This is a genomic window from Rickettsia hoogstraalii, assembly GCF_000825685.1.
GTDB classification, from domain to species: domain Bacteria; phylum Pseudomonadota; class Alphaproteobacteria; order Rickettsiales; family Rickettsiaceae; genus Rickettsia; species Rickettsia hoogstraalii.
Map to the genome: position 1 here is coordinate 346028 of NZ_CCXM01000001.1, position 54733 is coordinate 400760.

Here is a 54733-nt window from a genome sequence, read left to right on the forward strand (position 1 = left end):
AATATCCCCAAACAACAAATTCACTATATTATTCTGCAAAGAAGTAAAATAATTAATAACCAAAGCAACAGCTAGCATAAAGCTAGAAATTAAGTTAATAACTGCATTTTTCTCAGAATTATTTTTAAAAATAAACACAAAAAATGAAAAAAGAATCGCAACTATTATTCCTGAATATATTAATGGAAAATGTGCTATAATACTTATGCTAGCCGCTAAAAAACTACTATGAGCAAGCCCATCGCCAAAATAAATATATCTCTTCCATAGGGCAATGCAGCCAAGAGGAGCAAATATGCAGCTAATTAAAATTAAGGCTAGTATTATTAAAGTCATCTGAGTATATTATATATGTTTATTGTATAGTGGGATAATGCTCATGTCATTCCCGCGAAAGCGGGAATCCATAATAAATAAATTTCATATATTAATATAAAATAAATTTTTATATATTTTACTGGATTCCCGCTTTCGCGGGAATGACATATACTGCAATAATATAATACCTATATCATAGACTATGTCTTCAATCGATAAAAAAGAATTAGAAAAATTTGAGAAAATTTCTCATAATTGGTGGAATAAGGATGGGGAATTCGGTATCTTACACCGCATAAATCCTATTCGCCTTGAATATATAATAGAGAAAATAACCTCGCATTACAACGATATTTCTAAATTAGAAATATTAGATGTCGGTTGCGGCGGAGGATTAATTGCAACACCTCTAGCGGCTCAAGGTTTTAATGTTACAGCCATTGACGCTCTGCAAAGTAATATTGAAACGGCAACTGCTTATGCTAAGGAAAACGGCGTAAAAATAAATTATTTACAATCTACTATAGAAGAATTACAGAGTGACAAGTTATATGATGCGGTAATTTGTCTTGAGGTTATTGAGCATGTAGAAAACGTGCAGCAATTTATACTAAATTTGGTCAAGCATATTAAGCCAAACGGTATGGCAATAATTTCTACGATTAACCGTACTAAAAAAGCTTATGTACTTGGAATAATAGTTGCTGAATATGTTTTAGGTTGGGTGCCTAAAAACACTCATGATTATAGCAAATTCCTAAAACCGTCGGAAATTTATGAAATGCTTACGGATACCGACATTGAAATTAAAGAGCTGAAAGGCTTGGTATATGATCCTGCTAAAAATGAATGGAAATTAAGCGATGATATAGACGTGAATTATTTTATGTGTTTGGGGAGAAAGACGAACCGTCATTGCGAGGAAATTACGAAGTAATTGACGAAGCAATCTTGGAAAGAATTTCTTGAGATTGCCACGCTCACTAACGTTCGCTCGCAATGACGTATATATTTAAAAAAGATAATAAATGACTAACGTAATTACTAGATTTGCTCCGTCACCGACGGGGTTTTTACATATAGGTTCGGCAAGAACTGCCCTTTTTAACTATTTGTTTGCAAGGCATCATAACGGTAAGTTCTTGCTTCGCATTGAAGACACAGATAAAGAAAGATCAACGAACGAAGCGGTAGAAGCCATATTCTTAGGTCTAAAATGGCTAGGGCTTGATTGGGACGGTGAAGTTATATTCCAGTCTGAACGTAATAATCTTTACAAAGAGGCGGCACTAAGATTACTGCAAGAAGGTAAAGCATATTATTGTTTTACTAGCCAAGAAGAAATAGAAAGACAGCGACAAAAAGCTTTAGAAAATAAACAACATTTTATTTTTAATAGCGAATGGCGTGATAAAGATTCGTCCACCTACCCTACCGATATTAAACCGGTAATACGCCTAAAAGTACCTCGTGAAGGTAGTATAACCATTCATGACACTTTACAAGGCGATGTGGTAATTGAAAATTCTCATATCGATGATATGGTATTATTGCGTAGTGACAGCACTGCTACTTACATGCTAGCCGTTGTAGTAGACGATCATGATATGGGTATAACTCATATTATTAGAGGTGACGATCATTTAACCAATGCAGCAAGGCAAATCGCTATTTATCATGCTTTCGGCTATGAAGTACCGAGCATGACTCATATACCGTTAATTCATGGAGCAGACGGAGCAAAATTATCCAAAAGGCATGGAGCTTTAGGTGTTGAAGCTTATGAAGATATGGGATATTTACCGGAAAGTTTGTGTAATTATTTATTGCGTCTTGGATGGAGTCACGGTGATGATGAAATTATCTCAATGACTCAGGCTATAGAATGGTTTAATCTTGATTCACTCGGTAAATCACCTTCTAAGCTTGATTTTGCTAAGATGAATAGCCTTAATGCTCATTACTTAAGAATGCTTGACAATGATAGCTTAACTTCAAAGACTGTAGAGATATTGAAACAAAATTATAAGATTAGTGAGAAAGAGGTAAGTTATATAAAACAAGCAATGCCGAGCTTGTTAGTTAGAAGCGAAACATTACTTGATCTAGCACGGCTTGCTCAAATTTATCTCGTAGATTCGCCTATCATCTACAACCAAGATGCAAAAGAAATAATAGAAAATTGTGATACAGATTTAATCAAACAAGTTATAGAAGGCTTAAGCAAACTTGAGCAGTTTGATAAGGAATCCGTGCAGAATAAATTTAAAGAAATAGCAACTCATAATGGCTTAAAGCTAAATGACATTATGAAACCCGTAAGAGCCTTAATAACAGGTATGACGGCTTCGCCTAGCGTATTTGAAATTGCGGAAATTTTAGGAAAAGACACTGTTTTAAAAAGGTTAAAAATTATATGAAAAATTGTATAAAAAAAATTGCTTTTATTTTTAGCGGGTTATTTATAATAACCGGCACTTTTGTTTTGTATAGCATAGAAAACGTCAACGCATCAACAGCACCAAAAAAGTACGGAGCTTGGACCTTAAATTGCACTCTTAATAATGAGAAAAAACAACTTTGCTTCTTATCACAACAAATTAATAATCTAGAGAAAGATAAAGAAAAAGAAATATTAGCCATTTATCATATAGGTTATTTCAATGGAGAGCAAGAAGAACAGGAATTAAAAATAATAGAAATAGTCCCGTCAAATGTTCAAATTCCGGCAGGTACAGTTATTAATAGCGGTGACAAACGAATATCAGCTGGAAAATACGTAAATTGTACGGTAAACGGCTGTCAGGCTTTAGCTATTATTACAAAAGACGATCTAGACATGATTTTATCAAACGATAATTATATAGAACTAATTACCGCAGACGGCAAACAAGCTAAAATTTCCTTTATAAAAGACGGTCTAAAGGAAGGTCTAAAAGCTTTGAGTAGATAGTAACGGAATTTAAGCATTGTTGCGTGGACTGTTTTTCGTCGTCATTGCGAGCAGGCATTGTCTGCGTGGATACCTAAGTCGTCATTGCGAGGAGCCATAGGCGACGCGGCAATCTAGAAAAAGTAATAAAAAATTCTGTAAATCAGAATTTTTTACTGGATTGCTTCGTCAAAATTTTCAATTTTTCCTCGCAATGACGACTTAGGTATTCATGCAAACAATGCCATGAGCCGCTTAAAGCTCATGACAATTTGCTAATAAGTTACTTTAAACCTAATTGCATTAACAATGACCACCATGATCTCCCTGTCCTTCACCGCCTAAACTTGCTTCATATTCAAGAACCCATGATTGATGAAATGCCATGCCAGTATCAGCTACTATCCATCTTTCTAAAAGAACATGGAATCCTGCTTCCCTTTCCGGAAGAATTATTGAATGATCTGTAGTAGGATGATCAGTAATCTCATATGAATAACCACGTGTTTTATGTGCCATAGTATAATCCCAATGTATATCAAACTTGTCACCGGCTTTTACTTTATGAACATGATGGTACTTGCTTCCGTCTCTCCAATCAAATGTTTTGTCAGATGAAAATTGTCGCATTTCTGCATTAGTATAATTAACAGAATCTCTCTCATCTTCTTTTCCACCGCTAAGAAGATGTCCCTCTTTAATTGCCGGTGCACTTACAGCATCATCAGGAAAGTCAACATCACTAGGAAAGGTTTTTTTTTCCTCCTTCCATCTCATTTTTCTGTGAGCTATCCTTTAACAACTTTAACTCTTCGCAAACTAAAGCTATTGTCTTCGGTAAGGTTACTGCCCCATGATATGGGGTAACACCTAAAACATGCGAAAATTTCTTATCGTACTCTGCTTTATTAGGAGCTATTTTGTTATCAACTAGTTTTTTAGTCATAATTTACCTATTAATTTAAATTATATTTACGATATATAAAAAAATAGATTGAATAATAATCTACCTTTACAATTAACAATGCTTACTAAATTTTTAATATATTGCAAGAAGTTATAAAATACTAAAGTGAAAAAATATTTGAGAATAAATAAAAAAATGCTTTTCTTTTTATTAAATTTTATTAACTGTTTTTATATTTTTACTGAAGCTACTAGCTATTATTATACTGATATATTCAATTTATTATGTTAATGAAAATTAATATTAATTTAATATAACTGTGTAAAAAAATCACAAAAATATAATCCTATTTAAAAATCAAGATATAGTTTAACTTGTGCTTAAGCATTGATTATCGATAAATTTAAAAAATAAATATTATATCTTTCTAAAATCTTATTAATTTTCTTATAAAAATATTTTAATACTAATTGTATGCACATACTCCTTTTAAAAGAAGTTTAAATAATTAGTAGGTTTATGGAAGATATTGATATTTGGCAGAAAAAATTTGAGGTTTGTGATTATAGTAAAAAACTAATTGATCGAATTAAATATTTGAATACTATAGTAGACTCACCTATAGATATACAGAAATTGAAAAAGGTCTTTATTATACCCGTAAATATCATGCTTCTCAAATGCGTCAATCAGGGGAACCTTATTATTCTCACCCTATAGAAGTTGCAATCATGCTTGCAGATTTTACGGCTCTTGAAGCTCCTAAACTTTACAAATCATATATGATAAATGTTGCCCTTCTTCATGATACTATAGAGGGTACAATACTTACACATGCTGATATTAGCAAAATTTTTGATAAGAATATTGCCGATAGCGTAGAACGTTTAACAAGAATTAAGCCGTACGGTAAAATTAGCTCCGGTGAAATGTTAAATTTACTAATACAAGAACAAAGATATGATATCGCACTTATTAAAGTATTTGATCGCCTACATAATTTACAAACTATAAACGCTAAATCTACGGAAAAGGCTTTAGAAACAGTAAAAAAACTATAGAAAGCTTCTTACTCATAGCAGCTTATTTAGAAATACGAACCGTAGAACAACAACTATTAAATGTTTGCACTAATTTTATCAAGCAACATTTCCCTTCAGAACAAAAAGAAATATTTCAAAAAGTCGGTTTACGAAATTTCTTTTTTAAACTTCAAAATAATACAAAATAAATCAAAGAGGATGCAATACTACTTTAGAAAGAAAGTGTATATTAGCTAAAAACTATTTTTATATTTCCAGTGTGCAGCTTCACCGCTCTCTGCATGATAATGCATCTTATGATCACGTATTTGTATCTCTATTTTATAATTATCCTCAGTTGTAATAATAGTATGTAAAGATTGATAGCCGTTTGGCTTAGGATTAAGAATATAATTTTTAAATTTATCCTTTTCATGCTCATAAAGATCATGAACTACTTTTAAAGCTTTATAACATTTCTCTTCATCTATTACCACTATTCTTATCGCAAAAATATCTGTTAATTCTTCTAACTTTATACCCTTACGATATAATTTATATAAAATTGATATTGGATGTTTGATCCTACCTGTTATTTGAGCAGTAATATCATGTTCAGATAAATTATGATTTAAATGTTTAATAACCCTTTGGAGCAAAACTACCTCCTTAATTTATACTAATTTAGTTAATAGTTATACTTACGAATAACTAAACACCAATTAAAGCAATAAACTTGATTAAATTCTATTAATATTTCAATTAATTTGCTATTTTAGCTATTTTAGTAAATATCAATAAAACCCAGCTTTAGATATTAATAGGAAAAATTAAGCTTGTGGCGAGCTTCGCACTACCCTACCCTATTATTTTTATCTTAGGTTTTGTAGCCATTTCTAATTGATTTACTATTTTGAGATATTTTTTAGCGAAAATTAATAAGATTTTTGAAGGAATAGCTACTCCTATTTCAAAAAAATCTTATAATTTACAGCAAAAAATAGCCAAAATTAAATCTTTTTAGAAATGACTACAAAACCTAAATCCACATTATTTTAGAACCTAATTTTTTTAAGTTTTACATATAAAATTCAAATTATCTTATTTTAGTCTTTCTTAACTGTATAAATCATAAGATTTTTTTAAAATAAGAATAGTAATTTTTCTAAAACCTTACTAATTTTAGTTAGCATAGTTAACCGACCAAAAGCTAGAAACTTTTATTACTAATTTTTTAAATTAAACGAATATATATTATAGATTAAGCTTGCCTATAGCTTCAACAAGAAATCTATTCTTAATAATTAAGGCAAAACCGCTTTAAACCTTTTGATCTCCTATATTATATGGGACTGTTAACAAATAACTTTAATTGATAATTAATAAGATTTTTGAGAGAATAGCTATCCCTATTTCAAAAAAACCTTATAATTTGCAATTAAAAAGAATTTAATAAGCTTTAAAATTATTTTGTTAACAGTCCCATATGATAAATACCAAAGGTTGAGATATTATAATTAATTAAAAAATATTTGCAATCATTTATTGAAATAATTACAAGAAATTCTATATTTTATTTTTTAAGGAAGAATTTTATTAAAGAATTTATTTTCAAATTAAGCAAAGAATCGCTTTAAAATCCATTTGTTGCATAAATCAGTTTTTCAGTATTATACTACTGCGACTTGATAATATGTTGTACGGTACGTTGTTAAAATCGTTATTATAAACAGGCATTGCCTGCGTGGACCACAAAACGCATTTGGTGTCATACCGTGGCTTGTCCACGGTATCCAGTAAAACAACTAAAAATACTAATAATATTAGTATTTTTAACTGGACCCTGTGGTCAAGCCACGGGGTGACGGCGGTAAAACCGATCCATGCAGCAATGTCTCCTCGCAATGATGGAAACAAGCAATGCAACAAGACGAGTTTATTAGACCTATTGCATAACCTATCTTATGGAGATACAGACTTAGAAGTCCATACCGCCCATGCCTCCCATACCACCACGCATTGGCGGCATTGAATCTTCTTTATCAGAAGGTTCGTCAACAATTAAAGTTTCTGTGGTAATAATTAACGAAGCAACGGAAGCAGCATCTTGAAGTGCAGTACGCACTACTTTAGCCGGATCGATAATTCCTGCTTTAATCATATCGACATATTGCATGTCTTGAGCATTAAAGCCATAATTTTTATCCTTATGCTCTAATAATTTTCCAACTACTACACCGCCGTTTTCACCGGCATTTTCAACAATCTGTTTTAGCGGATCCTTTAAAGCTTCTATTACTATTTCAATACCTGCTTGTTGATCTTTGTTATCTACTTTAAGATTTCTTAAAGTTTGTGAAGCGTGAAGTAATGTTACACCGCCCCCTGCAACAACACCTTCCTCAACTGCCGCTCTTGTAGCAGCAAGTGCATCTTCAACCCGATCTTTACGCTCTTTCACTTCAACTTCTGTAGCACCGCCGACCTTTAATACGGCAACACCGCCGGAAAGTTTAGCTAAACGCTCTTGTAGTTTTTCTTTATCATAATCAGAAGTAGTTTCAGCTATTTGAGATTTAATTTGTAATACCCTATCTTCAATATTTTTCTTATCACCGTTACCGTCAACAATTACGGTATTTTCTTTAGAAATTGTTACTCTTTTTGCCGTCCCTAGACTTTTAATACTCACATTTTCAAGCTTCATACCTAAATCTTCAGTAATAAGCTCACCTTTAGTTAGGATAGCAATATCTTCCATCATTGCTTTTCTTCTATCACCAAAACCTGGAGCTTTTACTGCCGCAACTTTTAAACCACCACGTAATTTATTGACTACGAGCGTTGCAAGAGCTTCACCCTCAACATCCTCAGCAATAATTAATAGCGGGCGTTGTGATTGTACTACAGCCTCAAGTATAGGTAACATCGGTTGTAAATTTGATAATTTTTTCTCAAATAGTAAGATGAAAGGATTTTCAAGCTCAGCAACCATTTTCTCGGAATTCGTTACAAAATACGGTGATAGATAACCCCTATCAAACATCATACCTTTAACTACTTCAACATCGAAGCTAAAATTCTTTGCTTCTTCAACGGTTATCACGCCTTCTTTACCGACTTCCTCCATTGCCTTAGCAATTTTCTCACCGATTTCCTTATCACCGTTTGAAGAGATAGTACCAACCTGTGCGATTTCTTCTTGGCTATTGATTTTTTTACTGGATTTTTTAATTTCTTCTACTACTGCGTTTACCGCTAAATCCATACCACGCTTTAAATCCATAGGATTATAACCGGCAGCTACTAACTTATTACCCTCACGAGCTAATGCTCTAGCAAGTACCGTAGCTGTAGTAGTACCGTCACCGGCTACTTCTGCAGCTTTTGTAGCAGCTGATTTTAATAGCTGAGCTCCTGCATTTCTAATTTTATCTTTCAACTCGATCGATTTTGCAACCGTCACACCGTCTTTGGTAATTTTCGGTGAACCGAATGATTGCTCAATAAGTACATTTCTGCCTTTTGGACCTAAAGTAACTTTTACTGCATCTGCAAGTATATCAATGCCTTCTAGCATTTGCTCACGAGCTTTTGAGCCGTGTTTAATAAGTTTTGTTGCCATATTTAATTCCTCCTTAAAACAAATAATTAATTAATAATACCAAATACGTCGCTTTCTTTCATAACGATCAGTTTTTCGCCTTTAATTTCAATTTCGGTACCTGCCCATTTACCGTATAAAACTTTATCGCCTACTTTTAGCTCTAAAGGATGAATTTCGCCTTTTTTATTACGAATACCGTTACCTACGGCTACTATTTCACCTTGCATCGGCTTTTCTTTTGCGGTATCAGGAATAATAATTCCACCTTTAGTTTTTTCTTCGTGTTCGATAGGCTTTATTGCAATTCTATCATGTAATGGTTTAAAAGACATTTTAACCTCCAATTATTAAATCTTTAAATGTACATACTATATATATTTTATTTTTGCTAGTTCAAGGGGCAAGAATAAAATTTTTTTTACTGACCTCTTTCAAATTCTTCTTTGTTTATACAAGAGGTCTATTCTTTCTCAAAATCCTCTAAACTAGTGCCGTGTTTAGTTTTGCTCCATTTGAAAGGACAGAAAATTATTTCAAATACTGCTTTATACGAAGCTACGGTATGTAATATAAAATAACTAACCCATAAGATCAAAGCTACTATATCCTGAAATTTTACTTTTCCGCTTTTTAAAGAATTCTTTAATATATACAGAGCAGTACCATAAAGATATAAAAGCGAAAAAATACTATTAACAAGCCATAAATAATTAATTATAGAATTTTTATTTATAACAAAAGGTAAACTCCAAAAATTATAGGTAGATAAGCCGATAAAAATATAAATTGTTATTACTTGCAATAAAGTAAATTTTCGGTATTTATCTTTTTGTGCTTTAAATACAAAAAATGTTTGCAGAAAACCTTTAATCCAACGTGACCTTTGATTTAGCCAATTACCTAAACTATTCGGAGCTTCTTCTAGAGTATAGGAATCAAGGATAGCTACTTTATAGTTCTGTGAGTAAATTCTTATACCAAGCTCAGCATCTTCTGTTACATTATAAGCATCCCATCCGCCAAGCTTATTTAATATATCCGTTTTAAAATGATTACTAGTACCACCAAGAGGAGTAGGAAGTTTTAATAAACTTAATCCTTTCAAGATATATTCAAACCATAAACTATATTCTATATTAAACATGTATGGACCTACCCGATAATGCAAGAAAAAAATAATATATAACAGCAAAAAAATCGAATGCAGTCATGTATCCGGCTTATAGTTAATAAATCACTTTAAATTTACCCTATAGCCCTGATGGAATTCGCTGGCTTACAAACTATATTACTTATCATTTTGTCGACTTCTAAAGAGTCATTGTCCAGTTCAGTTTTTTTGTAAGCTAAGGTTCGTCTTATTTACCATCAATATTATCATTCTTTCGCATATTCCGGATTAGAATCTATTAATTTAATTCTTTTATTTTTTTATCATTCTCTAGAAATTCTTCTTTTAACTCACTAAACGTTCGATAGCTTAGCTGACTTAAATCCCCTTCATCTAAAATTTCGGTTAATTTTGTCATAATCTTATTGATTCCTTGCGGAATAACAAAACCAAATTCATGTAATAATCCCCTGATCTCATTAACAAGAGCTGTACGATTTTTTACCAATCTCTGTCTTACCCTATGAATAAATAAAATATCTTGTTGCTCTACAGTTTTGATAGGCACAAACCTCATATTAGGTCTTGCTACTGCCTCACATATTGCTTCTGCATCAGCTTGATCATTTTTATTAGTTTTAACATAAGGCTTAACAAATTGTGGAGCCATTAGTTTTACATTATGACCTAATTTTGTTAATTCTCTTGCCCAATAGCTAGAACCACCGCAAGCTTCCATGCCTACTAGACATCTTCTTGGTAAATTAGCCATAAAAGTTATAACCTGCTCTCTCATTAATTTTTTTTTTAATATTGTCTTACCATTTTTATCTACACCGTGAATTTGAAAAATTCTTTTTGCAATATCTATACCAATTGTGGTAACTTCCATATGGACCTCCTTATTGTTGTTTAGGATTCATTTCCTATCCTAGAAGATTAGCTTCTGCTTCTCATTCTGTATATAGGGTAGGTCCATACCATTATTTTGGAACAAGTATAACATGAAAATAAGACGGTAAATTATATAAGGCTATTTCTTTAATCATTAAATAATCGTCATCTTCGATAATAATTTTAACGTCTAGCTTATCTTTTGGATAATTAATTAATGAAATATTTTTTATTATTGACCTTAACTTACTTAATTCTTTATATAACGGTACTAAAACTGTATAGACCGGTAAAGCTTTCTCCTCATTTTGAGAAATTTGTGATTTCGCCTGATGATTTTGGATGGTGCTTGCTCTTTTGTCTAGGCAAGGCATTGTTGTGCGGATAGGCTTCGTCGTCATTGCGAGGAAAAATTGAAAATTTTGACGAAGCAATCCAGTAAAAAATGTATAACATTTTTTTATTATTTTTCTGGATTGCCACGCTCCTTGCAGTCGCTCGCAATGACGATACTGATGTTCATGTGATAATGCTCGTACTGAAGGCGATTCTCTTACTGCCCTTATAAATAACAGAGATTTTAAAATATTTTGCAAACAATAGCTTATATTATTAGCAACATGAAATAAAACCGGCATATAAATCAATGTGGCTATAAACACGACAAAAAATATTATTACTTTATTGGTATAATTAATATTCTTAGCAATAATCGGTCCAACTTTAAATCCAAGAGCATATTTTGCTTTGATACTAGTTAAATGAGAGAAATTTTTTTCTAATAATTTATAAAAATAATATTTCTTAATCAACATTATAGATCTAAAAATATTATTATTACTAAACAATATTTTTAGATCATTTATAGCAGTTATTTTATTACCATGAACATCTTCATATATAAAATAACCATTCACTACATAAGCTTGTATATAAGAATAATTATAAATTTTAATATAAGAAACATTGCTTATTAGCGGTAATATTTTATTTTCATATAATATATCAATCATTATCTCATTATCGATAATTGCTTCTTCGATAATAGCTTTTAAACTAGTAGTTTGTTTTTTATCTAATAAGTTTTTATCTCTGATCATTCTTAAGATTATATCCTCATCTATACATCTAACCATGCTGAAAAACTTATACCTAATATTTTATATTTCTTATTTGAAAGACTGTGATCCCAAAAATAACCGATTTGAGTCGTTAATGAATTTCTATTCTCTTTACCGAAATTAATTATCTTTGCAATTCCTAGTTGCTCATAAACTGAACTATCATATACATAACCGTAATTTTGCCGAGTATGGTATTTTGTAAAACTTGTAAGCATTATGCCGTTTTTAAATTTAATCCCTTCACAAGTAGAAAAATTATAATACATTTTCTTAGAACCGAGATTATTAATTGAATGTCCGAAGCTAAATATATTTTGGTTAAAGATAGTAACAGAGAGGATATTTTTAGACATTCCCATTAGTAAAGATATCTCTCCTAAAAAATCTTCTTTAAGTTTTTTACTCTTACTCATTAAAATTTTAGGCTGAGCAGAAATAACAAAATCTTTATCTTCAAATAGCTTCAATTTATAGTAAATAGAAGCATCCGTGCTTATGTTTTTTTCATTCAAAAATTTATCTTCTTTGTACAAAAAATGTACTCCAATATTTTGATTATCGGTAATACCGTATTCTATGCTACTATTTACAAATTGCTCATCTTGGTAAGATGATAATTCTACTATCTTCTGCTCTAATCTTTTTATTTGTCGCAAGATTTTTGCATGAAGGCTCGGCTGATCACTTACTTTTTTGAGAGACTCCCATAGATAAGTTACTCTTTCTCTTAGGTATAAAACGGCTTCTTCTCTTTGCTTTTCTCGTTTTTTGATATCTTATTAACTTTATTACCCCCTACAATATATCTATATCTTCCCTGCTCTAACAACCATGCCGAGGCATGTACCTTATTAATATCAAAAATAATTATAAGGCATATTAGACAATAATATAATCTTAATGCCATAGCCGCTTAAATTTAAAAAATGTACTATAGTAGCAATTATAAATTGAGTAAGGAGCTAGATTAAAAAATTTTTAATTGAAGTAGTATATGGAATATTGTAGTAATGATTTTACAACTTAAAATTCATTTAAAGAGGAAAATATGAACGATCAAAAATATAGAAATATTACTTTTACCAAAGAAAGTAGAATAGCAAATATTAATATATCCCCCGATAAAATAACAATTGGAGCTAATCAGCGGGTCACGTTTAAAAGCCTAGGTAATATTGAGGAATTAATCTTAGGACCACATAGTAGTGTTAAAGTAACAGATCTTAATCATAAGGTATTTATAAATAATACTAATCGAGATAAGATAATTATATTATCAGGTGAAGATACTAATTTTTATGATAATCCCTACGCTTAAATTTTATTGATATTCTCTGTCATTCCTGCTTTCGCAGGAAGGCGTTGTTGCGTGGACCGGTTTTAACGTCATTGAGAGGAAATTACGAAGTAATTGACGAAGCAATCTCAGGAGTTTGTTATTATTTCATGAGATTGCCACGCAGCCTATGGCTGCTCGCAATGACGGGGTGGTATCCACGCGGGCAATGCCTCGCAGAATGACATAAAGAGCATTTTACCGCCCCACAAAATAGCACCTCTAAGCCCCAAGCAGCACTTGATTTTGTAGTTTAAATAATTCTGCCACACCGCCTTTAGCAAGTTTTAACATTGCTAAAAATTGTTCTTCGGAAAAAGGTTCTTTCTCTGCCGTACCTTGCACTTCGATCAAATTACCATTACCTGCAAATACAAAATTACTATCCACTTCAGCATCACTATCTTCTAAATAATCCAGATCTAGTATCGCCTCACCTTTATAGATACCGCAAGAAATAGCTGCAATTTGACTAATTAACGGATTCACTTTTAAGATTCGCTTCTTCATTAACGATCTAATTGCCAAGTGTAATGCTATATAACTACCTGTTATCGCCGCTGTTCTAGTACCGCCGTCAGCATTAATAACGTCACAATCTATAATAATTTGTCTCTCACCTAGTTTCTTCAAGTCAATTACACATCGCATAGCTCTCCCTATCAAACGCTGTATCTCTTGTGTTCTTCCGCTTTGTTTCCCAAGAGCAGCTTCTCTTTTAATACGCTGTGACGTGGAGCTTGGTAGCATGCCGTACTCTGCCGTAATCCAGCCTTGATTTTGCCCGCGTAAAAACGGCGGTACGGTAGTTTCGCAAGTAGCACTACACATAACATGCGTATTACCGATTTTAATAAGGCATGAACCTTCTGCATTAACAAGCGGTGATAATTCTAACGAAATAGGACGTAATTGGTTGCTTTTTCTTCCCGACTGTCTCATAATATTAATTTACCATTGAAAAAATTTTTATTATATCTATATATATCTCAAAAAAGAATATAAATATAAAGTAAATAATATGATAGATGATAATATAGAAAATAATGAACAAACAATAAATGATATTGCTGAAGAGATAGTTGAAACGGCAAATCCGGAAATAACAGAGTTAAAAGCAGAAATTGAAGAGCTAAAAGACAAACTAATTAGAACTACTGCCGAAATAGACAATACAAGAAAACGTTTAGAAAAAGCACGTGACGAAGCAAAAGATTATGCAATTGCTACATTTGCTAAAGAACTACTAAATGTTAGTGATAATCTTTCAAGAGCATTAGCACATAAACCGGCAAATTCTGATATAGAAGTCACAAATATTATTGCAGGCGTTCAGATGACTAAAGATGAACTGGACAAAATCTTTCATAAACATCATATTGAAGAAATAAAGCCGGAAATAGGATCAATGTTCGACTATAATTTACATAATGCAATTTCGCAGATAGAACATCCTGATCATGCACCGAATAGCGTTATTACTTTAATGCAATCAGGATATAAAATTAAAGATAGACTGCTTCGCCCTGCCACCGTGCAAGTGGCTAAGAAGCCTGAATAAAAAATAATAATATGAATAAAACCGTTATATTTTGGCTAGTTTTTTTAGGACTTTTTATAGGCGGTTTTGTGCTAGTTTCAGATGCAATAAAGCCGTTTTTTATTGCATTTATAATATCTTACTTACTACAGCCTGCTATCGGTTTTATTACATCAAAATTTGGAATATCAAATAAATTTGCATCGAGCATAATTTACTTAATATTCTTAGGCATATTTTTTATAGCTCTGACTATTTTAGTGCCGATAATTTATGGACAAATTTTTACTTTTATAAATAATATTCCAAAATATAAAAATTATTTACAAGCAGAAATATTACCGCCTATAATGGCAAAAATTTATTCGATAGAACCTGATATTGCCGATAAAATCAAGAATTCTTTAAGCAATCTTATAAATAGTATATTTACTATACTTGGCAGTATTGCTAATAATTTTTGGCGTTATACCATTATTACTATTAACATATTTATTTTATTTTTACTTATACCTATAATATTATTCTATTTCCTACGTGATTGGGCTAAAATTATTGCAAACATGAAATCATTATTACCTATAAAAACCCGACCGAAAATCCTTGAAATATTATCGGCAATTAATAATCTGTTATCTGCTTACATAAGAGGACAGCTAAATATTTACTTATTATTATCTACTTATTATAGTATTGCATTTACCGTAATAGGTATTGATCTCGCTCTTTTACTTGGCATTTTAACTGGATTTTTAGTTATTATTCCTTTTATCGGTACTTTTATATCGTTTCTTTTGACTCTAATTATCGGTTATTTAACTTTCGGCATGACCGCAAAATTATTATATATAATGATAATTTATTTAGTTGGAAACATTTGTGAGTCTTATATTTTAACCCCTAAAATTATCGGTGATAAAATAGGGTTGCATCCTCTTTGGATTATATTCTCGATTTTTGCCTGCGGCAGTTTATTTGGAATTATTGGAATATTTTTTGCTATACCGATTGCAGGGATTACAAAAATTTTACTCCTAAATCTAATTAAATTTTATAAATCTAGCAAATTCTATCGAACAGACGGCTAAGTTATAATATTATTGTATGATTTTTAAAAAGCGTCTAATGTCATTCCCGAGAAAGCGGAAATCCAGTCAAACCTATAAAAAACTTGTTTTTTAGGTTTATTTTATGAATTAATGTATAATTTTTGTACTGGTATTAAGATTATTTTTCTGGATTCCCGCTTTCGCGGGAATGACATAGAGAAGCATGAAAATGACCCCCCTCGACCTACAACAATGCTGCTAAGGATTAATATATAATGCAGCAATATATATTTCGTTTTATTACTTCTAATAAATATCATCCTGATGAGTTTATTGTTTCTAGTTCTAACGAGCAAGCTTATAATATTATAAAAAATTGGCAGTGCAGCTTTGGCGTTAATCCTTATAAATTTACTTTATTAATTAAAGGGCCTTCTTCATCAGGAAAAACTTATTTAACCAAAATATGGCAAAATTTAAGCAGTGCCTATATTATTAAAGATATTTTTTTTAATGAAGAAATTTTAGAAAAATACAATGCTTTTATCATTGAAGATATTGAAAACTGGCAAGAGCCGGCATTACTTCATATATTTAATATTATTAACGAAAAACAAAAATATCTTTTACTTACCTCATCTGATAAAACCAGAAACTTTACTTTACCCGATTTATCTTCACGTATTAAATCAGTACTTAGTATAGCATTAAACTCACCTGACGATGAATTAATCAAAATTCTAATATTTAAGCATTTTTCTATTTCTTCGGTAACAATATCCGGACAGATAATAGATTTTCTTTTAGTAAATTTGCCTAGGGAATATTCTAAAATTATAGAAATATTAGAAAATATTAACCATTTTGCTTTAATTTCCAAAAGAAAAATAACAACTTCATTAGTCAAAGAAGTTTTAAATAACTATAATCATAAAATATTGTAACTTTTTCCTTGACTTTAAATCTTCTCAATATAACCTTTCTATAAATTTTAGAAAAAATTGTGTTGGGATACGAAAAAAAAACAAAAAAATTTAAATAGAGAACAAAAACAGGCTATAGGCTTACTATAGATAGGTACTTTTTTAGAGTATTTTGATCTTATGCTATATGTTCATATGGCAGTACTACTTAATGAGCTTTTCTTTCCGCAATATGATACTCACGTTAATCGCCTTCTTGCAGCTTTTTCTTTTTGTTCTACTTTTATTTTTAGACCCTTAAGAGCTTTGTTATTTGGCTGGATAGGAGATAATATAGGTCGGAAATCTACAGTCATTATTACCACTATTTTAATGTCATTTTCTTGCATCGTTATGGCTAATCTTCCTACTTATGCCCAAGTAGGTGCTAGTGCCGCTTGGATAGTAACAATATGCCGTATAGTGCAAGGTATGTCGTCCATGGGAGAAAGAGTAGGAGCAGAATTATATTTAACGGAATCCGTAGGAGTTCCTAAACGCTTTCCTGCCGTAGCATTTGTAGGGGTATGTGCTAGCTTAGGATTAACTGTCGCCCTTGGCGTAGCAACCTTGCGTATCGCATTTGGGTAGGTGCAGGAATTGCTTTAATAGGGAGTGCTGCTAGGACTACTTTACGTGAAACACCGGATTTTGTTGATGCTAAGCGTAGAATACAAGAAACTATAAAAGATAGTAATATAATTGATGTAGCAAAGATAAAAAATAACCCTGTATGGCAGGAAAAAGTTAATAAGAAGACTGCAATCTATTATTTTTTAATACAACTAGCACAACCGGTGTGGTTTTATTTTGCTTATATTCATTGTAGTAATACTTAAAGATTCGTTACACTATACAGCTGAAGCAGTAATACATCAAAATTTCATTATTTCTATAGTAGAATTTTTTGTAGCGCTAGCACTTACGTGTTTATGCTATAAATTTCATCTACTAAAAATTTTAAAAACGCAATTAGTAATATTTTTAACTTTTCTTCTACTTAGTCCATTAATATTAGATAAATATAACGCAAGGCTGGCAAATTCTCTTAATTCAACTAATTGTAGTTACTTTTTCTCCAAGTGAATTTCCGGCAATTCCAATATTTTATAAAAGTTTTCCGGTTATATATGCTTCTTCACGAGCCGCTATGTATGTAATTAGTTCTTTTGGGCTTGTTTATTTAACAGAACGTTTTAATAATTTAGGATTGTTGATGATAGTAATTCCTATTATTATAGGGTATAGCCTCGGTATATCACATTTTAAAAAGCTAGAAGTTGAAGCAGGAAATTATTATTGAATATAAAAGGCGAAACGCGGCTTTCACCTTTTATATCAAATTAGTTATATAATTTATCTTCTTCAGATAGTTCAGTTTTAATTATTTCAAGCAGAGAAAAAACCTTACAATATTCTTCAAGCTTTTCGTTTATTTTTTGCAACTCATCTAAAGCACTACTAAAATCTTCTTGTATTAGATAGGTTTCCACAGTTTTATTCTGCTCTAATGTTTTAAGCATGATATCTTGTAACAATCTATTATAGTGATTTTCTAACTTAGGTGTATTTGACATAATGATTAATAAATAACTTTGTATTTTAATTAATATATGAATTTTTTAATAATACAATAACTTTTAGTTAGTTTATGTTATTATTTATCTCTCTTTGTTCTATTAACACTAATTCATGATAAAGATTTACCTTAAATTTGCATTTTAAGTAATTTAATTATAGATAACTATTAACAAATTTTAATAATTATCTATAATGCACCCTAAAACAGATTAAAGGCATACAAATAGAGCGAATAGAATGGCAAGACCTATAGAAGAAGAAAATAAATATGCACAATCACTAGAAAAAGATTTAGATATTGTAAAGGAGCAGAAAAAAAAGGCATCATATAATAATATAGACACAGAACCTAAAAAGCGACCTCCAATATTTAGAAGTATGGATGATATAGAAGTTATACAAAGGCGTAACTTGGAGCGTATAATTTCTCAAGAAACAGTAAAAAGTAAAGATGATTTATATATAATAGAGCAAGAACGGATACAAAAATTAATGAGTAGAGGCACAAACGCCTTAAAAAACTATGAACAACAGCCAAATAGTGAGCATAAAGCACCAGCTAACTCAAGAACATCTAATATTCTAAATAGTATTAAGACCTCAAAAACATGGGGTAATATAAAGAAAATAAGCAACATAACAGGAAAGATTCTTTTTAATAAAACCACAGCTAGTGTACTCGGATTAATAGCAAGTAGTATTATGCTGGCAACTATAGCACCCGCAACAGCTCCATTTATGTTTGTATCAGCTGCTGCTATGGCAACATCTATAGTAGGGTAAAGCAATAATAGATGTAGTACATACTCGAAAGATACGTCTTCTTACACAAGAAAATAAATTATTAGTAAAACATCGTGATGATTTGAGTAAACAACAAGCTCTTTTAAAAATTGACCCGAAGTTAAAAGATATTTTAAAAGATGATTTATATATACATAATGATCCGAATCAAACGAAAGGTAAAAATACTCAAAATACCAAATCATTATTTATAGCATCGGTTATAACAAATGGAATAAGTAATATAGTAAACGTAGCAGGAGTATCTGCAGCTATAATCGGTGGTGGTGTAGCACAAATAATTTCATCAATAAATATAGGATTACAATCATTAAAAGGTTCTAAAGGTTCAGTAAATCAGAAATATTAATCAAGAAAAACAAAAAACAGATATAGGTAATTATAAAAATATCCAAGAATTAGCAGAGATAGGATATAAACAAGCTGTTCAAACTGAAGCATTAACCGCTTTATTACAAGATAAGAATTACTTTAAATTTACCGATCAAGAAAAACAACAGAGATTTAATCAGCTTAGTGAAGAAATAACACTAAGGACAGCATTAGAATATGCTGATACAAAAAAAATAACATCACAAAATATAATAGTAGACGTACTAAAAGATATAAATAGAACACATAATCCTTTTTATAAACAACCAGAACAAATAACTACCCATAAAAGCGTGTTAACAAAAGCAGTTGAAAATACAAATACTAATGATCATAAGGAATATAAAACGATACAGTTAAAAAAGAAATTAGAACTAAGCGGCACAGAAAATATAGTAAATAGAATCGGGAAACAATTAATTAATAACAATACTATTGCTAATAAAAATACAGATACACCAAATAATTATATAAAAAGAATTGCAAAAAAAGATTTAGAGTTAATAAGGTAAAATAGGAAATCATCAATAAACCTCTTGCATAACCTAATCTTATAAAGAGGAAACACTCACCTCACACTGCAACATACAAAAAGTATATGAGGATATGAGTACCGGATTGACGTATAAATATTTTTTTCTCTCAATTAGTTTATTATCATACTATTAACGTCATTAATGAATAGGTAGAAATAACCTAATAGTAAGTTGCACTTCACTTCCTTATTTATCGTATAAAGCGAAACTTCCTATTGACTTTTATATAAAACAGTATAATTTCTTTACAATTTAACTTTTGTAAAGAAATTATGCTCGGCTATGAGAAAGAACAAAGAAGCTTAACACGTAAGCAAAAAGAAGCAATAGGACTTATTCTATTGGTACATGCATATGGCGGTACTTTTAAATGATTTATTTTTTCCTAAGTATGACCCTTTTGTTAATTCACTTCTTAATGCTTTTGCGTTTTGTTCTACTTTCGTTTTCAGACCGGTAGGGGCTATAATATTTGGCTGGATTGGTGACAATATAGGCAGAAAAGCAATTGTTATTATCACCACAGCTATTATGGCAATTACCTGCATTATTACAGCGACTCTTTCTCCTTACTCAGAAATAGGTATAGCTGCTACTATAGTTATAACATTATGTAGAGTTGCTCAAGGGATCTCATCAATGGGCGAGATTATGGGGACTCAAATTTACTTAACTGAAATTACAAAACCCCCTACTCAATATTCAAGCGTGGCTATGATTGTCACAGCCTCTACTGTAGGAGGCGTTGCAGCACTCGGTATAGCATCTATAGTTACCAGTTATAGTTTTAGTTGGCGTATAGCTTTTTGGATGGGAGCAGTTATTGCAGTGATTGGGCTAACTGCACGAACTACTTTACGCGAAACTCCTGTATTTGCAGATGCAAAACGCCAACTTCAAGAAAGCTTAGCTGATGCTATTGAAAAAGGAGATGTAAATATTAAAAAATTAAAAAATCATTTTCTTCTACAAGAAAAGGTCAATAAAAAAACCTGTTTAGCTTATTTTTTAATTGAATGTGCATGGCCTGTATCATTTTATTTTACTTACTCACATTGTAGTAATATATTAAAAAATACCTTTGGTTACACCAGTGAACAGATCATACATAATAATTTTATTGTCTCAATGGTAAATTTAGGTTCATATATAATATTAACTTATCTATGCTATAAAATATATCCATTAATTCTTATAAAATTTAGGTTATTAATATTTTGGTTATTTGCTTTTATATATCCTTATTTATTATCAAGTGTAGCTAGTCCTTTTGAAGTTCTTTTTATACAATCATTTTTTATTATCTTTAGACCTGATGCTTTTCCTGCTGTACCTATATATATAAAGCATTTTCCAATTTTTAAACGTTTTACCTATCCAAGTTGGTTATTTGCTTTATCACGAGCCTTAATGCATATTATTACCTCTTTTGGACTAGTTTTTTTAGTTAAATATTTTGATAATTGGGGGGTATTGTTTATACTAATTCCAGTAAGTATAGGTTTTACGTGGGGAATATTATATTTTGAAAAGCTGGATAAAGTGGTTGAAAGCTATCCTCAAACTTCGTTAGTGACCGTTCCAGCTGATAATCTTTAGGTATAGATACTGATAGCATAAAAATAAGAGCCTTTCTTTTATTACTGGAATTTTAAAATATACAGCTATAGTTACAAAATTTATTAAAGTCTCTTCAATAATTTTTTTAGCTTTCTCAGGTGATTTAGCTCCTAAAGTCTGTATATTATGGGCTCTATCAAAAAGTTTTATAAGTGCTGTATTATATCTTTTCTGTTTAATTAATAGATTTAAGCTTTCTTCAGCAGTGATTTTACCGTAAGGTTTAATTCTAGTTAGACCTTCTACATGTTTCGCTACCTCTGCTCCAAAAATGTCGTTAATCATTTCTTCAGTTAATTCTGTATCCTCAATAGTATCATGAAGTAAAGCAGCTTGTAGCATTATGGTCGTAAAAAGCTTAGGAACTTCTTCAGCTACAAACTCCGCAAGCATAATCGTCACCTCAATCGGATGAGAATAATAAGGATCACCTGATTGACGCATTTGAGAACCGTGATATTTACGAGCGTAGTAGATACCTTTTTTAACCTCCTCTATATCAACAGGATTTTTTACTTTAGTGTTTAAATCTTCGAGTTTATCAAGTAATTTTTTAGCGTAAACGCATACTTCAAACTTTTTTTTCCAAGAGCTTATATCTTCCATAAAAGTTATTTTTTATTTTTGTTAATAATAGTTGATTACAATTAAAGCAAAAATTAAAAAATTGCAATAACAAATAATTTTTTAACTTTAAATATATTAGCAACTTTTGGTTATTTTGTATTTTAGCAACTATCATTTTACTTTATTAGCTGCTTTAACTTCTACTTCCTCTCGCAATTTATACTTTGCTATTTTTTTTTTGAAAAGCTAGTAAAAATAACGGCAAAAGTAATAAATAATGCGGAAAAGAATTACAGTAAAATTTAGAAAGGTTCCGGACAAGATAAATTTAAAGGCGAGCGAGCTAGGGTATATTAGCATGTGAGCAAAGGCGATAGTACAAAATTCGCTTGTATCAAGCTTTATGAATTATGCTGTATATGAAAGATTCTAAAAACTCGTATGAATCAGAAAATTTATTCAGTGTCATCATAGCTTGTTGACCACGATATAGCATTATTACGTGGATCGATTCCACCCACATCATCCTAGCTCGCTTGACCGCAGGTTTCAAAAAAGATAGCCAAGTAATGTAATATTATAATGAAATACGTAACTACGACTAAAGTGAGATAAAAAAGATATAAACTGTCATACCGGGACTTGTTCCCGGTATCCAGAAAACCTTAAAAAGTTTTGGACCCCGTGGTCAAGCCAGGGGATGACAAATTAATAGCATACCATTTTTAATGCCATTTCACAAAGATACTGTTTTTCTTGATAGGTTTAACTATTGTAACATTTAAGACTGAAAAGCTTGAGTTTAAGCTTCATATATTGTTTGATGTTTTCGTTGAAATACTAAAAACTTTCGATTGGTGGGCGATGACGGACTCGAACCGCCGACACTCTCGGTGTAAACGAGATACTCTACCAGCTGAGCTAATCGCCCATATTTTTTATTAATTAGTAAAATAACATTATTTATAATTAATAAGAAGTATATATAAGTAATTTAGCAAAATTTTATTAGCTCTTGCTTTTAAATTACCTATAAAGTGTTATTTACTTTCGTTCAAACTTTTTATTTGTTTTGATAACCTGCTGATTTTTCTTGAGGCGGTATTTAATTTAATTATATTTTTTTTCACACCTTGCATTATCTTAGACTGAGCAACAGATAAAGCTAAGTTAGCATTTTCTTTATTACCAAGACTGATTTCATGTACAACTTTCTTTATAAAAGTTTTTATTGCACTAGATCTTTTTTTATTGATTAGAGTTCTTTTTACTGTTTGTCTAGCAGCTTTTTTTGCTGAAGAATGATTAGCCATTACCGAGTCCCTTATATTTTAATTTTTAATTTCTTCATTAGCACCTTGCTGTATATTTCCTTTAGTATTAATATCTCTATCTACAAATTCAATATATGCTATCGGTGCTAAATCACCATAACGGAATCCGGCTTTTATTATTCTAGTATAACCGCCAGGTCTATCTTTATATCTGGTACCTAAAATATTTATAAGCTTTTCTACTGCTTTTTTATCTTTTATTTTTGATAAAACGCTTCTTCTTACCGTTAAATCAGCTTTTTTAGCTTTAGTAATTAGAGTTTCAATGTAAGGTCTTAATTCCTTAGCTTTTGGTAAAGTAGTTTTAATTTGTTCATGGGTTACAAGTGCTACAGCCATATTAGCGAGCATTGCTTGCCTATGGCTACTTGTTACGTTTAACTTTCTACCTTTAATTTTATGTCGCATTTTTATTAGTCCTTAATTATAAGAATCTTCATAACGTTTAGATAATTCTTGAATATTTTCCGGTGGCCAATCCGGTACATCCATACCGAATCTTAAATTAAATTTTGCTAATATTTCTTTAATCTCATTTAAAGATTTTCTACCGAAATTTGGAGTTCTCAGCATATCAGATTCCGTTCTTTTTACTAGATCCCCTATATATATTATATTATCATTTTTCAAACAATTTGCCGATCTAACTGATAATTCCAATTCATCAACTCTCTTAAGTAAATAAGGTGAAAACGGTAAAGCATCAGTTTTAACTTGCTTATCTTCTTCCTGTTCTTCAAAAGAAATAAATAATTGTAATTGCTCTTGTAGAATACGTGCAGCTAAACCTACAGCCATTTCAGGTAATAAATCACCGTTAGTTTCTACAAACATAATTAATTTATCATAGTCGGTAACCTGACCTACCCTAGTATTTTCTACTTTATAAGTAACACTCTTTACCGGGTTAAATAAAGCATCTATAGCTATTTCACCAATAGGTAAATTATCCTCATAGCTATTTGTGCTAAGTACATATCCTTTACCAACCTTACAAGTTAATTCCATTTCGAGCTGCTTGTTCTTAGCTAGATTACAAATTACATGATCCGGATTCAGTATTTCTACATCATGACCTGTTTCAATCATACCGGCCGTTATAACACAAGGTCCTGTTGCTTTTAATTTCATGATACGTTTTTCCGCAACATGCATTTTTACTTCAATACCTTTAATGTTTAAAATCACTTCCGATACATCTTCTTTTACACCGGGTATAGAAGAAAATTCGTGTTCTATAGCAGGGATCTTTATAGAAGTGATAGCTGCTCCTTGTAAAGAAGAAAGTAATACTCTTCTCATAGCATTACCGAGTGTTAAACCAAAACCTCTTTCTAAAGGTTCAACTACAATTTTAGCTTTATTATTGGTTTCCGGAAAATTTTCATAAGCGACTTTATTTGGCTTTATTAAAGTATTCCAATTTTTACTTAACGATAACATTTAATACCTATGATTCTCTTATACTCTTATACTCTTCTTCTTTTTGGCGGTCTTACTCCATTATGAGCAATTGACGATACATCTAAAATTGATGTAACCACAAAATTTTGTCCGAATAAAGCTCTCATTGCTGATTCACGCTGAGCTCCCGGTCCTCCAATTCTAATAGAAATAGTTTTTAGACCATATTCTTTTGCTTTTTCCGATGCTCTATCAATTGTTACTTGAGCTGCATAAGGTGTTGCTTTTCTTGCCCCTTTAAACCCATTACCTCCTGCCGATGCAGAAGAAATAGTATTACCTTGGATATCAGTAAATGTTACTATAGTATTATTAAATGATGCTCGGATATGCACAACACCAAGAGTGATAGTTTTTTTCTTTTTCTTAACTTTAACCGTCTGATTCATTATTTATACTCTATACTTAAACTATTATTTTACAGCTTTTTTCTTTCCGGCTATCGCAATAGCTTTACCTTTTCTAGTTCGAGCATTAGAATGCGTGTTCTGTCCTCTCACCGGCAACTTACGTATATGTCTAAGCCCTTGATAACATCTTATATCTTTCTTCTTCTTAATATTAAGCGTAACTTCTCGTCTTAAATCACCCTCAACTTTATACTCACTTTCAATAATATTACGTAAGCTTATTAACTCTTGATCCGTAAGTTCTTTAACTTTTTTATCTTTCGATATTTTTGCTTTATTACAGATCTCTGCTGCCATAGTAGGTCCAAGACCGTAAATGTAAGTTAAACTCACAACTAAACGTTTATTATCGGGAATATTAACACTTGCAATTCTTGCCACAAATAATCTCCAAAATTTTACTGGTAACTAGAAAATAATATAAAAATCTTTGATAAAGTCAATTTATTTTTAGTATTTTCTGTATATCAATTTCTATTTCTTGTTCATTTTTACTTCCATTAACTATATAAAAATTACCACTATTTTTATAATAATCTATTAACGGATATGTTTCTGTTTTATATACTTCAATTCTTTTTTTTATTACTTCTTCATTATCGTCTTTTCTATAATCAAATGTACTTGAACCGCAAACGTCGCATACATTATCAGTTTTAGGCTGCAAGAAGTAACTACTATATATTTTACCGCAATTTTTACAACTATATCTTCCTAAAACTCTTTTAATTAATAATTCATCTGAAACATCAAAATATATTATTTTAATTTTTTCTTTAATAAATGATTCAAAGAATTTTGCTTGCTCTAAATTACGTGGATATCCATCTAATATATAGCCGTTTTTATATTCAGAGGATAATAAAAAATTTTTAATTACTTGATTAACTATTTCATTAGGGATAAGCTCACCTTGCTTAACATAATTATTAATTAACTCTGCTTCACTAGTTGATGTTTTAATAATTGTTCTAAATATATCACCGATTGCTATATGTGGTAAATCAATTTTTTTAGCTATCTTTTTTCCTTGTGTTCCCTTTCCGGCTCCTGGAGGACCTAAAAAAATTACTATCACTATTTAAGCTCATTTTTAATTTTTTAATTTTACTTTCTTCATTAAACCTTCATACTTACTACTAAATAAGTAAGTTTGAATCTGAGTCATAGTATCAAGTACCACGTTCACTACAATTAAAAAACTCGTACCTCCTAAAGAAAGAGAAATTACATACTTATTCATTAATAGCTCCGGAATTACACATATTACACTTAAATATATCCCACCTATAACCGTAAGCCTTGTAAGTATATAATCAAAATAATCAGACGTATTTTTCCCTGGTCTTTTACCCGGAATATAAGCACCATATTTTCTTAAATTATTAGCAGTTTCTTCAGAATTAAATACTATTGCAGTATAAAAAAAACTAAAAAACATAATTAATGCTACATATAATAAAATATATACGGGTTTTCCATGCCCTAAGTAATAAGTAAGCATGCCCATAGTTTCTGAATTACTATTAGAAAAATTAGCAAGCGTAGCAGGAAATAGTAAAATTGAACTAGCAAATATTGGAGGTATTACACCAGAAGTATTTAATTTAAGAGGCATATGCGTTGCTTCTCCTCCATAAATTTTATTTCCTACTTGTCTTTTAGGATACTGCACCAATAATTTTCTTTGGGCCTTTTCAAAAAATATAATTATAGCTATTAATACAACTACTCCAATACAAACAGCTAACGCTATTAAAGGCGATAATGCTCCTTTTCTTGATAATTCAAACATACTAATAATAGCACTAGGTACTCCAGAAATTATACCTATAAATATAATTAAAGACGTACCGTTACCTATTCCGCGTTGTGTAATTTGTTCTCCTAACCACATTAATAGCATAGTGCCTACAACCAAAGTAATTACGGTTGTAACCCTAAAGAAAAAACCCGCTAAAATTACTACAGGACCGGTATTTGTTACAATCGACTCTAAACTTATAGCAACTCCATAAGCCTGAAAAGAAGCAAGCAGAACCGTTAAATATCTCGATAGCTGATTTACTTTTCTTTTACCAACTTCCCCTTCTTTTTTTAAATTTTCTAAAGGTTTATATGCAACTGACATTAATTGGATAATAATTGAGGCAGTAATATACGGCATAATTGCTAAAGCAAAAATAGACATTCTACCTAGCGATCCTCCGGATAGCATGTTGAACATTCCGAGTATTCCGGATTGATTCTTTTCAGCCACACTACTTAAAGCAATTGAATCTATACCGGGTATAGGTATAAAAGACCCAAATCTACATACTATAAGAATGAGAATAGTAAAAACAATGCGACTAACTAAATCATTACCGGATTTTTTAGAAAAATTCTGCCCCATATACTATAATAATTTTCCACCTGCTTTTTCGATTAAATCCTTAGCTTTAGAAGAATAAGCATCTAATTTTAATGATAGGGGAGAAGCGAAATCATCACTACAAATAGATAATAATTTCACTAATTTCTTATTATTTTTATTATTAACTACTCCGGCTTCTACCAATTTTTCTTTCGTAATAGTATCAGCAGCACTTAAACGCCCATCGGCTAATGCTTCTTCAATATTATAAATATTTATTATATTGTATTTTTTAGTTGAAATACAATTAAATCCTCTTTTAGGTAGCCTTTTGATCATAGGTGTTTGACCACCTTCAAAACCTTTTATTACAACGCCAGATCTAGATTTTTGACCTTTAATTCCTCTACCGCCGGTTTTTCCTTTACCGCTACCAATACCGCGTGCTATTCTTTTCTTATTTTTTTTAGCACCTATATTATTATATAATTCATTTAATTTCATTTAAAAACTCTAATTACATATTTTCTATTTTTAACAAATGCTTTACTTTTTCAACCATCCCTTTGATTGAATTAGTATTTTCAAGAATAACGCTCTTATTAATTTTGTTTAAACCAAGCCCAACTAATGTCAATCTTTGATCATAATTACGACCTATAGCACTTTTAACTTGAGTAATTTTTATATTATTAATCTTATTATTCATAACTTCACCTATACTTAACGCAACATTATTCATTAACTTGAATATCAGAGGATTTTACAGATATTTCATTTACTTTTTTATCTCTTCTCATAGCAATAGATTTTGGTGATGCAAGTTTATTTAATGCATCAAATGTTGCAGAAATCATTGCATAAACATTCGTTGAACCTATTGATTTAGCAACAATATCATGAACGCCTAAAGAGTCAAAAATTGCTCTCATAGACCCTCCGGCTATAACGCCCGTACCTGCTTTAGCTCTTCTTAAAATCACTTTAGCAGCTCCACTTTTACCGACAACGTCATGGTGAATAGTCCTATTTTGATATAACGGCACTTTCATCATCCTCTTTTTAGCGGCTTGTTTTGCTTTTCCTCGAGCTTCGTTTACTTCTTTAGCTTTTCCGTGTCCCGCTCCGACTCTGCCAGCTTTATCACCGACAACTACATAAGCAGAAAAAGCAAATCTTCTACCACCTTTTACTACTTTTGTAACTCTATTTACATCAACTAAAACTTCGCTTAAAGTCTCTTCATTTTTTTTAACTTTAGACATTACTACAACCTTATAACCTAAAATTTTATTTTCTCTCTAGCTGCATCAGCTAGAGCTTTTACAACACCGTGATACTTATATCCGCCTCTATCAAATACTACTTCTTTTATCCCTGCAGAATCAGCTTTTTTTGCTATTTCTTCACCTACTTTGATAGCATTTTCAATATTACAATGAGATTTTTTTATTTTCTCATCTAAAGTTGAAGCAGAAGCAATCGTTATAGACTTAGAATCATCAATAATTTGTGCATATATATGTCTACCTGATTTAAATATCGATAATCTAACTCTATTAGATGTTTTAGATATTTTATGTCTTATTCTACTTCTTCTTTTTTCAAATTTTAGCTTAGCACTACGCATATTTAACTCTTAAATATTTAACTCTTAAATTTAATTTTTCTTACCTTCTTTACGCGGTATAAATTGATTTTCAAATTTAATCCCTTTTCCTTTATAAGGCTCAGGTGGTCTCTGTTTTATAATAATTGAGGCAAATTGTCCTAATTTTTCTTTATCTGTTCCCTCAAGAATAATAATATTTTGCTTAGGTACCTCTATTTTAATATCTGAAGGTATTTCAATTTTTGTATTATGGCTTTTAGCAAGCATTAAATTTAAATATTTACCTTTTACCATTGCTCTGTAACCGACTCCGTTAATTTCGAGTTTAAGCTTAAACCCTTCTTTAACGCCGGTAACCATATTTGATATTATGCTTCTTGCAGTACCCCACATAGCACGTGCATTTTTATTTGCGGCTAAAGGTTTTACTAAAAGCTTATTTTCTGCCAATGAAATTGCTATATTACCTTTAAAAGTTTTTGATAATTCGCCTTTAGGTCCGGATATTTTTACTTCTAAATCATTTAAACCAACTTTTACACCTTCAGGTATAGTAATCGGCAATTTTCCAACACGTGACATTTTTTTACCTTAAAATACTTTACAAATTACTTCGCCGCCGACATTTTTAATATGAGCTTCTCTATCAGACATAACACCGTAAGGAGTAGAAAGAATATATATACCCATATTATTATAATATCCTTTCAAATCCTTAATAGCAGAATATACTCTTTTTCCAGGCTTTGATACTCTATGAATTTCGCATATAGAAGCATCACCGTTTACAGAGTATTTTAAAGCTACCTCAGTATAACTAATATTATTTTTTTGAGTAGTTACATAATCTTTTATATAACCTTCTTTTTGCAAAACATCTAAAATTGAAGTTTTAATTTTAGAACTAGGAAAAGAAACATTTATCAATTTGCTTTTATAAGCATTTCTAATTCTAGTTAACATATCTGCTACATTATCCGTCATTGACATATTATTTACCTATCGACTTTTACCAACTTGACTTAACTACACCGGGAACTAAGCCTCTACCTATTAATTCCCTAAGCTTATTCCTAGATATACCGAATTTTCTTGTAACACCTCTTGGTCTACCTGTAAGCTCACATCTATTTCTTATTCTAGTAGATGATGAATTTCTAGGTAATTGTGCAAGTGACATTACCAAAGAAAAACGCTCTTCTAATGAAATATTTTTATCATAAATTTTACTTTTTAGTGCCGAACGTTTATTATGTAAACTTTGTGATTTTTTTTTCCTACTTTCGTTCTTTTTTATAGAACTTACTTTTGCCATTATATATATCCTAAAAATTAATTATAAAAAGGTAAATTAAACCCTGATAACAAAAACTTACTTTCTTTATCTGTTTTAGCAGATGTAACGATTGTAATATCCATACCCCTTATTGTATCGATTTTATCGTAATTAATTTCAGGAAAAACTATCTGCTCTTTTAATCCAAAAGTAAAATTCCCTTTACCGTCAAAACTTTTATAAGAAAAACCGCGAAATTCTTTAACACGAGGTAACGCAACAATTACTAGCCTTTCTAAAAAATCATACATTCTATCTTTACGTAATGTAACCTTGCAGCCTATTTTCATACTTTCGCGTAACTTAAAGGTTGCAATAGATTTTCTTGCTAACGTTACAACCGGCTTCTGACCGGAGATCAAAGTAAGATCATTTACCGCATTATTAATTACTTTGGAATCGGCTATCGCTTCCCCTACTCCCATATTTATAACAATTTTCTTAATTTGCGGTATTTCATGCTTATTTTTATAAGAAAATTCTTTTTGTAAGTTTTCAATAATTTTTTGCTGATATAATTCTTTAAATCTTAACATTATTTACTTTCCTTATCGATAATTTCCCCTGATTTCTTTGCTACTCTAACCTTAGAACCGTCTTCTAAGAATTTAAAAGCTACTTTGGTAGGGTTACCAGTTTTTGGATCGATGTGTGCAATATTTGAGATATGTATAGGTAATTCTTTAGTTATTATCCCGCCTTCACTCATTTGATTAGGTTTAGTATGCTTTTTTACTAAATTTACTCCAGAAACAATTACTTTACTGTCCTCAGGAAAAACTTTTAATATTTTACCTTTTTTTCCTTTGTGCTTTCCGGTAATAACAACAACTTCATCACCTTTTTTTACTTTTAATTTAATCATTTATAACACTTCCTCTGCAAGCGACATTATTCTAACATATTTTTTCGCTCTAAGTTCTCTTGTAACAGGACCGAAAACTCTAGTACCGATAGGTTCATCTTGTTTATTCAAAAGCACTAATGCGTTTTTATCAAATTTTATTGTACTACCGTCAGGTCTTACTACTCCAGTCTTTGTACGAACAATCACGCCTTTATAAACATCACCCTTTTTAACCTTACCTCCGGGTATAGCTTCTTTAACAGATACAACTACAACATCACCCAGCTTTGCCACCATATGGTGAGAGCCACCTAAAACTTTAATACACATAACTTTTTTAGCACCGGAATTATCTGCAACTTCCAAGATGCTCTGCATTTGAATCATAAACTACTTCCAATTTTTTATACACGAGAGATAAAATAAACAATCTACCTTATAAAGTCAAAGATTAAAAAACTTTATTCTCCATTTACCACTAACCATGTTTTGGTTTTTGAGATAGGACGACTTTCAATTATACTAACTTTATCTCCTTCTTGATATTTATTTTCTGAATCATGAGCAGCATATTTTTTAGATACTTTCACGAACTTTTTATAAATAGGATGCTTAAACTTTCTTTCTACTTTTACTGTAACCGTCTTATCAGCTTTTGAACTTATAACCACGCCTTGTAACACTCTTTTCGGCATTTTAATATTCCTCACTATTAGATCTTTTTGTTAATTCAGTTTTAATACGTGCTATAGACTTTTTGACTAACGAAAACCTACTAGTATTTTTTAACTCACCTAAAGCTTGTTGAAATCTTAAATTAAACAATTCTTTTTTTAAAAGATTAAGGTTTTTATAAAGCTCTTCTATTGTTTCAGTAGATAACTTACTTCTTAATAATTTTAAATCATTCATAACGTCTCACTATCCTTGTTCTAACAGGTAATTTTGCACTTGCAAGCTCCAAAGCTCTAAGTGCAATATTTTCTTCTACCCCTTCAATTTCAAACATAATTCTTCCAGGCGAAACTCTAACTGCAAAAAATTCAGGAGAACCTTTACCTTTACCCATTCTTACTTCGGCAGGCTTTTTAGAAACAGGAACATCCGGAAAAATGCGAATCCATAATCTTCCTTGCCTTTTCATACATCTAGTAGCAGCTTTTCTTCCTGCTTCTATTTGTCTTGCAGTAACACGCCAACCGTCTATAGATTTTAGACCAAATGATCCAAAAGCAAGCGTCGTACCTGCTTTTGCTTTTGAAGCAACTCTACCTTTATGAGCTTTTCTAAATTTTTGTTTTTTCGGAGCTAACATTTTAATACTTAAAATTAATTATATCTTTTATTTTCTGTATATTCACCTTTATAAATCCACACTTTAACCCCTATAACTCCATAAGTAGTTATAGCCTCAGCTGTTGAATAATCAATATCAGCTCTTAAAGTATGTAACGGCATTCTTCCTTCTATATACCACTCGGTTCTAGCAATTTCAGCACCTCCAAGTCGTCCTGAACAACTAACTCTTATACCTTGTCCACCTTGCTTAAATGAAGCCTGAATTGCTGTTTTCATAGCTTTTCTAAAAGAAACTCTTTTTTCAAGCTGTAATGCTATAGTTTGAGCTACTATAGCAGCATCTATATTAAATTTTCTAACTTCGTGGATATTTATATAAACTTCTTTTAAAGAAGTCATTTTCTCGATAGCTTTTTTTAGCTTATCAATTTCACTACCGTTTCTACCGATAATGATATTTGGTTTTTTGGCATTAATATTAATTATAATACTTTTATTAGAAAGACGTTCAATTAAAACTCTGCTAACTTGAGCTTGATTAAAACCCTTATTTATTAAATCCCTAATTTTTAAATCTTGTATAAAAAGAGTTTTATAATGTTTTTCTGCATATAATGCGGAATCCCAACCTTTAATTAAAGTCGGTCCAACTCTAAAACCATGTGCACAAACTTTCTGCCCCATTTTAATTATCCTCTTTTTCTGTAACAGTTATATAAAGATTACTAAAAAACTTATTTATTCTAGTTGCTCTTCCTTTTGCTCTTGGCATAACTCTTTTCATTACTAAAGCCTTACCTACAGTCGCCTTAGTAATAACCAATCTATCTATATCTAGACCTAAATTATTTTCAGCATTTGCAACAGCAGATTGTAAACAATCTTTTACAACTTTTGCAATTCTTTTAGGAGAAAAAGTTAATTGTACCAATGCTTCAGATACTTTCATATTTCTAATAAAAGCTGCAACTAAATTTAGCTTCCTTGGACTTACTCTAATAGATTTAGCTTTTGCCGTAGCAAAATTTTTATTTTCCTGTACCATATAAATCTTTACTTTCTTTTGACTTTTTTATCTGCTCCATGACCGTGAAATGTTCTAGTAGGAGCAAACTCACCTAATTTTCTTCCAACCATTTCTTCATTTACAGAAACCGGAATAAATTTATTTCCATTATGAACAGAAAAGGTAAACCCTACAAAAATAGGCAAAATCGTTGATCTTCTAGACCAAGTTTTAATCATTTCAGATTTACCTGATTCCATTAATTTTTGAACTTTCTTTATTAAATAACCGTCTACAAAAGGCCCTTTCCATATTGAACGTACCATACTAATACCTAATTAATTTAAAATCTATTTTCTTTTCTTTATGATAAATTTTGAAGTACGTTTATTTTTACGTGTCTTCTTACCCTTTGTTGGGAATCCCCAAGGAGTAACAGGATGGCGTCCTCCTGAAGTTTTACCTTCACCACCGCCATGAGGGTGATCTACAGGATTCATTGCTACACCTCTAACATGTGGTCTCCAACCGAGCCATCTATTTCTACCTGCTTTGCCTAAATTAATATTTTTTTGATCCGGGTTAGATATACTACCTATAGTAGCTTTACAATCTAAAGGTACTAACCTAAATTCACCTGATCTTAATTTAATCTGAGCATATCCTGAATCTTTACCCACTAGATCTACTGAAGTACCTGCAGATCTTGCAATTTGACCGCCTTTACCGACTTTCATTTCAACATTATGTAAAGTAGTACCGATAGGAATGAATTTTAAAGGTAAACAATTTCCTATCTTTATATCAGCATCTTGACTTGATATTACTCTATCACCTACAGATAATTTTTGCGGTGCTAGAATATAAGAATATTCCCCGTCTTCATATTTTATTAAAGCAATAAAAGCAGTTCTATTAGGGTCATACTCTATTCTTTCAACAATAGCAGAAATATCTATTTTATTTCTTTTAAAATCAATAATACGATATAATTTTTTGTGTCCTCCACCTCTGTGCCAAGAAGTAATTCTACCTTGATTATTTCGTCCACCGGTTTTAGATATACCTTTGGTCAAAGATTTTAAAGGTCTGCCTTTCCATAAACTAGTTTTATCAACTTGAACTAACTCTCTAAGAGAAGGAGTAATTGGATTAAATTTTTTTAAAGCCATTTATTTAATTCCTCCGGCAAAATCGATATTATGGTCTTTTTCTAATGTAACAATAGCTTTCTTTCTATTGATTTGAGTCCCTATAATTCCTTTAAATCTTTTCTTCTTACCTTTAACGTTTAAAATATTCACTTTTTTTACTTTTACTTTAAATATTTCTTCTATAGCCTTTTTAACGGTAAGTTTTTCAGCAAATTTATCTACATAAAAAGCGTATTTATTTTGTTCCGAAAGGGTGGTAGTTTTTTCTGTAATAATAGGTTTTCTAATTAAATCGTAGTATTTATAAGAACTCATCTTAACCTCTCTTCTAAAACGCTCACTGCTTCTTGTGATAATAGGACATATTCATGTCGTATTATATCATAAACATTTGCTCCTATTTGTGGAACAATCACAGTATTATAAATATTTTTTGCAGCTAAAGAAAAATTAGTATCTACTTCATTTCCATCTATTACAAAGAAACTTTTCCCTTGAAATTTACTTAATATATTTACAAGAGCAGAAGTTTTAGGCTTATCTAGCTTTAAAGAATCTATTACTAATAATTTTCCTTCAGCAAATTTCTCGGATAAAGCATGAATTAAACCAAGTTTTCGTACTTTTTTAGGTAATTTTGTTGCATGACTACGTACTCTAGGTCCGTGAGCTACACCACCACCACGCATCTGTACCGATCTAAGGGAGCCTTGTCTTGCATTACCTGTACCTTTTTGCTTAAAAGGTTTTTTTGTGGTTCCTGATACTTCTGATACTGTTTTAGTTTTATGGTTACCGGACATTGCTTTAGCTCTCTGCCAATCAATAACCTGCTTTATTATATCATCTCTGATAAATTCAACAGCAAATATATCTTCATTTAAGCTAATCTCACCAACTTCTTCATTAGCAAGATTTAATATTTTAGTTTTCATCTTTATTTAACCTTATACAGTCTTATATAAAACTTTTATATAAATAATATTGCATGGCGTTTTGTTAATTTAATAATCTTTAACCTCAACAAACATGTCTAAATATCTATTATACAGTTATTGAAATCTTTTTTATTGCATCTTTTATTGAAAGATACGAATTTTTGTGACCTGGTATACTACCTTGAATCATAATAAGCTTACGCTCTTTATCAACGGCAAATATTTTCAAATTTTGAATAGTAACTTGGTTACATCCCATATGACCAGCCATTTTTTTGCCTTTGAAAACCTTTCCTGGATCTTGTCTTTGTCCTGTAGAACCGTGCGAACGATGGGATATAGAAACACCGTGAGAAGCTTCAAGACCTCTAAAATTATGTCTTTTCATACTACCAGCAAACCCTTTACCTATAGTAGTTGCCGTTATATCCACAAATTGTCCGGCCGTAAAATGATCTACTTCTAGACTTGCTGCTATATCAATAAAATTCTCTTCAGAAATTCTAAATTCTTTTAATTTAGTTTTAGGAGATATTTTAGCATTAGCAAAAACTTGTTTCATAGGCTTGGTTACTCTAGATATTTTTTTATCTTTTATACCTATAACCAAAGCATTATATCCATGTTTTTCTAGAGTTTTATGCCCTACCACTTGACAATCATCAACTTTTACTAATGTCAAAGAAATTCTTTCTCCTTTATCATTAAAAACACTAGTCATCCCAATTTTTTGAGCAATTATACCGGTTCTCATTTATTCCCCACTCTCTAATTCAATCACTACATCAACACCTGCTGCTAAATCAACTTTACTTAAAGCATCAACAACCGCCGAATTCGGATCATCTATAACTAATAATCTTTTATGCTTTCTAATTTCAAATTGCTCTCTTGACTTCTTATGTACATGAGGAGACCTATTTACGGTAAATCTTTCAATTTTTCTAGGTAAAGGAATAGGACCATTAATGTTAGCAAATGTTCTTTTAACAGCACTAACTATCTCTTTTGTAGCTTGATCAAGACTACGGTGATCAAATGATTTTAAACGAATTTTGATTTTATTTTTCATTCAGTAAACCTAATATTTAAACAGCAAGATGTTTTTCAGACATCTTAAAATATAAATACCTATTATTAAAAAATAATAGGTATTTATAAAATCAATTAATTATTTATTTTAGTTACTACGCCGGCACCCACTGTTCTACCACCTTCACGTATAGAGAATTTTAACCCTTCCTGCATAGCAATCGGTTTAATTAATTCCACTGTAAAAGTAGCATTATCTCCAGGCATAACCATCTGCTTATCAGCAGGCAATTTTATTGTACCGGTAACGTCTGTTGTTCTAAAATAGAACTGCGGACGATAGTCATTAGTAAATGGGGTATGACGTCCACCTTCTTCTTTACTAAGCACATATACTTCAGCTTCAAACTTATCATGCGGTTTTATGCTACCAGGTTTTGCGAGAACTTGTCCTCTTTCAACTTCTTCTCTTTTTGTACCGCGTAGTAATATACCGACATTATCTCCGGCTTGTCCTTCATCAAGTAATTTTCTGAACATTTCTACACCGGTACAGGTAGTTTTTTGCGTATCTTTTAGACCGACTATTTCAATTTCCTCACCTACCTTAATTATTCCTGACTCTACTCTACCGGTTACAACAGTACCTCTTCCTGAAATAGAGAATACATCTTCTATCGGCATTAAGAAAGGTTTATCCGTAGCTCTTACAGGCTGCGGTATATAGCTATCTACTGCATCCATTAACTCATTAATAGCTTTTTCACCTTCAGGCTTTCCTTCTAAAGCTTGAAGTGCAGAACCTTTAATAATAGGTATTTCATCACCCAGGAAACCGTATTTTGATAATAATTCCCTTACTTCCATCTCTACTAGTTCTAATAGATCAGGATCATCCACCATATCTACTTTATTTAAGAATACTACCATAGCAGGTACACCTACCTGTTTTGCTAGTAATATATGCTCTCTAGTTTGCGGCATAGGACCATCAGCAGCAGAAACTACTAATATTGCGCCGTCCATCTGAGCAGCACCGGTTATCATGTTCTTTACATAGTCAGCATGTCCCGGACAATCTACGTGTGCATAGTGTCTATTTTTAGTCTCATACTCTACGTGTGCAGTAGAAATAGTTATACCTCTTTCTTTTTCTTCAGGAGCAGCATCAATTTGATCATACGCTGTAGCTTTTGCTCCACCTGTCTTGGCAAGTACTATAGTTATTGCTGCCGTTAAGGAAGTTTTACCGTGATCTACGTGACCGATCGTACCTATATTAACGTGCGGTTTAGTTCGTTCAAATTTTGCTTTTGCCATGTTATTACTCTCTACAATTAGGTTTAATACAAGTTAATTTTTTATAAGTGCATTTTTTGCTAAATTTCATTTGTTACCACTATCTCTGGAGCGGGTGATGGGAATCGAACCCACACAGCCAGCTTGGAAGGCTGGAACTCTACCATTGAGCTACACCCGCATTGTGGCACTGTTAATAAAATAATTTCAAAGCTATTTTGTTAACAATGCTATATCAATTTTATTCAGATTTATAAATATACACAATTATGTTTTATTTTTAAATAAAATTAAACATATATACATGAATCTTTTAAAATAAAATGATACGCTTCCCTGAACCATTTAAGTGGTGGAGGGAGAAGGATTCGAACCTTCGAACGCTTACGCGGGCAGATTTACAGTCTGCTGCCATTGACCACTCGGCCACCCCTCCTAAAGAACTTTACTGTATTAAATAGACTAATTCACTGTAAAATACAATATATAATTAGTATTAGGACTTAATAAAACTTCTTGCCGAATCATCAAATAAACAAATAGCAGCTTGCACATTTATTTAGTTGTAACTTTCTATAATAAATAGTAGTTTCTGTCAAGAACAAATTACTGACGGTTTTCAATAAGATGCAAAATAAAAAACTTGATTCTAAAAATTGTTATTATATGTATGGGAAACATCCTGTATTTTCTGCTCTAAATAATCCAAAACGTCAAATTGAAAATATTTTATGCACTAGGGAAATTTTTGATACAAACAAAAAATTAATAGGTACTAGATCTTATGAAATTGTTAATAACGATATTTTATCTAAATTACTGGAAAACCAAACACATCAAGGAATAGCTGCAAAAGTTAGACTAATTTTTTCTTACAATCTAGAGGACGTAGATATAAAAAACCCAAAATGTAAAATTGCGATTCTTGATCAAATAACAGACACACAAAATATTGGAGCAATTATTCGTAGTGCCGCTGCTTTTGATATAAATGCTATAATATTACCTCAAGATAATTCTCCAAATGAAAGCGGCAGCATTGCTAAAGCGGCTTGCGGTACTTTAGAATTAATACCTATAATTAAAGTTACTAACTTACGCTCATGTATGAATTATCTTAAAAAACACGGCTTTTGGATTATAGGTCTAACAGGTTCTGCAAATGACTACTTTACCGATAAATTAATTTCCGACAAAATGGCATTAGTATTTGGCTCAGAAGATAAAGGCATGCGAAGATTAGTCGAAGAAACATGTGATTATTTAGCCAAAATTCCTATTTCTAAGAGAGTAGAAAGTCTCAATGTATCAAATGCCGCTTCTATAATTTTTCATTCATTAAATAAATAATATTTTTAATAAATCAAATATTGTTTTTTATTTACTTCGATATAAATATTTAGTCTACTAAAATTAAAGTCATAAACTTTTATTATATCAATTAATTTGAGAGAAAAGTCATGAAAAGGGGACCAAATGAACAAATTATCGAGAGTTTTGAAAAGCAATTAAACATATTTATAAATGAACTTACAGAAGAAGAGATAACAACGGCTATATTAAATAATTTTTTTGATAAAGTGATAAATAACCTCAAGAATGAAAGATTAATTAATGATACTATATTTGATATATATCAAGGTAAAGCAGTAATTACTAAACCTATATATTCCGATTATATAGAATCTTCTGAACCTAAATATAACGAACATTGGCAAAAATTTTATAGTTTTAATCGTAATCTTATGATAGAAAGCACATTAATATTTATTGCTAAGAATCTAAAAAAAGCTTCTTTAACAGACAAATTATATTATAGCTTTGCTAAATTAGCCCAGCAATTAGACTTGAATGTAGTAAATGATCATTTTATGAAAAAAATAGATAATTATATAACATTTAACAATTTATGAAAAATTACAGAACCGAAAGCGATTCTTTTGGAGAAATTCAGATAGAAGAAAAATTTTATTGGGGAGCTCAAACTCAAAGATCTTTAGAAAATTTTAAAATAGGCAAACAAAAAATGCCTGAAATTTTAATTCGTGCTCTTGCTATTTTAAAAAAATGTGCAGCACAGGTTAATTATGAGTTTGGTGATTTAGAAGCTAAAATAGCTACAAGTATCGATAAAGCCACGGATAGAATCTTAGAAGGCGAATTTGAGGATAATTTTCCTTTAGTAGTTTGGCAAACAGGTTCAGGTACGCAAACAAACATGAATATGAACGAGGTTATTGCCTCTATTGCTAATGAAGAATTAACAAGCAAGAAAGGCGGCAAATCTCCAGTACATCCTAACGATCATGTTAATAAAGGACAATCATCCAACGACTCTTTTCCAACCGCTATGCATATAGCAACCGTACTTGCAACTAAACAGCAACTTATACCGGCTTTGAATAATTTACTTACCTCTTTGCAAGACAAGTCAAAAGATTGGGGTAAAATCATAAAAATAGGACGTACCCACTTGCAGGACGCAACTCCTTTAACTCTTAAACAGGAATTCTCCGGATATATTACACAAATAGAGTATGCTTTAGAACGCATAGAATATGCACTAAAAAAAGTTTATCTACTTGCTCAAGGTGGAACAGCAGTCGGCACAGGTATTAACTCAAAAATAGGCTTTGATATAAAATTTGCCGAGAAAGTGGCAGAGTTTACTAAACAACCTTTTAAGACGTCTCCTAATAAATTTGAAAGTCTAGCTGCCCACGACGCACTAGTAGAATTTTCAGGAACTCTTAATACTATAGCAGTTAGCTTAATGAAAATAGCAAATGATATAAGACTGCTCGGCTCCGGTCCAAGATGCGGTCTTGGTGAGCTGCATTTACCTGAGAATGAACCCGGCTCTTCGATTATGCCAGGTAAAGTAAACCCTACCCAAGTCGAAGCTTTAACAATGGTGTGCAGTCAGGTGATGGGAAGTCATGTTACGGTTACTATTGCCGGCTCTAACGGACATCTTGAACTTAACGTATTTAAACCTGTAATAATATACAATATCCTACAATCTATAGAGCTGTTATCCGATAGCGTAAATAGCTTTGTTACTCACTGTGTTAAAGGATTAGAACCCAATATAGCACGCATTAATGATTTACGTGATAAATCTCTAATGCTTGTTACGGCTCTTAATCCGCATATCGGATATGATAATGCTGCAAAAATTGCTAAAGAAGCACATAAGCACGGAATAACTTTAAAAGAAGCAGCTAAAAAACTCAATCTTTTATCTGAAGAAGAGTTTAATAAAATAGTAGTACCCGAAAAAATGGTTAGTCAATCCTAAGTTTTATACAAAGATATTAGTTTAAGCTATTAATATCACTGTACAAAATCTTATAAATAGGATAATATTAAATTAGTCTATTTTCCGATCTAATACAGCGTGTACAAGACGGAGAGCAAATTACCATTTGTAAGCATAATACACCGGTTGCAAAAATTATACCTATAACTCAAAAACCTAAAATGAATAATATAGTAGAGCAAATAAGAGAATTCAGCAAAGGTAATACATTGGCTCCTTATACTATTAAAGAGCTTCGAGATGAAGGTAGAAGATGAGTTCTAAACCATTTATAGCCGATTGCTCCATAACTGCTTCATGGTTCTTTAATGATGAACGTGATGAATATTCAGACTTTACATTAGATTATTGTTATAAATTTAGAGCAGTAGTACCATTTCTTTGGAAATTTGAAGTAACTAATACAATATTAATAGCAGCAAAACGTGCTAGAATAACTTCAGCAAAAATTATTAAAACTATAGATTTTTTAAACTCCTTACCCATCAATATATCAAATTTTGATTTTCCTATGTACGAAATTATGAATACTGCAAGAGCCAATAATCTTACTTCATACGATGCAACTTATTTGTTAACTGCCATGCATGAAGGGCTTCATGGCCACTAACGATAAAGCATTAATAAAAGCATGTCATAATAACGGTGTTCCGCTATTAAAAGAAAACTTATCTTAAACTTTTCATAAAATACTGTGGAAATTTCTAAATCTTTTATTATACTTAAACATTAATTATATAAAATAAAAGAGTATCATGGTTTTAAATATAAAAGCTCCTGAAAATATAGTATTAAAGCCGACCATTACGGTTTTCGGTGTAGGAGGTGCAGGTAGTAATGCAGTAAATAATATGATTAGTGCTAATCTGCAAGGTGCTAATTTTGTAGTAGCTAATACCGATGCACAATCGCTTGAACATTCTTTATGCACTAACAAAATACAACTCGGTGTTTCTACGACTAGAGGTCTTGGGGCAGGAGCTTCTCCTGAGGTTGGAGCACTTGCTGCTCAAGAATCAGAAAGCGAAATTCGTAGTTACCTAGAAAATAGCAATATGGTATTTATTACGGCAGGTATGGGCGGCGGTACAGGTACCGGTTCTGCACCGGTTATTGCACGCATTGCTAAAGAACTAGGCATCCTTACGGTTGGGGTAGTAACTAAACCTTTCCATTTTGAAGGCGGTCATCGTATGAAAACTGCCGATAAAGGACTTATTGAATTACAGCAATTCGTTGATACTTTAATTGTAATACCGAACCAAAATCTATTCCGTATTGCTAATGAACAAACGACGTTTGCCGATGCTTTCAAAATGGCAGATGACGTATTACATGCAGGCGTTAGAGGAGTAACGGATTTAATGATTATGCCGGGACTTATTAATCTTGATTTTGCCGACATTAAAGCAGTAATGAGCGAAATGGGTAAAGCAATGATGGGTACGGGTGAAGCTAGCGGCGAAGATAGAGCTATTAAAGCGGCAGAATCTGCAATTTCAAATCCACTGCTAGATCATAGCTCAATGTGCGGTGCAAGAGGTGTATTAATCAATATTACCGGCGGTTCCGACATGACCTTATTTGAAGTTGACAACGCTGCTAATAGAATTAGAGAAGAAGTAGATAACCTTGATGCTAATATTATTTTCGGTTCAACATTTAATCCGGAATTAAAAGGAATTATCCGAGTATCGGTTGTTGCTACCGGTATTGATGCCGATAAAGTACCGACATATAAACCCGCAATAGCTGAAACTACCAATATAGTTCCTGAAGAAACTTATAATGAAGCTATAGTACAACCTACACAAATAGAAGAAATTCCTGATTTTAACAGCTATAGTACCGAAAATATTGAAATTACCGACTCTCCAATAAATCAAAATTTTATCGGAAATGAAAAAGAACTAGGGTTACATGTAAATACTTTCAACCAATCTGAAGATGACTCACCAAAACCATCATTTTTAGGAAAAATATGGGGTTCTCTGCGTGCTTCAAATAATCAAACTTTAGAACGCAAAAACATTGTTGTTAATACTCTAGATCAAGATAATAAAGAGTCTGATATTCATGACATACCGGCTTTTTTTAGAAAGAAACGGGATTAGATTAGAAAATGAATATAATTTCAGAACAGCATAAAAAAGAATTATTAGAAATAACTGAAAATTTTCCTGCAGATATTGCATCACTAATAAATTATGTAGATAAAACATTTAAATGTCACATTCATGATTTATCTTTATCAGATCAAAAAGATTTAAAGTTTTTTATAGCAAAAAGCTTTGCAAATCAAATTGATACTTGTAAAACTAAAGAACATGCTCAAAATTTTTTACAAGAGTTACAAGAGCTATGGGAAGATTTATTTGAAGAGATATTGGAAGATAAGCCTGTATATAGTTTAGACATTGACGGAGCAACATACTATGCCGAATTAGATTTTACCGAATTAAATCAAAATAATATGCTGAATACAAGATTTAGCAAAACCTCTCTTGATTTTAATTTAATAGAAACGCTACCTAACTTTTCTAGTGATAAACCAAAATATAAGGCTGAACTAGCCTTTACAGAATTAAAACAAAACAATTTTGCAAATATATATTTGGAAAAACAGCAATATAACTCTCAAACTATTCTTATTTCAAATATACAAAATAATCACAATAATTACATATTATTTCCTAAAATTATAAACCTTGAAGAACAGTTACCATAGATGTATTAAATAATTTATTATTATTAGGTGCTTATAATAAATGTAATTTTTTTGAATTCAATAACGGATCAGAAATATATTTTAGATTACCTAATAATGAAAGGCTTGCCATGAAAGTTTTTAGTTTAAATAATCAGCCTATATTAAAAGAAAATAAATTTGAAAATGCTATATTATTTTTAAGTAAAAAAATAAACGAAAATGGTGATGTTGACTATAGTGAAGGCTTTAGTGCTGATATAGCCGAGGGCAAAATAAATTCTTCTTATATAACTCCTTTAGGCGAAATAATGGATTTTAATTAATTAAAAAAAACAATCATATGCAAAATAAAATTATACTACTTCTTACATTATGTTTTTTAAATACTCATTTATTAGCTGATACCGATAAGCGGTTAAAAGATATTGCACCCTACCCTCTACCGACAGATAGCCAAAAACGATATGTAATTCATTTACTACAGAGTCTAATGAAGAAAAGCTAAAAGTAGAATTGCAAGCAACAAAAAATGCAATGAAAGATTGTAATCGTGTTTGGTTTGGCGGTAATCTGGAAACAAAAACTTTAGAAGGATGGGGATATAATTATTATATAATCGATCAAGTTAGCGATCACCCTGCTAGTACAATGATGGCATGCCCTGGGGTAAAAGCAACCATGCAACCGGTGAGTATATTTTTAGGAGATGAAACATTTTTAAGATATAATAGCAAACTACCTATCGTAGTCTATACTCCAAAAGATGTTGAACTACATTACGTTATTTGGCATCGAGGTGACATAATTACTGCAAAGGAAGGTTAGCTTCTTTAACGTGAGCGTTCACGGGTTTTTCACTGTCACCCCGTGGCTTGACCACGGGGTCTATAAAAACAATAAAAAATACTAATATTTTAGTATTTTTAACTGGATACCGTGGTCAAGCCACGGGGTGACACAGCAATTCAGAAAAATAATTAAAAAAATTCTGATTTACAGAATTTTTTACTGGATTGCTTCGTCAATTACTTACGTAATTTCCTCGCAATGACGTTGAATTCTTATAGTTAGCAATACCTAAATTACTCAAAATCTTCCTCTACAGCTTCAACTTCTTGCACTTCCGGTATAAAATGTTTAAGCATAGATTCAATGCCGTTTTTTAAGGTAATAGTAGAGCTTGGACAGCCAAGACATGCACCGCGAAGAGCTAATTTAACTACACCGTTTTCAAAGCCTTTATATATTATATCACCACCATCTTGTGCAACAGATGGACGCACTCTAGTTTCAATAATCTCTACGATTTGCTTCTCTATTTCCGAAAGCCCATCAAGGTTATGATTTACATTATCTGCTTTTGTACTTTCAAATACCGGAAATCCCGAAACAAAATGATCCATAATAACCATTAAAACTTTAGGCTTTATAACTTGCCAATTACTTTCAGCTTGCTTAGTCACCGTTATAAAATCACTACCAAAAAATACTGATTTTACATTATTAATATAAAATAGTGACTCTGCAAGTTTGCTTCTGCCTTTAACTTCAGCAATATCGCTAAAAAATACCGGCTGTTCACTACTTATTTCCTGCCCCGGGAAAAACTTTATTGCATCAGGGTTGGGAGTATCTTCAGTTTGAATAAACATAATTAAAGTACACTAATAAATTTGTTGATTATTATAAATCGATAGTACCGTTTTTACAATATATTTGTATATTTATCTTGGAGATTATTGCGTGGACACCTAATCGTCATTGCGAAGCCACGAAGTGGCTGCGGCAATCTAGAAAAGATAATAAAAAATGTCAATTTATAACATTTTTTTACTGGATTGCTTCGTCAATTACTTCGTAATTTCCTCGCAATGACGAGAAAGCTGATCCACGCAACAATACTACGCGGGAATAACATAAGGCGGTAAATATCTAATTAATATATAAGCCGGTATAAAACAAAATCCTGCTACGATGAAAAAATAAGTCCAACCTAAATAAGTAGCTGCATAGCCTGAAATACTACCAAACAATATGGTACTAATATAAGCAATAGAAGTAATTAAAGCAATTTGGGTTATACAATATTTAGAACTACAACATCTTAATTGGTAAGAAAAAAACGGCGACATAGTTAAGCCTTTGGTAAATTCTTGAAAAAAGACCGCTATATACAGACTTGTAATATCTCGATTATAAAAATAGAGAAATAAAAAAGATAGGCTAGATAAAGCATGATATATTAATGCTCTTTTAAGCAAATAAGAATATTCATATTTTCGGCACAAAAACCCGCCTATAAAACCTCCAAGGATTGCAGCACACATACCAAAAGCTTTATATCCAAGAGCTAAATCTTTCTTCGTATACCCGATATCGAGATAAAACATATTCGGCATAATTGAAAGAAAATTATCTTGAAGACGATATAGAAGCATAAAACTAACAATTATTAGCCATTTAGGTTTCTTGATAAAGTCATAAAAAGCATGCCAAAATCTATCAAAATCATTAATAATTATTTTATCTTTAAATTTAAGCGGATAAATTATAATTAATAGTAATGACGGTATACATAAAATTGCCATAGCACGATAAACATCTTGCCAAGATATGATAGTTGATAAATATAACGCTCCTGAACCTGCTATAAGTATACCTATTCTAAAGCCTGTAGTACAAGCTGCCTCACTTATGCCCCAATTTTTATTTGTAATAAGTAACATCTGTGATGATTGAAGCAACATATCATAAATGGAAGAAAAAAATGCCACAGCTACTAAGCATAAAGCAAATGGTATAAAATGAGTGTTAGGGTTAAAATTTGTTAGAACATATACACAACAAATACAGCTAACCAAAGCAATAATTAAACAATATTTATATCCTCGCTTACTTAAAGGAGCAAAACTTACTTTTTCTAGTAAAGGACCCCATAAAAATTTAAATATATGAATAAAATTAACTAAACTAAAAAGCCCGATAGTGATTTTATCAAAACCGGATTCTCGAAGCCAAAAAGAAAGAGTTGAACCGGTAAGTAAATAAATTAAACCTCCGGGAAAAGAAATTATTAATATAAAGAAAATATTAGATATATATTGAAATCGTGAAAAATCTAAACTTATGAATTTATCCTCCTTTTTTATATTTGTCATCCCACCGCTTGATCGGCGTTGCTACATAGATTAATTCCACTTCTGTCATCCCGCGACTTGATCGCAGGGCCCAGTTTAAAATACTAATATTAGTATTTTAAGTTGTTTTTTGGACCCCATGGTCAAGCCACGGGGTGACAATATAATAACCACCCACGAAATCAAAGATCACTCGCAATAACGTAAATCTAAACTATGAGACTTTCTTTCTTTTATTACCGTAGTTATTACCGTCAAAAGTTTTTTTACGATTATTATCAAAAGAATTAAACTTTTTACCCTCACCGCCGGCTCTTTTACCGAATGATCTTTTACGATTATTTTTATCACTCCTAAACTCACTGCGTGGTGTAGATTCTCCTTTATTTACTAGACGATCAATTGCACGCCATCTAATAACATCATCAGGAGAAATAAAAGACAGTGCATGTCCGGTAGCCCCTGCTCTACCCGTTCTACCTATTCTATGTAAATAATCTTCAGGACACATAGGTAAATCATAATTAATAACATGCTGTGTATGGGGAATATCAAGCCCACGAGCCGCTACATCAGTTGCTACCATTATTCTATGATTTGACTTACGAAATGATAAAATTACTCTTTCACGTTGACGCTGACTTAAATCACCATGTATAGCTTCTGCTTTATGATTTTCATATTTTAACATTTTAGCTAATTGATCGGCAGAGCGTTTAGTCTTCACAAAAATAATTACCGATCCTTCCCTATTACCAAGTTGTTTAGTTAATTCACTAAATTTTTCTTTATCAGAAACATGCATTGATTCCTGTTTTATTTCTGCAGCTGCTTTATTAGTAGCACCTACCGTAATACGTACTGGATTGTTTAGATATTTTTGAGAAACAGCAATAATATGTTTTGGCATAGTAGCAGAAAACATTAAAACTTGTCTTTTTTCCGGTAAAAATTTATTGATTTCTTCTAACTGTTCTTTCATCCCCATATCAAGCATTCTATCCATTTCGTCAAGTACGGTTATGCCTATGCGATCAATTTTTAGACTTCCCCTATTTAAGTGATCGATAATACGCCCCGGCGTACCGATAATCACTTTCGGATTCTTTTTTAATTGCATAAATTGTTTAGGCATCGGTTCACCGCCTATCAAAACTGCACTATTAATTTTATAGGATGTAGTTACTTTATTTAAAGTACTGTGTATTTGTATTGCTAATTCTCTAGTCGGAACAAGAATTAAAGCAGTAGTTTTATTTTTAATAAATGAATCAATTAACGGCAATAAATAAGCAAGAGTTTTTCCTGAACCTGTTTGGCTAGAAGCGAGTATGTCCGACCCCGCCATTGCAACCGGAATCGATTGCTTTTGTATTTCAGTCGGCTCAGTGATATTCATTGTCTCAAGAGCGATAATTAATTCTTCAGATAAATTAAAATTTTTCATTATATAATCCAATATAGTTTTAAATCAAAATATGCACATTATTGATTAGACCTCTTACATAACCCATTTCTTAAAGATATATGAGACGCTCTCTCTCAGCCTTACATACTTAACTATAGTACGCTTGCGTAGAGTAGAAATCTCTTATTCCCTTTATTTAGAGCCTATCTGTAAATAAATTTTAACCGATAATTTAATTCTTTTTGGCTGCAAATTATAAGATTTTTTTTGAAATATGAATAACTATTTCTTCAAAAATCTTATCACTTTTCGCTAAAAAAGCTCTTTAATTACTAATTAAAATTTATTTACAGATAGCCTCTAAGATAAGTTATGCAGGTCTATTGTATAAAAAATAAGTTATAGTAAATTAAAATAACGACTTATATAATTATCCTGAATCAAAAAATATGCTTAAGCTAGATTACAAACCAACTAAATATATAAAACGATAATGAATAATGAAACTATTTTAGAATCTTATTCAAGCCAGAATAATATTATTAGATTTAGGGCATTTTCATGCCCTTTAGTAAAAATAATTTATTATACTTAAAATTATATAGGTTATTATAAGACAAAAACAAAATATTTACTATTTTGATAAAGATGACTAGGCTACCCTAAATTATAAACAATTTTGGATAGCTGCTTTTGGTATTATAAATATATTTATTTAATTCTGAGGTTAACAGCATAGACTTTTCCTTGCTTTTCTTCAAGATCAAAAATTATATCTTGTCCTTCTTCAAGGCTATGTAAACCTGCTGCGTCTACGGCTGATTTGTGTACAAACACATCTTTGCCGCCATTTTCCTGTTCAATAAATCCAAAATTCTTCGTAGAATTATACCACTTAACTTTACCTACTATATTTGTAGCCATAAAAACCTTTATTAGATAGAAATTACTTATTTGAACTTAACACACGCTTATAATAACTAAAACTTAAATTTTACTTTAAATCTTACTTAAAAATATAAGAGCCGATAAAAATTCATTATGCAAAACTACCTTACCTTGCGGCATTTGTCAATAAACATGTCAATAACATGCAAGAGAAAGTATTACTTTCTGAAACTAATCTATCATATTATTACTATTTTGTCACTATTTAAGTTAATTATCTAATAAATTAATGCGTAAACTAACTATTTTAAAGTGGTTTAATAATTTTTTTATATCAGACTAATATATTAACGATAAAAGTACTTGCTTTTTTGTATTTTTTTTATTAATCTGTCCACTTAGAAAAATACAGTTCTGTATTTATAAAACTGCCCGCGTGATGGAATGGTAGACATAACGGACTTAAAATCCGTGGAGCGTAAGCTCTTGCCGGTTCAAGTCCGGCCGCGGGTACCATTCGCCATTTTTAGGCAAATTCACCAATGTATCAAACGGCGAACGCAGCATAAAATCAAGTTTTTCAGCATTTTTTACTTAACAATACATACGCTTTAATAAATGTTGTTTATTATATTGTGCTTCAGAATTTATAGGATCAAGTTCAATTGCCTTATTATAAGACTCAAGAACTAATGCATATTTACCTAGTAAATAGAAAAAGCTGTATTTTTGAGTAAGATAGATTTATTAAATATATAATTATTACAATTAACAATTATAATTATTGACTTCTTTTAATTCCCCCTATAAATTACTTCTCTTAAATGATAATTAAACTCTATCATTAATATATAAGCTAATTTTAAAGAGTTAAAATATGAAAAATAAAGAAGAAGAAATTTTAACCTCTGAGTCTTATATTGATGAAGAGGAAGAAAAGCGATTAAAAGCTCAAAATACAAGGAAAGAGCTTAAGTTAATACTAATAACTCTTGGAATAGTTTTGACTAGTTTTTTAACTTTCTGTTATTTCTTTTTTAATTATGCAGAAGAAAAAGCAGCAGAGTATAAATTACAGCAAGAACAAGAAGCTAAAGCAACTAATAAAACAGAGTGATAGTAGCTGAAATACCAAAAGTTAAAATTATTAATACTCCTTTAGGATTAAAAAATTATTTATTATTACAACTTTTTAATTTTTACTTTAATTGTAATCAACTATTATTAACAAAAATAAGAAATAACTTTTATGGAAGATATAAGCTCTTGGAAAGAAAAGTTTGAAGTTTGCGTTTATGCTAAAAAGCTACTTGATAAACTCGAATATTTAAACACTAAAGTAAAAAATCCCGTTGATATAGAGGAAGTCAAAAAAGGTATCTACTACGCTCGTAAATATCACGGTTCACAAATGCGTCAATCAGGCGATCCTTACTATTCTCATCCTATTGAGGTGGCGATTATGCTTGCGGTGTTTGTATGTTTGTAGCTGAAGAAGCCCCTAAGCTTTTTACTTCTAACATGTTAAATGCTGCTCTACTTCATGATACTATTGAGGATACAGAACTTACTGAAGAGATGATAACTAAGATTTTTGGTATAGAAGTAGCAAACCACGTAGAGGGTTTAACTAGAATTAAACCATATGGAAAAATCAGTGCCGAAGAGAGTTTAAATCAATTAATTAAACAAAAAAGACACGATACGGCACTTATAAAACTTTTTGATAGAGTCCATAATATACAGACTTTAGGAGCTAAATCACCTGAGAAAGCTAGAAAAAAAGTTTAAGTGCATTTGTAGCAATTAGCATGCACTTAGAAATACCTACACTAGTACAAAAATTAACTCAACTATGCTATACACATTTATCAATACAAAACCAACAAAAAGAATTGTTTATAGAGGATAATTCCCAGCTTCTTTTTCTACCTTTTCAAAATGAGATAAACCAATTGCAAAACCAGTTGCTACTAAAGCAAAAACAATAAATAGTCCCCAATAATTAAAAAACTTAGTTAAATAAACAAGACCAAAGGATACCACTACATACATTATAGCTCTTGATAAAGCATATGTAAGAGTAGCTGAAGTAAAACGTTTAAAAACTGGAAAATGTTTATAAAAAATTGGAGCCGCAGGCATACTATCTGAAACAAATAAAATAACTAAACTCTGTAGTATAAACAATTCGGTAGGGCTTGTCATATTACTTAGAAAATAAGGAATAGCTACTGTAAAGATTATAAATGCCCCAAATTTTACTTTTAAGATTTTTAATGGATAAATTCCAATAGCTTAAAAATGTTAATATTATAAAGCCCAATAGATTTACTAATGAAATAAAGAAATTATGATTAATAACCTGTGCTGGGGTGTAATTGAAAACACGCTCTAGTACTTCACCACAATAAACATATATAAAGTAAAACATTACTGGCCAACAACATTCTATTAAAAAATATGCTAGAAAATTTTTGTTTAAAAGTTTAGCACTTATTACAGGATTATTTTTTATAATAGATAAATCTTGATTTGCGACTTCTAAAGTTTTTTCAATTGACGTTTAGCGTCTGCAAATTCTGGAGTTTCTCAAAGACTCCTTCTAGCTGTTGTACCTACAAGTGCTATTGCAGCCCCTATCCAAAAAACAGCACGCCAACTAAAACCTTGAGAAGTTACTAATGATGCAACCCCAAGTGCCGTAGTTCCTCCTAATGTTGCAAATACTGATACTACTGCAACAGCTACATATCTAATCGGCGGAGAGATCATTTCAGTTAAGTAAATCTCTGCCCCTACTACTTCTCCCATTGATGAAATACCTTGAATAGCACGACATAAGGTTATAATCACCGAGACGGCAAGCCCTTTCTCTTCATAAGTCGGAAGATTTGCCATAATTATACAGCATATAGACATTAAGAAAGTAGTTATTATAACTGTAGTTTTTCGTCCGATAGTGTCTCCAATCCAACCAAAAAATTAAAGCACCAAGAGGTCTAAGAATGTAAGTAGAACAAAAAGCTAACGCTGTAAAAAGTGAAGAAGTAAAAACGTCTGTCTGAGGAAAAAATAGTTTATTAAGTAGCACTGCCATATGAACATATAGCATAAGATCAAAGTACTCTAAAAAAGTACCGGTTGATAATATGCCTATTGCTTTTTTTTGTTCTAAGTTTAAACTTCTTTGTTCTTTCTCGTATCCTAGCATAAATTCTTTATAAAAAATTAAATTGTAAAGAAACTTATACTGTTTTATATAAAAGTCAATAGGAATTTTCGCCTTATACGATAAATAGAGAAATGAAATGCAACTTAATGCACTTACATATGTACTGGAATGTAAGAAGTTAAGATATTTTGCAACTTATCTTTAGATATTTGACCTATATGTTTTACTTCATATTTCTTTTCTTGAGGTAATGATAAGTAAGATTATTATTACGCATAAAACTTGTTATTTAAAGATGTTTTAAACTATTCTATTATTTCCTTTAATCTCTTATACATTCATAAACTCTTTATAATTACTCTCAAATTTTTATTTATATCTTTAATTAAATTTCTATTGCATTCTTAAAACTTCTTATTATGATTTTTCCTATAGCTCATTCTTTAACAGAATATTAAAATTTATAGAATTTAATAAGAGAATAATATGTATAATTATACAGCATATGTTAAGACACTAAATATGAAATTCAAGAGACAGAAATTAACAGAGTTTCTAGAAAGCAAGGGGTTTACTGCGAAAGCTAATGGTTTAAGAAATGGTGATACTACGCTTAACCTTAATAACAAAAATCTAGGAGATGAAGAAGCTAAGGCTATTGCCGAAGGGTTAAAAACTAATAATTCTATTACTTACCTTGATCTTGGAGGTAACAACATAGGAGATGAAGAAATGAAACCAATCAACGAATATTTACAAAGAAATATTAATATATCAAAAGGAGATAATCCTCAAGCAGAAGAATTAAACACTCAAGGTAATGTTTTTTCCAGTAAGAGGGAATATGACAAAGCGATAGAAAAATATAATGAAGCAATCGCAATTATTAAAAATCCTTTATATATAGCTAACAAGATAAACGCAGAAAAGAAATACGAACAACAGCAGCAAGAAATAAAAGCAGAAGGCTTAAATGCTGAGGGTAATATCCTTGTTGAGAATGAAAAATATATTGAAGCAACAAAGAAATACGAAGCAGCAATCGCAATCATCAATAAGTCTTTATATGTCACTAATAAAGAAAATACAGAAAAAAATATGAGGAACAAAAGGCAGAATTAGAAATAAAAAAACAAGAAGAGTTATTAGCCAAGCAAAAACAAGAACAAGAAATACAACAACTTAATAAATTACTATCAGCGATACAAAACAATAAATTAGAGGATGCAGAAAAATTAATTCAAAGTTCCAATATACAGACACTTAGTAAAATTGATGAAAACGGCAATACCATATTACATTATGTAGCCGAAAAAAATATACTGAAACTATACAAATTACTTGCTGAAGCAACACAGGAATTGGTTAATGCTACTAGCAATAAAAATGAAGCAGCTTTAGAAATATTAACCAAAATCCAAGATGAAAAACCAAAATGATATTCAAGAAATACATAAGTTAATAACAGATGGGTATGCTAAAATAAAAGACCCTATAAAAAACGGAATATTAATTTTCGGTAAGACCGGAGCAGGTAAAAGTGCTTTAACTTATTATTTAGCAGGTGAAAAACTAAAAGTAAATAAGAAAGTATTAGAAATAGAAGAAAACAAAATAGTTGATAATATTAAAATCAATCATACGACAAAATCAGAAACTAAAATCCCGGGCAAGTATAAGTTAAGCAATACGACGATTGTAGATTTACCGGGGTTTGAAGATAC

Annotated in this window: 73 protein-coding genes, 4 tRNA genes and 4 pseudogenes (2 of these 81 cut by a window edge); 30 read left to right on the forward strand and 51 right to left on the reverse strand. The window is 31.1% G+C overall.

The features are described 5' to 3' along the window. On the reverse strand, window positions 1–336 hold the 5' portion of the coding sequence (locus tag BN1174_RS01795; RefSeq protein ID WP_040256055.1) for a metal ABC transporter permease. The gene continues 426 nt to the left of window position 1, outside the view; only the first 336 of its 762 coding nucleotides appear in the window; the start codon lies at window positions 334–336; its stop codon lies off the left edge, out of view. A gap of 184 nt (window positions 337–520) precedes the next feature. Here BN1174_RS01795 and ubiG point away from each other — a divergent pair, with 184 nt between their 5' ends. From ubiG to BN1174_RS01810, 3 genes are all read left to right on the forward strand, one after another. After that, on the forward strand, window positions 521–1255 hold the full coding sequence (gene ubiG, locus BN1174_RS01800) for a bifunctional 2-polyprenyl-6-hydroxyphenol methylase/3-demethylubiquinol 3-O-methyltransferase UbiG (protein WP_040256057.1): 735 nt from the start codon (window positions 521–523) through the stop codon (window positions 1253–1255). 91 nt (window positions 1256–1346) lie between these two features. Beyond that, window positions 1347–2738 (forward strand): glutamate--tRNA ligase, encoded by a 1392-nt coding sequence (gltX, locus tag BN1174_RS01805; protein WP_040256059.1) that lies wholly within the window; start codon window positions 1347–1349, stop codon window positions 2736–2738. After that, window positions 2735–3271 (forward strand): invasion associated locus B family protein, encoded by a 537-nt coding sequence (locus tag BN1174_RS01810; protein WP_040256061.1) that lies wholly within the window; start codon window positions 2735–2737, stop codon window positions 3269–3271. The genes gltX and BN1174_RS01810 overlap by 4 nt, the downstream gene beginning before the upstream one ends. Window positions 3272–3553: 282 nt before the next feature. On the opposite strand, the gene BN1174_RS01815 is transcribed toward BN1174_RS01810, so the two are convergent. Further along, window positions 3554–4027, reverse strand: a complete 474-nt coding sequence (locus BN1174_RS01815; protein WP_156138441.1) for a lytic polysaccharide monooxygenase auxiliary activity family 9 protein — start codon at window positions 4025–4027, stop codon at window positions 3554–3556. Further along, complete coding sequence (locus BN1174_RS07735) at window positions 3993–4196, reverse strand: hypothetical protein (RefSeq protein ID WP_052454718.1); 204 nt, start codon at window positions 4194–4196, stop codon at window positions 3993–3995. Before BN1174_RS07735 ends, BN1174_RS01815 begins: the two co-directional genes overlap by 35 nt. Window positions 4197–4676: 480 nt before the next feature. Here BN1174_RS07735 and BN1174_RS12595 point away from each other — a divergent pair. After that, window positions 4677–5437: pseudogene (locus BN1174_RS12595) on the forward strand (HD domain-containing protein). Here the strand turns inward: BN1174_RS12595 and BN1174_RS01830 are convergent. The 8 genes and pseudogenes from BN1174_RS01830 to BN1174_RS01865 all read right to left on the reverse strand — a co-directional run bounded on the left by BN1174_RS01830 (window position 5434) and on the right by BN1174_RS01865 (window position 12822). After that, window positions 5434–5838, reverse strand: coding sequence for a bifunctional (p)ppGpp synthetase/guanosine-3',5'-bis(diphosphate) 3'-pyrophosphohydrolase (locus BN1174_RS01830; protein WP_040256063.1), 405 nt, complete (start codon window positions 5836–5838; stop codon window positions 5434–5436). The pseudogene BN1174_RS12595 and the gene BN1174_RS01830 overlap by 4 nt on opposite strands. Window positions 5839–7157: 1319 nt before the next feature. Further along, on the reverse strand, window positions 7158–8804 hold the full coding sequence (gene groL, locus BN1174_RS01835) for a chaperonin GroEL (RefSeq protein ID WP_040256065.1): 1647 nt from the start codon (window positions 8802–8804) through the stop codon (window positions 7158–7160). A 26-nt stretch (window positions 8805–8830) separates the two neighbouring features. Next, window positions 8831–9118 carry a co-chaperone GroES gene (locus BN1174_RS01840; RefSeq protein ID WP_014412487.1) on the reverse strand — a complete coding sequence of 96 codons (288 nt, stop codon included), beginning with the start codon at window positions 9116–9118 and terminating at the stop codon, window positions 8831–8833. A 128-nt stretch (window positions 9119–9246) separates the two neighbouring features. After that, complete coding sequence (locus BN1174_RS01845; RefSeq protein WP_040256068.1) at window positions 9247–9930, reverse strand: glycosyltransferase family 2 protein; 684 nt, start codon at window positions 9928–9930, stop codon at window positions 9247–9249. 271 nt (window positions 9931–10201) lie between these two features. Next, window positions 10202–10789 (reverse strand): annotated as a pseudogene (locus BN1174_RS01850) (IS110 family RNA-guided transposase); the annotation flags it as partial. A gap of 91 nt (window positions 10790–10880) precedes the next feature. Next, the gene (locus BN1174_RS11430; protein ID WP_040257883.1) at window positions 10881–11927 is read right to left on the reverse strand and encodes a glycosyltransferase family protein; all 1047 of its coding nucleotides are present in this window, start codon (window positions 11925–11927) and stop codon (window positions 10881–10883) included. Continuing rightward, on the reverse strand, window positions 11912–12448 hold the full coding sequence (locus tag BN1174_RS01860) for a hypothetical protein (RefSeq protein WP_040257885.1): 537 nt from the start codon (window positions 12446–12448) through the stop codon (window positions 11912–11914). Before BN1174_RS01860 ends, BN1174_RS11430 begins: the two co-directional genes overlap by 16 nt. Before the next feature lie 194 nt (window positions 12449–12642). After that, window positions 12643–12822, reverse strand: a complete 180-nt coding sequence (locus BN1174_RS01865; protein ID WP_197062027.1) for a hypothetical protein — start codon at window positions 12820–12822, stop codon at window positions 12643–12645. A gap of 141 nt (window positions 12823–12963) precedes the next feature. Between BN1174_RS01865 and BN1174_RS01870 the strand changes: the two genes are divergently transcribed. Both BN1174_RS01870 and BN1174_RS09675 read left to right on the forward strand, forming a co-directional pair. Then, on the forward strand, window positions 12964–13233 hold the full coding sequence (locus BN1174_RS01870; protein ID WP_040256070.1) for a hypothetical protein: 270 nt from the start codon (window positions 12964–12966) through the stop codon (window positions 13231–13233). Between the two features lie 71 nt (window positions 13234–13304). Then, window positions 13305–13436 carry an RND transporter gene (locus BN1174_RS09675; RefSeq protein WP_156138443.1) on the forward strand — a complete coding sequence of 44 codons (132 nt, stop codon included), beginning with the start codon at window positions 13305–13307 and terminating at the stop codon, window positions 13434–13436. Between the two features lie 37 nt (window positions 13437–13473). On the opposite strand, the gene rph is transcribed toward BN1174_RS09675, so the two are convergent. Then, a complete protein-coding gene (gene rph / locus BN1174_RS01875) occupies window positions 13474–14193 on the reverse strand; it encodes a ribonuclease PH (protein WP_040256072.1) in 720 nt (239 codons plus the stop codon). A gap of 79 nt (window positions 14194–14272) precedes the next feature. Between rph and grpE the strand changes: the two genes are divergently transcribed. The 5 genes from grpE (at window position 14273) to BN1174_RS12605 (ending at window position 18105) form a co-directional block, all read left to right on the forward strand. Next, a complete protein-coding gene (gene grpE / locus BN1174_RS01880) occupies window positions 14273–14812 on the forward strand; it encodes a nucleotide exchange factor GrpE (RefSeq protein WP_040256074.1) in 540 nt (179 codons plus the stop codon). Window positions 14813–14823: 11 nt separating this feature from the next. Beyond that, a complete protein-coding gene (locus BN1174_RS01885) occupies window positions 14824–15879 on the forward strand; it encodes an AI-2E family transporter (protein ID WP_040256077.1) in 1056 nt (351 codons plus the stop codon). Between the two features lie 236 nt (window positions 15880–16115). Continuing rightward, window positions 16116–16784: an HdaA/DnaA family protein gene (locus BN1174_RS01890; RefSeq protein WP_040256079.1), complete on the forward strand. Its 669-nt coding sequence runs from the start codon at window positions 16116–16118 to the stop codon at window positions 16782–16784. 159 nt (window positions 16785–16943) lie between these two features. Then, window positions 16944–17393: an MFS transporter gene (locus BN1174_RS12600; RefSeq protein ID WP_331370575.1), complete on the forward strand. Its 450-nt coding sequence runs from the start codon at window positions 16944–16946 to the stop codon at window positions 17391–17393. A 559-nt stretch (window positions 17394–17952) separates the two neighbouring features. Next, the gene (locus tag BN1174_RS12605) at window positions 17953–18105 is read left to right on the forward strand and encodes a hypothetical protein (protein WP_023507709.1); all 153 of its coding nucleotides are present in this window, start codon (window positions 17953–17955) and stop codon (window positions 18103–18105) included. Between the two features lie 40 nt (window positions 18106–18145). On the opposite strand, the gene BN1174_RS01905 is transcribed toward BN1174_RS12605, so the two are convergent. Next, a complete protein-coding gene (locus BN1174_RS01905) occupies window positions 18146–18379 on the reverse strand; it encodes a hypothetical protein (RefSeq protein WP_040256083.1) in 234 nt (77 codons plus the stop codon). 241 nt (window positions 18380–18620) lie between these two features. Between BN1174_RS01905 and BN1174_RS11435 the strand changes: the two genes are divergently transcribed. From BN1174_RS11435 to BN1174_RS01930, 4 genes are all read left to right on the forward strand, one after another. Further along, window positions 18621–19166: a hypothetical protein gene (locus BN1174_RS11435; RefSeq protein WP_231555740.1), complete on the forward strand. Its 546-nt coding sequence runs from the start codon at window positions 18621–18623 to the stop codon at window positions 19164–19166. Window positions 19167–19248: 82 nt separating this feature from the next. Next, the gene (locus BN1174_RS11440; protein ID WP_231555741.1) at window positions 19249–19536 is read left to right on the forward strand and encodes a hypothetical protein; all 288 of its coding nucleotides are present in this window, start codon (window positions 19249–19251) and stop codon (window positions 19534–19536) included. Window positions 19537–19852: 316 nt separating this feature from the next. Further along, window positions 19853–20071, forward strand: a complete 219-nt coding sequence (locus BN1174_RS01925) for a hypothetical protein (protein ID WP_040257892.1) — start codon at window positions 19853–19855, stop codon at window positions 20069–20071. A gap of 378 nt (window positions 20072–20449) precedes the next feature. Beyond that, window positions 20450–21694: an MFS transporter gene (locus BN1174_RS01930; RefSeq protein ID WP_331370576.1), complete on the forward strand. Its 1245-nt coding sequence runs from the start codon at window positions 20450–20452 to the stop codon at window positions 21692–21694. Here BN1174_RS01930 and BN1174_RS01935 read toward each other — a convergent pair. The 33 genes from BN1174_RS01935 to BN1174_RS02095 form a co-directional block, all read right to left on the reverse strand. Beyond that, the gene (locus BN1174_RS01935; protein ID WP_040256085.1) at window positions 21665–22321 is read right to left on the reverse strand and encodes an HD domain-containing protein; all 657 of its coding nucleotides are present in this window, start codon (window positions 22319–22321) and stop codon (window positions 21665–21667) included. The two genes, BN1174_RS01930 and BN1174_RS01935, sit on opposite strands and share 30 nt — an antisense overlap. An 816-nt stretch (window positions 22322–23137) precedes the next feature. Then, a tRNA-Val gene (locus tag BN1174_RS01940) sits at window positions 23138–23213 on the reverse strand. Between the two features lie 109 nt (window positions 23214–23322). After that, a complete protein-coding gene (gene rpsT / locus BN1174_RS01945; protein WP_040256087.1) occupies window positions 23323–23595 on the reverse strand; it encodes a 30S ribosomal protein S20 in 273 nt (90 codons plus the stop codon). An 18-nt stretch (window positions 23596–23613) separates the two neighbouring features. Beyond that, window positions 23614–24024: a 50S ribosomal protein L17 gene (gene rplQ / locus BN1174_RS01950; protein WP_040256089.1), complete on the reverse strand. Its 411-nt coding sequence runs from the start codon at window positions 24022–24024 to the stop codon at window positions 23614–23616. Window positions 24025–24036: 12 nt separating this feature from the next. Further along, entirely contained in the window at window positions 24037–25059 is a 1023-nt protein-coding gene (locus tag BN1174_RS01955; RefSeq protein WP_040256091.1) for a DNA-directed RNA polymerase subunit alpha, read from the reverse strand. A gap of 26 nt (window positions 25060–25085) precedes the next feature. After that, window positions 25086–25469: a 30S ribosomal protein S11 gene (gene rpsK, locus BN1174_RS01960; protein ID WP_008580920.1), complete on the reverse strand. Its 384-nt coding sequence runs from the start codon at window positions 25467–25469 to the stop codon at window positions 25086–25088. A 24-nt stretch (window positions 25470–25493) separates the two neighbouring features. Further along, window positions 25494–25871, reverse strand: a complete 378-nt coding sequence (rpsM, locus tag BN1174_RS01965; protein WP_008580923.1) for a 30S ribosomal protein S13 — start codon at window positions 25869–25871, stop codon at window positions 25494–25496. Between the two features lie 58 nt (window positions 25872–25929). Further along, window positions 25930–26568: an adenylate kinase gene (locus BN1174_RS01970; protein ID WP_040256095.1), complete on the reverse strand. Its 639-nt coding sequence runs from the start codon at window positions 26566–26568 to the stop codon at window positions 25930–25932. A gap of 15 nt (window positions 26569–26583) precedes the next feature. Further along, window positions 26584–27885, reverse strand: coding sequence for a preprotein translocase subunit SecY (secY, locus tag BN1174_RS01975; protein WP_011270647.1), 1302 nt, complete (start codon window positions 27883–27885; stop codon window positions 26584–26586). Between the two features lie 3 nt (window positions 27886–27888). Beyond that, a complete protein-coding gene (rplO, locus tag BN1174_RS01980; protein WP_040256096.1) occupies window positions 27889–28350 on the reverse strand; it encodes a 50S ribosomal protein L15 in 462 nt (153 codons plus the stop codon). Between the two features lie 13 nt (window positions 28351–28363). Then, window positions 28364–28555 carry a 50S ribosomal protein L30 gene (rpmD, locus tag BN1174_RS01985; protein WP_040257894.1) on the reverse strand — a complete coding sequence of 64 codons (192 nt, stop codon included), beginning with the start codon at window positions 28553–28555 and terminating at the stop codon, window positions 28364–28366. 25 nt (window positions 28556–28580) lie between these two features. After that, entirely contained in the window at window positions 28581–29111 is a 531-nt protein-coding gene (rpsE, locus tag BN1174_RS01990; protein ID WP_011270644.1) for a 30S ribosomal protein S5, read from the reverse strand. Between the two features lie 17 nt (window positions 29112–29128). Next, complete coding sequence (gene rplR, locus BN1174_RS01995; RefSeq protein ID WP_040256098.1) at window positions 29129–29476, reverse strand: 50S ribosomal protein L18; 348 nt, start codon at window positions 29474–29476, stop codon at window positions 29129–29131. Between the two features lie 30 nt (window positions 29477–29506). Further along, on the reverse strand, window positions 29507–30040 hold the full coding sequence (gene rplF, locus BN1174_RS02000; RefSeq protein ID WP_040256099.1) for a 50S ribosomal protein L6: 534 nt from the start codon (window positions 30038–30040) through the stop codon (window positions 29507–29509). Window positions 30041–30049: 9 nt separating this feature from the next. Then, complete coding sequence (gene rpsH / locus BN1174_RS02005; RefSeq protein WP_011270641.1) at window positions 30050–30448, reverse strand: 30S ribosomal protein S8; 399 nt, start codon at window positions 30446–30448, stop codon at window positions 30050–30052. Between the two features lie 19 nt (window positions 30449–30467). Then, window positions 30468–30773: a 30S ribosomal protein S14 gene (gene rpsN, locus BN1174_RS02010; RefSeq protein WP_011270640.1), complete on the reverse strand. Its 306-nt coding sequence runs from the start codon at window positions 30771–30773 to the stop codon at window positions 30468–30470. A gap of 17 nt (window positions 30774–30790) precedes the next feature. Further along, window positions 30791–31330, reverse strand: a complete 540-nt coding sequence (gene rplE / locus BN1174_RS02015; RefSeq protein WP_040256101.1) for a 50S ribosomal protein L5 — start codon at window positions 31328–31330, stop codon at window positions 30791–30793. Beyond that, a complete protein-coding gene (gene rplX, locus BN1174_RS02020; protein WP_040256109.1) occupies window positions 31330–31659 on the reverse strand; it encodes a 50S ribosomal protein L24 in 330 nt (109 codons plus the stop codon). Before rplX ends, rplE begins: the two co-directional genes overlap by 1 nt. Beyond that, window positions 31660–32028, reverse strand: coding sequence for a 50S ribosomal protein L14 (rplN, locus tag BN1174_RS02025; RefSeq protein ID WP_040256111.1), 369 nt, complete (start codon window positions 32026–32028; stop codon window positions 31660–31662). Between the two features lie 74 nt (window positions 32029–32102). Further along, complete coding sequence (gene rpsQ / locus BN1174_RS02030) at window positions 32103–32336, reverse strand: 30S ribosomal protein S17 (RefSeq protein WP_039594825.1); 234 nt, start codon at window positions 32334–32336, stop codon at window positions 32103–32105. A gap of 1 nt (window position 32337) precedes the next feature. Next, a complete protein-coding gene (rpmC, locus tag BN1174_RS02035; RefSeq protein ID WP_004596213.1) occupies window positions 32338–32553 on the reverse strand; it encodes a 50S ribosomal protein L29 in 216 nt (71 codons plus the stop codon). Beyond that, complete coding sequence (gene rplP / locus BN1174_RS02040; protein WP_040256128.1) at window positions 32546–32956, reverse strand: 50S ribosomal protein L16; 411 nt, start codon at window positions 32954–32956, stop codon at window positions 32546–32548. Before rplP ends, rpmC begins: the two co-directional genes overlap by 8 nt. A gap of 14 nt (window positions 32957–32970) precedes the next feature. Next, window positions 32971–33624 (reverse strand): 30S ribosomal protein S3, encoded by a 654-nt coding sequence (gene rpsC / locus BN1174_RS02045; protein WP_040256130.1) that lies wholly within the window; start codon window positions 33622–33624, stop codon window positions 32971–32973. Window position 33625: 1 nt separating this feature from the next. After that, on the reverse strand, window positions 33626–33985 hold the full coding sequence (gene rplV, locus BN1174_RS02050; protein ID WP_008580961.1) for a 50S ribosomal protein L22: 360 nt from the start codon (window positions 33983–33985) through the stop codon (window positions 33626–33628). Window positions 33986–33993: 8 nt separating this feature from the next. Next, window positions 33994–34272 carry a 30S ribosomal protein S19 gene (gene rpsS / locus BN1174_RS02055; protein WP_040256134.1) on the reverse strand — a complete coding sequence of 93 codons (279 nt, stop codon included), beginning with the start codon at window positions 34270–34272 and terminating at the stop codon, window positions 33994–33996. 24 nt (window positions 34273–34296) lie between these two features. Further along, a complete protein-coding gene (gene rplB / locus BN1174_RS02060) occupies window positions 34297–35118 on the reverse strand; it encodes a 50S ribosomal protein L2 (protein ID WP_040256136.1) in 822 nt (273 codons plus the stop codon). Further along, entirely contained in the window at window positions 35119–35415 is a 297-nt protein-coding gene (rplW, locus tag BN1174_RS02065) for a 50S ribosomal protein L23 (RefSeq protein ID WP_011270632.1), read from the reverse strand. It abuts the gene before it with no gap. Continuing rightward, a complete protein-coding gene (rplD, locus tag BN1174_RS02070) occupies window positions 35412–36035 on the reverse strand; it encodes a 50S ribosomal protein L4 (RefSeq protein WP_040256138.1) in 624 nt (207 codons plus the stop codon). The genes rplW and rplD overlap by 4 nt, the downstream gene beginning before the upstream one ends. A 109-nt stretch (window positions 36036–36144) precedes the next feature. After that, window positions 36145–36792 carry a 50S ribosomal protein L3 gene (gene rplC / locus BN1174_RS02075; protein ID WP_040256140.1) on the reverse strand — a complete coding sequence of 216 codons (648 nt, stop codon included), beginning with the start codon at window positions 36790–36792 and terminating at the stop codon, window positions 36145–36147. Next, a complete protein-coding gene (rpsJ, locus tag BN1174_RS02080) occupies window positions 36793–37110 on the reverse strand; it encodes a 30S ribosomal protein S10 (protein ID WP_040256142.1) in 318 nt (105 codons plus the stop codon). A 95-nt stretch (window positions 37111–37205) separates the two neighbouring features. After that, window positions 37206–38390 (reverse strand): elongation factor Tu, encoded by a 1185-nt coding sequence (tuf, locus tag BN1174_RS02085; RefSeq protein WP_040256144.1) that lies wholly within the window; start codon window positions 38388–38390, stop codon window positions 37206–37208. Between the two features lie 86 nt (window positions 38391–38476). Continuing rightward, window positions 38477–38550, reverse strand: a tRNA-Gly gene (locus BN1174_RS02090). A 169-nt stretch (window positions 38551–38719) separates the two neighbouring features. Beyond that, window positions 38720–38805: transfer RNA gene (locus tag BN1174_RS02095), tRNA-Tyr, on the reverse strand. A 191-nt stretch (window positions 38806–38996) separates the two neighbouring features. Here BN1174_RS02095 and rlmB point away from each other — a divergent pair. The 10 genes from rlmB to BN1174_RS11460 all read left to right on the forward strand — a co-directional run bounded on the left by rlmB (window position 38997) and on the right by BN1174_RS11460 (window position 45226). Then, window positions 38997–39719: a 23S rRNA (guanosine(2251)-2'-O)-methyltransferase RlmB gene (rlmB, locus tag BN1174_RS02100; RefSeq protein WP_040256146.1), complete on the forward strand. Its 723-nt coding sequence runs from the start codon at window positions 38997–38999 to the stop codon at window positions 39717–39719. A gap of 110 nt (window positions 39720–39829) precedes the next feature. Further along, window positions 39830–40282: a hypothetical protein gene (locus BN1174_RS02105; protein WP_040256148.1), complete on the forward strand. Its 453-nt coding sequence runs from the start codon at window positions 39830–39832 to the stop codon at window positions 40280–40282. After that, window positions 40279–41670 carry a class II fumarate hydratase gene (gene fumC, locus BN1174_RS02110; RefSeq protein ID WP_040256150.1) on the forward strand — a complete coding sequence of 464 codons (1392 nt, stop codon included), beginning with the start codon at window positions 40279–40281 and terminating at the stop codon, window positions 41668–41670. Before BN1174_RS02105 ends, fumC begins: the two co-directional genes overlap by 4 nt. 71 nt (window positions 41671–41741) lie before the next feature. Further along, window positions 41742–41948: a type II toxin-antitoxin system Phd/YefM family antitoxin gene (locus BN1174_RS02115; protein WP_408005885.1), complete on the forward strand. Its 207-nt coding sequence runs from the start codon at window positions 41742–41744 to the stop codon at window positions 41946–41948. Then, entirely contained in the window at window positions 41945–42301 is a 357-nt protein-coding gene (locus tag BN1174_RS10635; RefSeq protein ID WP_231555742.1) for a type II toxin-antitoxin system VapC family toxin, read from the forward strand. The genes BN1174_RS02115 and BN1174_RS10635 overlap by 4 nt, the downstream gene beginning before the upstream one ends. Window positions 42302–42446: 145 nt before the next feature. Further along, a complete protein-coding gene (ftsZ, locus tag BN1174_RS02125; protein WP_040256152.1) occupies window positions 42447–43805 on the forward strand; it encodes a cell division protein FtsZ in 1359 nt (452 codons plus the stop codon). Window positions 43806–43813: 8 nt separating this feature from the next. Beyond that, complete coding sequence (locus BN1174_RS11445; RefSeq protein WP_231555743.1) at window positions 43814–44419, forward strand: hypothetical protein; 606 nt, start codon at window positions 43814–43816, stop codon at window positions 44417–44419. Between the two features lie 110 nt (window positions 44420–44529). Continuing rightward, window positions 44530–44724 carry a hypothetical protein gene (locus BN1174_RS11450; RefSeq protein ID WP_231555744.1) on the forward strand — a complete coding sequence of 65 codons (195 nt, stop codon included), beginning with the start codon at window positions 44530–44532 and terminating at the stop codon, window positions 44722–44724. A 17-nt stretch (window positions 44725–44741) separates the two neighbouring features. After that, the gene (locus BN1174_RS11455) at window positions 44742–44906 is read left to right on the forward strand and encodes a hypothetical protein (RefSeq protein ID WP_231555745.1); all 165 of its coding nucleotides are present in this window, start codon (window positions 44742–44744) and stop codon (window positions 44904–44906) included. A 29-nt stretch (window positions 44907–44935) separates the two neighbouring features. Further along, window positions 44936–45226 carry an ecotin family protein gene (locus BN1174_RS11460; protein ID WP_040256154.1) on the forward strand — a complete coding sequence of 97 codons (291 nt, stop codon included), beginning with the start codon at window positions 44936–44938 and terminating at the stop codon, window positions 45224–45226. 257 nt (window positions 45227–45483) lie between these two features. On the opposite strand, the gene BN1174_RS02145 is transcribed toward BN1174_RS11460, so the two are convergent. The 4 genes from BN1174_RS02145 to BN1174_RS02160 form a co-directional block, all read right to left on the reverse strand. After that, window positions 45484–46053, reverse strand: coding sequence for a NifU family protein (locus tag BN1174_RS02145; RefSeq protein WP_040256156.1), 570 nt, complete (start codon window positions 46051–46053; stop codon window positions 45484–45486). Between the two features lie 249 nt (window positions 46054–46302). Next, window positions 46303–47559 carry an MFS transporter gene (locus tag BN1174_RS02150; RefSeq protein ID WP_040256158.1) on the reverse strand — a complete coding sequence of 419 codons (1257 nt, stop codon included), beginning with the start codon at window positions 47557–47559 and terminating at the stop codon, window positions 46303–46305. Between the two features lie 193 nt (window positions 47560–47752). After that, window positions 47753–48985, reverse strand: coding sequence for a DEAD/DEAH box helicase (locus BN1174_RS02155; RefSeq protein WP_040256160.1), 1233 nt, complete (start codon window positions 48983–48985; stop codon window positions 47753–47755). A 672-nt stretch (window positions 48986–49657) separates the two neighbouring features. Continuing rightward, window positions 49658–49870, reverse strand: a complete 213-nt coding sequence (locus BN1174_RS02160; RefSeq protein WP_040256162.1) for a cold-shock protein — start codon at window positions 49868–49870, stop codon at window positions 49658–49660. Window positions 49871–50264: 394 nt separating this feature from the next. On the opposite strand from BN1174_RS02160, the gene BN1174_RS02165 reads away from it, so the two are divergent. From BN1174_RS02165 to BN1174_RS08410, 3 genes and pseudogenes are all read left to right on the forward strand, one after another. Beyond that, window positions 50265–50350: transfer RNA gene (locus BN1174_RS02165), tRNA-Leu, on the forward strand. Window positions 50351–50711: 361 nt separating this feature from the next. Beyond that, complete coding sequence (locus BN1174_RS02170; protein ID WP_040256163.1) at window positions 50712–50951, forward strand: RP671a family tick cell line-upregulated protein; 240 nt, start codon at window positions 50712–50714, stop codon at window positions 50949–50951. A gap of 132 nt (window positions 50952–51083) precedes the next feature. Further along, window positions 51084–51825, forward strand: a pseudogene (locus BN1174_RS08410) (HD domain-containing protein). Here the strand turns inward: BN1174_RS08410 and BN1174_RS02180 are convergent. Then, window positions 51734–53048: pseudogene (locus BN1174_RS02180) on the reverse strand (MFS transporter). The pseudogenes BN1174_RS08410 and BN1174_RS02180 sit on opposite strands and share 92 nt — an antisense overlap. A 447-nt stretch (window positions 53049–53495) precedes the next feature. On the opposite strand from BN1174_RS02180, the gene BN1174_RS02185 reads away from it, so the two are divergent. Together BN1174_RS02185 and BN1174_RS02190 are read left to right on the forward strand one after the other, a co-directional pair. Then, window positions 53496–54131 (forward strand): hypothetical protein, encoded by a 636-nt coding sequence (locus BN1174_RS02185; RefSeq protein WP_040256165.1) that lies wholly within the window; start codon window positions 53496–53498, stop codon window positions 54129–54131. Window positions 54132–54431: 300 nt separating this feature from the next. Further along, window positions 54432–54733: the 5' end (the start) of a GTPase domain-containing protein gene (locus BN1174_RS02190; RefSeq protein ID WP_040256167.1), read on the forward strand. Its footprint extends 640 nt past the window's final position; only the first 302 of its 942 coding nucleotides appear in the window; it begins with the start codon at window positions 54432–54434; its stop codon lies off the right edge, out of view.

What these genes read in the sequence shown, in the direction of transcription:
- ubiG (WP_040256057.1), top strand. Translation starts at nt 521, where the DNA reads ATGTCTTCAATCGATAAAAAAGAATTAGAAAAATTTGAGAAAATTTCT.
- gltX (WP_040256059.1), top strand. Translation starts at nt 1,347, where the DNA reads ATGACTAACGTAATTACTAGATTTGCTCCGTCACCGACGGGGTTTTTA.
- BN1174_RS01810 (WP_040256061.1), top strand. Translation starts at nt 2,735, where the DNA reads ATGAAAAATTGTATAAAAAAAATTGCTTTTATTTTTAGCGGGTTATTT.
- BN1174_RS01815 (WP_156138441.1), bottom strand. Translation starts at nt 4,027, where the DNA reads ATGAGATGGAAGGAGGAAAAAAAAACCTTTCCTAGTGATGTTGACTTT.
- BN1174_RS07735 (WP_052454718.1), bottom strand. Translation starts at nt 4,196, where the DNA reads ATGACTAAAAAACTAGTTGATAACAAAATAGCTCCTAATAAAGCAGAG.
- groL (WP_040256065.1), bottom strand. Translation starts at nt 8,804, where the DNA reads ATGGCAACAAAACTTATTAAACACGGCTCAAAAGCTCGTGAGCAAATG.
- BN1174_RS01840 (WP_014412487.1), bottom strand. Translation starts at nt 9,118, where the DNA reads ATGTCTTTTAAACCATTACATGATAGAATTGCAATAAAGCCTATCGAA.
- BN1174_RS01845 (WP_040256068.1), bottom strand. Translation starts at nt 9,930, where the DNA reads ATGTTTAATATAGAATATAGTTTATGGTTTGAATATATCTTGAAAGGA.
- BN1174_RS11430 (WP_040257883.1), bottom strand. Translation starts at nt 11,927, where the DNA reads ATGGTTAGATGTATAGATGAGGATATAATCTTAAGAATGATCAGAGAT.
- BN1174_RS01865 (WP_197062027.1), bottom strand. Translation starts at nt 12,822, where the DNA reads ATGGCATTAAGATTATATTATTGTCTAATATGCCTTATAATTATTTTT.
- BN1174_RS01870 (WP_040256070.1), top strand. Translation starts at nt 12,964, where the DNA reads ATGAACGATCAAAAATATAGAAATATTACTTTTACCAAAGAAAGTAGA.
- rph (WP_040256072.1), bottom strand. Translation starts at nt 14,193, where the DNA reads ATGAGACAGTCGGGAAGAAAAAGCAACCAATTACGTCCTATTTCGTTA.
- grpE (WP_040256074.1), top strand. Translation starts at nt 14,273, where the DNA reads ATGATAGATGATAATATAGAAAATAATGAACAAACAATAAATGATATT.
- BN1174_RS01885 (WP_040256077.1), top strand. Translation starts at nt 14,824, where the DNA reads ATGAATAAAACCGTTATATTTTGGCTAGTTTTTTTAGGACTTTTTATA.
- BN1174_RS01890 (WP_040256079.1), top strand. Translation starts at nt 16,116, where the DNA reads ATGCAGCAATATATATTTCGTTTTATTACTTCTAATAAATATCATCCT.
- BN1174_RS12600 (WP_331370575.1), top strand. Translation starts at nt 16,944, where the DNA reads ATGCTATATGTTCATATGGCAGTACTACTTAATGAGCTTTTCTTTCCG.
- BN1174_RS12605 (WP_023507709.1), top strand. Translation starts at nt 17,953, where the DNA reads ATGTATGTAATTAGTTCTTTTGGGCTTGTTTATTTAACAGAACGTTTT.
- BN1174_RS01905 (WP_040256083.1), bottom strand. Translation starts at nt 18,379, where the DNA reads ATGTCAAATACACCTAAGTTAGAAAATCACTATAATAGATTGTTACAA.
- BN1174_RS11435 (WP_231555740.1), top strand. Translation starts at nt 18,621, where the DNA reads ATGGCAAGACCTATAGAAGAAGAAAATAAATATGCACAATCACTAGAA.
- BN1174_RS01930 (WP_331370576.1), top strand. Translation starts at nt 20,450, where the DNA reads ATGGCGGTACTTTTAAATGATTTATTTTTTCCTAAGTATGACCCTTTT.
- BN1174_RS01935 (WP_040256085.1), bottom strand. Translation starts at nt 22,321, where the DNA reads ATGGAAGATATAAGCTCTTGGAAAAAAAAGTTTGAAGTATGCGTTTAC.
- rpsT (WP_040256087.1), bottom strand. Translation starts at nt 23,595, where the DNA reads ATGGCTAATCATTCTTCAGCAAAAAAAGCTGCTAGACAAACAGTAAAA.
- rplQ (WP_040256089.1), bottom strand. Translation starts at nt 24,024, where the DNA reads ATGCGACATAAAATTAAAGGTAGAAAGTTAAACGTAACAAGTAGCCAT.
- BN1174_RS01955 (WP_040256091.1), bottom strand. Translation starts at nt 25,059, where the DNA reads ATGTTATCGTTAAGTAAAAATTGGAATACTTTAATAAAGCCAAATAAA.
- rpsK (WP_008580920.1), bottom strand. Translation starts at nt 25,469, where the DNA reads ATGAATCAGACGGTTAAAGTTAAGAAAAAGAAAAAAACTATCACTCTT.
- secY (WP_011270647.1), bottom strand. Translation starts at nt 27,885, where the DNA reads ATGGGGCAGAATTTTTCTAAAAAATCCGGTAATGATTTAGTTAGTCGC.
- rplO (WP_040256096.1), bottom strand. Translation starts at nt 28,350, where the DNA reads ATGAAATTAAATGAATTATATAATAATATAGGTGCTAAAAAAAATAAG.
- rpmD (WP_040257894.1), bottom strand. Translation starts at nt 28,555, where the DNA reads ATGAATAATAAGATTAATAATATAAAAATTACTCAAGTTAAAAGTGCT.
- rpsE (WP_011270644.1), bottom strand. Translation starts at nt 29,111, where the DNA reads ATGTCTAAAGTTAAAAAAAATGAAGAGACTTTAAGCGAAGTTTTAGTT.
- rplR (WP_040256098.1), bottom strand. Translation starts at nt 29,476, where the DNA reads ATGCGTAGTGCTAAGCTAAAATTTGAAAAAAGAAGAAGTAGAATAAGA.
- rplF (WP_040256099.1), bottom strand. Translation starts at nt 30,040, where the DNA reads ATGTCACGTGTTGGAAAATTGCCGATTACTATACCTGAAGGTGTAAAA.
- rpsH (WP_011270641.1), bottom strand. Translation starts at nt 30,448, where the DNA reads ATGTCAATGACGGATAATGTAGCAGATATGTTAACTAGAATTAGAAAT.
- rpsN (WP_011270640.1), bottom strand. Translation starts at nt 30,773, where the DNA reads ATGGCAAAAGTAAGTTCTATAAAAAAGAACGAAAGTAGGAAAAAAAAA.
- rplE (WP_040256101.1), bottom strand. Translation starts at nt 31,330, where the DNA reads ATGTTAAGATTTAAAGAATTATATCAGCAAAAAATTATTGAAAACTTA.
- rplX (WP_040256109.1), bottom strand. Translation starts at nt 31,659, where the DNA reads ATGATTAAATTAAAAGTAAAAAAAGGTGATGAAGTTGTTGTTATTACC.
- rplN (WP_040256111.1), bottom strand. Translation starts at nt 32,028, where the DNA reads ATGATTCAAATGCAGAGCATCTTGGAAGTTGCAGATAATTCCGGTGCT.
- rpsQ (WP_039594825.1), bottom strand. Translation starts at nt 32,336, where the DNA reads ATGCCGAAAAGAGTGTTACAAGGCGTGGTTATAAGTTCAAAAGCTGAT.
- rpmC (WP_004596213.1), bottom strand. Translation starts at nt 32,553, where the DNA reads ATGAATGATTTAAAATTATTAAGAAGTAAGTTATCTACTGAAACAATA.
- rplP (WP_040256128.1), bottom strand. Translation starts at nt 32,956, where the DNA reads ATGTTAGCTCCGAAAAAACAAAAATTTAGAAAAGCTCATAAAGGTAGA.
- rpsC (WP_040256130.1), bottom strand. Translation starts at nt 33,624, where the DNA reads ATGGGGCAGAAAGTTTGTGCACATGGTTTTAGAGTTGGACCGACTTTA.
- rplV (WP_008580961.1), bottom strand. Translation starts at nt 33,985, where the DNA reads ATGGTACAGGAAAATAAAAATTTTGCTACGGCAAAAGCTAAATCTATT.
- rpsS (WP_040256134.1), bottom strand. Translation starts at nt 34,272, where the DNA reads ATGGTACGTTCAATATGGAAAGGGCCTTTTGTAGACGGTTATTTAATA.
- rplB (WP_040256136.1), bottom strand. Translation starts at nt 35,118, where the DNA reads ATGGCTTTAAAAAAATTTAATCCAATTACTCCTTCTCTTAGAGAGTTA.
- rplW (WP_011270632.1), bottom strand. Translation starts at nt 35,415, where the DNA reads ATGAGTTCTTATAAATACTACGATTTAATTAGAAAACCTATTATTACA.
- rplD (WP_040256138.1), bottom strand. Translation starts at nt 36,035, where the DNA reads ATGAAAACTAAAATATTAAATCTTGCTAATGAAGAAGTTGGTGAGATT.
- rplC (WP_040256140.1), bottom strand. Translation starts at nt 36,792, where the DNA reads ATGAGAACCGGTATAATTGCTCAAAAAATTGGGATGACTAGTGTTTTT.
- rpsJ (WP_040256142.1), bottom strand. Translation starts at nt 37,110, where the DNA reads ATGAAAAATAAAATCAAAATTCGTTTAAAATCATTTGATCACCGTAGT.
- tuf (WP_040256144.1), bottom strand. Translation starts at nt 38,390, where the DNA reads ATGGCAAAAGCAAAATTTGAACGAACTAAACCGCACGTTAATATAGGT.
- rlmB (WP_040256146.1), top strand. Translation starts at nt 38,997, where the DNA reads ATGCAAAATAAAAAACTTGATTCTAAAAATTGTTATTATATGTATGGG.
- BN1174_RS02105 (WP_040256148.1), top strand. Translation starts at nt 39,830, where the DNA reads ATGAAAAGGGGACCAAATGAACAAATTATCGAGAGTTTTGAAAAGCAA.
- fumC (WP_040256150.1), top strand. Translation starts at nt 40,279, where the DNA reads ATGAAAAATTACAGAACCGAAAGCGATTCTTTTGGAGAAATTCAGATA.
- BN1174_RS10635 (WP_231555742.1), top strand. Translation starts at nt 41,945, where the DNA reads ATGAGTTCTAAACCATTTATAGCCGATTGCTCCATAACTGCTTCATGG.
- ftsZ (WP_040256152.1), top strand. Translation starts at nt 42,447, where the DNA reads ATGGTTTTAAATATAAAAGCTCCTGAAAATATAGTATTAAAGCCGACC.
- BN1174_RS11445 (WP_231555743.1), top strand. Translation starts at nt 43,814, where the DNA reads ATGAATATAATTTCAGAACAGCATAAAAAAGAATTATTAGAAATAACT.
- BN1174_RS11450 (WP_231555744.1), top strand. Translation starts at nt 44,530, where the DNA reads ATGAAAGTTTTTAGTTTAAATAATCAGCCTATATTAAAAGAAAATAAA.
- BN1174_RS11455 (WP_231555745.1), top strand. Translation starts at nt 44,742, where the DNA reads ATGCAAAATAAAATTATACTACTTCTTACATTATGTTTTTTAAATACT.
- BN1174_RS11460 (WP_040256154.1), top strand. Translation starts at nt 44,936, where the DNA reads ATGAAAGATTGTAATCGTGTTTGGTTTGGCGGTAATCTGGAAACAAAA.
- BN1174_RS02145 (WP_040256156.1), bottom strand. Translation starts at nt 46,053, where the DNA reads ATGTTTATTCAAACTGAAGATACTCCCAACCCTGATGCAATAAAGTTT.
- BN1174_RS02150 (WP_040256158.1), bottom strand. Translation starts at nt 47,559, where the DNA reads ATGACAAATATAAAAAAGGAGGATAAATTCATAAGTTTAGATTTTTCA.
- BN1174_RS02155 (WP_040256160.1), bottom strand. Translation starts at nt 48,985, where the DNA reads ATGAAAAATTTTAATTTATCTGAAGAATTAATTATCGCTCTTGAGACA.
- BN1174_RS02160 (WP_040256162.1), bottom strand. Translation starts at nt 49,870, where the DNA reads ATGGCTACAAATATAGTAGGTAAAGTTAAGTGGTATAATTCTACGAAG.
- BN1174_RS02170 (WP_040256163.1), top strand. Translation starts at nt 50,712, where the DNA reads ATGAAAAATAAAGAAGAAGAAATTTTAACCTCTGAGTCTTATATTGAT.
- BN1174_RS02185 (WP_040256165.1), top strand. Translation starts at nt 53,496, where the DNA reads ATGTATAATTATACAGCATATGTTAAGACACTAAATATGAAATTCAAG.